The organism is Psychrobacter sp. 4Dc, assembly GCF_002836715.1.
GTDB lineage: Bacteria > Pseudomonadota > Gammaproteobacteria > Pseudomonadales > Moraxellaceae > Psychrobacter.
The window spans coordinates 1-57,671 of sequence record NZ_PJAT01000050.1 but is presented as its reverse complement, the minus strand read 5'-3'; the positions used below and the strand labels follow the sequence as shown (position 1 = coordinate 57,671).

Genomic DNA, 57,671 nt, shown 5'->3' with positions numbered 1-57,671 from the left:
ACCATCAGCGGTGCGCTTATTAAAGGTCTTACATACCTCTAATATAGGTTCAGGCTGCCCACGGCACGCTTGTCTAGCCAAACTCAGCAAGTGCTTCGCTTGGGTATAATCTGCTATGACTTTTCCGTCGTTATCAATATATATTAGATAATAAGGGTATAGCTGGTTAGTTTTCTCGGCATCAGTTTTATGATTTGTGCGTCCGTTAGCTTGAGCTAGCTCACGTGCTTTTAGGGCAAAAATGACACCAGCAGGTAGTCCTAATCTGTCATTAGCAGGAACGACGGCATGTAGTCCATTAGGCAGTCGCTTTAAGTTAGGATTGGCTTCTATATAGCTAAGTAAATCCATACGAAAGTCATTAAGGCCTAAGTCTGTAATAGACACACCAGTATTGGCATCTTCTAAGTCTAGCACTTCAGTCTGCATACGTTTTAGCTGTTCATGACGATACGCAATGTCATTGGCCTTAGAACTCAGTACGTTATCATCGCCTGTGCTAGACATGTCTACGATGACCATGCGGTTTTCGACTCGCTCTCGTAAATTAATATACTCATCTAGACTGATATCTGGCCAGTAGTTCACCAGTTGAATCTGATCATTGGTAGAGCCGATACGGTCTATTCGCCCAAAACGCTGGATGATACGTACGGGATTCCAGTGAATATCATAGTTGATAAGGTAATCACAGTCTTGTAAGTTTTGCCCTTCAGAAATACAGTCTGTTGCTATCAAGATATCAATCTCTCTAGATTCGTCAGGAAAGATATCATCCTTTTGTTTAGATCTAGGCGAGAAAAGTGTCAATAACCCTTGCATGTCGTAGCCCTTACGGCTGCTTACCATGCTCTTTATCGTGGTATGGTTTTCGCTACCCGTAATCTTAGCGGTATGTAAACTGAAATCATGCAATAGCTCTGGCGCTATATGCTCGTATAAATAATTAGCAGTATCCGCAAAAGCAGTGAATATCAGTACCTTTTGGTTACTAGGATTTATAGGGTTATTAATCTTATCGATCAAATGTTTTTTGAGGTGTTGGAGCTTATGGTCACGCTCTGGCGTAACTGTACTAATAGTACTTATTAATCGCCTAACGACAGCGTAGTCCGCCTCTAAATCTGTGTGCCACTTTAATATATCCATGTCATCAAGATGAACTTTGAGTTTACCGCCTACCCAATCGTTAGGGCTAGTCGGTCCATCTAGCCCTTCGTCATAGGCATCATCATCGTATCCTGTGCCAATATCAATAGATAGCAGGTTATTACTTTTTCGAGCCTGATACTCAGCTATGCTAGATAAGGCTTGTTCTAAACGGTTCTTTAGATTATGCAATGTTAAACGGAATGCATGAACAGAGCTTTCTAAACGTTTGAGTAAGTTGACCGTCATTAAGGCCTGTAGGCTTTTTTCTCGATCTTGCTGCTTGAATCGTCCTTTGCCTTCGACCTCAGTGTCATATAGATCTTCGTATTTCTCTAATGCACTGGGAAATATGTAGGTAAGCGGTGCATACACAACCATTCTAATGGATGCCAGCTCTTTATAAATCTGATTAAAGGTAATGCTTTCATCTTCTGTAATAGCACAGCGGTATGATAGAGGTCTTAAGCGTGTTGGGAACTGTCCAACTTCCTTGGTGTCATAAAAGCGCTGAATATGCTTGCGTGAGCGTGCAATAGTAACGCTATCTAATAGCTTGAAAAAGTCAAAATCTAACATATCCAATATGGCTTTAGTGGTTCGATTCTCTACGGGCAGTTTCGACCAGTTGTTAAAACTGGCCTGAGCATTTCGGAATATAGTGTCAATGTCTCGCTTAGTATCGAGCTTATCGTCTAGGTTCTTACTATCTCCTTCGTATGCTAGCGCCAGCTGATTTTTTAGATCATTAAAGCGGTTGTTCACAGGCGTTGCTGAAAGCATCAGCACTTTAGTTTTTACACCTTGTTGTATGACTTGCTCCATTAATCGATCATAGCGAGTTTTCTTATCCTTGAAGTTATCGCGATTACGAAAGTTGTGTGATTCATCGATAACTACCAAGTCGTAATTACCCCAGTTGATTTTTGCTAAGTCTATTCCAAGGGTTTCACCACTATTTCTAGATAGATCAGTATGAAAGAGGACATCGTAATTGAAACGATCTTTAGCAAAAATATTGGTCGTCAAGTTGGCATTATAGTTAGTCCAGTTAGCACCGAGCTTTTTAGGACAAAGTACTAAGACACTTTTGTTGCGTAGCTCATAATACTTAACGACCGCAAGAGCAGTGAATGTTTTACCTAAACCTACGCTATCCGCTAGGATACAACCGTTATAGGTCTCAAGTTTATTAATAATGCCGACCGCTGCATCTGTTTGGAAGTTGTAAAGCTTCTGCCAAATAAGCGTGTCATGATAGCCTGTCAAATCGTTAGGCATGACATCTTCGTTCAGATCTTCAAGAAACTCTTTAAAAATATTGTAGAGTATTAAAAAGTAAATACGTTCAGGATCGTTCTCTTGGTAGACCGACTCAATATGACGAACAATCTCGTCAGTGATATCAGTGACCTTTTGCTGATCTTGCCATATTTGATTAAACAGGTTCAAGTAGGGCAGCGCATAGTCTGAATCAAATCGATTAACCATGTTTGAGACGGCATCACCTTTCTCATAGCCAAGCCCAACAGGGGTAAAGCCTTGGATAGGCATGTAAGTAAGTAGTGACGTTTTGTCCTTAACACACACAAACTCTTGCATTGGTGCGTTAGTAGTATTTGACTTAAAGACAGCTTTATTACGTATCCATTCAGCACATTCTTTAGCGATGGCTTTCTGAGTCAGTTTGTTTCTAAGATGTATCTCAAACTCAGTACCATATAGGCTGTCCTCTCTATTGAGCTGGGGTATGACGAACTCACGCTTTTCTTTTTTAAACTTATCAGTAACATCATTAGCTACAAAGGTGGGAGAGGTGAATAAAAATTGCATTCCATCGATATTCTTAAGCTCCTGTTTTAAAGCAGCATAAGCATAGATAGAGAAAAAGGAGGCTGCTATCTGTAGCTTAGAGCCAGTATGCAGGTTTTCTTTTATGTCATCGCCAAATCTGTGATTTAAGTTATCTATAAGTTTCATAATTCAGCTTTTAATTGTGTGATAAATTGGTAGGATAAGAGCTATAACTGTTTTATAAGTAAAACTAAGTTTTTAATAGATACTATATTACTCAATATTATTTCAAATTTCAGTCTCAGGATTTACTCTTAAGCATTTCAAGCACTTTATCTTCTCCCAGCTGATCAATCAATATTTGCAGTTGCGCGTTAGAGTCAGCTTTGGTTTGCGCATCTGCTTTAAACTCTGCTGTATCTCTACCTTCTCTCAAAGCATCTAAATAGTCAGCCCATTTTTGCATCATTTCCGCACGATCATCAATGTACTCAAATCGACCGTAAGCCGTTCCATTAGGATCTTTCGTTGTATGACCCAGTGCCATCTCTACAAGCACTAGAGGGTACTTCAACTGCTCTTGCAGTATGGTCTTAGCCGTCGCTCTAAAGCCATGAGCACAATGTATATCTTTATAACCTAAATCCTTCAGACGCTTATTAGCAGTCGCATCAGAGATAATCTGATGCTTTTTTGCCGTTTGGCTAAAAAATACATATTCAGTATGACCGTTAATTTTATACTGCTCTCGTAATATGTTCACAGCTTGACGAGGTAGGGGAACCACCATGTCCTTGACCATATTTACCTTGCCTTGACCCTTCAATGGCTTTAATTGCCACCTACCAGCCTCTAGGTCTAGATCTGCCCAGCGCATGCGCCTTAGGTCACCGTTACGCACAAAGAGTAAAGCTAATAGCCTAAGGGAATTTATGGTGTTTGGGTCACCTTCTATTGTCTCGATGGCTTTAAGTAATTTAGCCAAGTCCTTCGGTTTAGTAACCGCAGGACGATGACCGTAATTTGACTTAGCCAACTGGCTCTTAATGAGCGCCGCAGGATCGCTCTTACAGAAGCCTCGTGCTCCAGCATAGACAAACACATCACTGGCAATGCCAGCACAGCGTTCAGCCTTGTCTGTGGGCTTACCATCCTTGTTCAATGAGTTTGCTTGAATGTCTAACAGCACTTCAAGCATTTTAGGTGAGGTGATATCGCTGATTGGCTCGTCACCAATATATTTGCATATAAGCTCAAGACGACCTTTCTTACGAATGAGAGTATTGCTCTTCTGAGTCTGATCTAGACTGTCAAAATACTCCCAAGCAAAATGATTAAAAGAGTTTTTAGTTTTACTAATAATACTTTTCTTTTTATCTTCACGGTGTGTTTTAGGGTCAACGCCTTTGCTCAACAGATCTTCATACTCACGCCAAACTTCACAGGCACGAGCATACGAGATATTTGGATATATACCGATGGAGATAATACTTTGTTTAGGATTGGAAGGTGGGTAGTATCGATACATCCATGACTTAGTCTCAGTAGGACGTACCATTAGGAAGAGTTTAGGATGATTTTTGACAGCAACGAAGTACTTCCTATCTTCAGGCTTATGGCTGCTGATGCTTCTGTCTGAACTGATCGCTTTTCTTTCCATATCCTAGATCTCCATGAGTAGACTCAAAACTCGGTATACTTGACAGTATACTCAAAGTGCATGGATTAGGATAGATTCATAGGACAGTATGGAACGTCAGATACAACAAAGCCCCTGACATCAGGGGCTTTAGCGACTTCAAAAAGAAGTATAGAACTATATAATGGTACCCGGAGCCGGACTTGAACCGGCACGCTATTGCTAGCGAGGGATTTTAAATCCCTTGTGTCTACCAATTTCACCACCCGGGCAAAACTTGTTTTATCTAAGATGTAAACTAGCTGATAGACCATCTAGTTACTAGATAAGTGGTCGCTATTATAATCGGTTGTGATAATAATGCAAGCCAAAATTAACGTAAAGTTAATAAATAATTGGAGGCTGGAGTCGGAATCGAACCGGCGTTAACGGAGTTGCAGTCCGCTGCATGACCACTCTGCCATCCAGCCAATCAAGGTCGCCTATATTAGCAAAAATATAGTAAATTACAAGTCCTTTTTTCATTAAAAACAGCTTATTTATTATCTTATCTATATTTAGCCCCAATTTAGAAGCGTTTATACTGTTAATAGGCTTTTTCAAACTATTAGTAAACCAGTGTTTGATGATGATGGTTTAAAATATAGTGCGCTAAACTATATCTCTATTGTTACGTTTGGCACTTTTCACATCACGATAAGTGGCCGTGCAAATTAATACGAGTACGCCAAGAGTAATGGCGGGCCAAATTAAGATATATAAGCCGTAGATAAAGACGTTGTCCATGATATCTCCTTATAATATTGCTAAGTAAGTAGCGATTAGCCAAATACTGCTGACCAATCACTACTTGGATAAAGCGACTTTGATTTAAGATTTAAGTGACGATGGGATTTCCGACTTTTTATCGTAATTGCCCACACGCTGCTTAATTAAGTCGAAGTCGAAGTGTTCGTCTCCCATCAGGCTGATAATCACACAGACGACGGTACTAGCGCCGTAAGCTGTTAGAGAGGCTAGCAGGACCATATATTGACGTAAGAAGCCAGTAGCGAAGATAAGCATCAGCACTAGCGTGATAACTGCGGCGACCATGCCAATCTTACGACCTAAGAATCCAAAGACCATTAGCCCAATAACAACCGCTGCACCGACACTGGCCAGTATTTCAAAGAATAGGGCGGTGACACCAGTGATTGGGAGTAATTCGAAACGGGCAACGCAAAATAAGAGTAGTCCGACGATAACTGCTGAGGTAAAGGCAGTATTGGTGACGCGATTCCAAAACACACTGGCGATAACAGGGAAGACAATAGCCCCCCATAGTGCACCAACAAATACTAGCATGACGAGAATATCAAGCTTAAAGCTCGCAAAAATTAGTCCAGCTGCTGTCGCAACAATCATCGTGCCGCGACCAATTAGCATCATTGTTTTAGGTTTAACATGGCCTTTTTTGGCGATATTTTTACCGTAGACATCAGCCATCATAATAGTTGATAGCGCTGATAAATCTGAGTCAGCGGTCGAGGACAACGACCCAATCACTAAGATAAAGAATAAGGCGATAAAGACGGGATGCAGATAAGTACTGACCATTTGAGGGATAAGGTTGTTCATATTGCCATCGAGTGGCTCGACGCCAATCGTTACCGCCATTAGTCCAATCATCCCAAGACCAATAACGATACCAGCATAGCCGACTGTAGCAGTGATAAACGTCGCTTTAATCTTGGTTTTATCGATCGCAAATAATCGCTGAGTGATGGTTTGATTACCGATAGCATATGCTAATACAGCGACGAAGTAAGGCGCACCTTGTTGAAAGAATGCCTCAGAGGAGAAAAAGTTCTGCTGCTCTAACGTCAGGTTCGACAGCCCGCTGACCATAACCTCAGGGCCACCCATGCCAAATAACACGGCGGGGATAATAACAATACCAATGGCCATTAGAGCGACCAACTGGGCGAAATCCGTAAAGACGGATGCTCGAAACCCTGATGTCAATGTATAACTCAGGACACCGATACCTGCGATCATTACCCCTGTTTGGAACGATAATGGCGACAGTACTGACACCAATGCCCCAGCAGCGGTAAAGTTGACCATCAAGCTAATTAAACTGCCCATAATATTGGATATGGCTAAGATTAATTGGCTTGATGAACCGTGGCGGGCATGAATCAGTTCACCTAGTGTATGGCCGTCTGGTGCCAATTCACGAAAGCGCATACCAAAAGGGTAGATGAATAAAATCATCAATGCACCCCAAAAGCCATAATGTATCGGCCCTGATACGCCGTACTTATAGCCAGAGGTGGCCGCAGCGTAAAATGAGGCTGCCCAAATCCAAGTGGCGGTCATGCTGGCTGCACCCATACCAAAGCCAACACCGTGACCTGCGACCATAAATCCAGAAGTGGTCTCTTTATCTTTTTTGATTAATAAGGACAGTAAATAGGTGCCGCCATAAAATGCTAATAATAATAAAATAATCGTTAATGATGAAAATTGGAACAATGACTCAGTTTTCAAACTCAGACCTCGCAATTGTTAGTTGATGAATAAAGTTCAGTAAAAATGAAAGATACCAAACCATTAGGAATACAGCATAGCCTACACAGTCCTCATACCGAACGTATGTGGCTAATATAAATAGCGAAAATACCAACTGCAGTGGTAAGCAAATGCTAAGTGTTACGCCCAAATCTTAATGAGACAGATACTGTCAAATCAAAAAGACAGGGACTACTTTCAATAGGCGTCAGTTAATGGGTAAACCATCACGCTATTAATAGGCATACACAAAGGTAGCTACATGCTAAAGAAAACTCATGTGATGAGTGTCTATAGCGGAATTACGAATAAGCACTAAGCCATGATAAAATGACCCGAACTCGATTTAGACAGCCTTATCAGCTGTAATAAACAATAGCTGAGAAATCTCTACTCATCTATTGCGATTGATGTGTTACTAAGCGGCATTAATAAATAAAACTACATATTTGTTAAGTGCCTGTAACATATTTGCGGGATAAGAGTAACCTATTATGTCATTAACCTCAAACATTATCCGATATTTACCAAACAATGACCGAAGATGATATATAAGTATTTATTTAAAGAGATTTAATAAGATTTTTAATAAAGCATTGAAAGATAAGGTTTTATTGTTAGTAGCATCGAGTGATATATCGCTATGAGCTAAGTTATAACCATGAATGGTTAGCTGAAGCTTTCATTAGAAAAATAGATAATGAGCGATAGATGATGGTTGCTCTCAATGAACAAGTAGAAGTGAATTTTTATATATTATCTTGTTTGGTATAGTAAGTGACTCGGTTATCACGTAAAAATCCAGCCAATCCAAGGCCATAACGCTCAGCCACGCGCACTGCTGTACTGGTAGGCGCTGACATGCCAACTAGCCACGGGATTTGACTTCGAATAGACTTTTGAACCAGTTCAATAGACAGACGCGAAGTCATAAGCACACAGCTAACGTCTGCTTTTTGGCGTAATTGCCAACCGATGAGTTTATCAAGTGCATTATGGCGGCCTACATCCTCGAATAAATGTAGCTGCTGATTATGTATCGTCGCTGCGGCATGTACCGCACCTGTCAGTTGATGCGTATGTTGCGCGGCATCCACTTGTTGACGCAGTGCCAATAGGGAGTCAAGACTTGGTGCGCTCGTTTGAATGCCATTTATACCTGTCTGTCGGTTATGTTCATGGTGTAAATGGTCTTGTGAGTAAGTACTTAAATCAGGCAAAGCTTGCGTTAGTCCAGTAATACCGCACATACCGCAGCCTGTACGCCCTGCGAGCTGCCGCTTTTGTGCCTGTATACGTTGATGGCAGCGTTGGCTCAATACCAACTCCACGACATAGATATCGTAATCTTGAAATCGTTCTAAGCTTTGCTCAATTGATACTGAGTCAAGATCTTCGTCATTCGAATCTTGAGCAAACTGCTGATAGCTAGCTAGATCTGCAAGATGAGTCACTTCCCAGTCGAGTAACTCGTGACTGTGTTGAATTAAGCCTTCGCTAAATAAGAACCCAACAGCCAAATACTCTAACTGATGAGGACTAGCCATCAGCACAGCATAATGAATCCCATTAATGATAATAGAGACCGCAGCTTCTACGGCTAAGCTAGTAGTCTGAGATTCAATTTGAAGGTGAGAGTCATGATTAGGGTCACTACTAACTGACGGGTAATGATGCTTTTGTGCTAAGTGACTACGAGCAAGTGGTGTCTCTGATAACCTCTCATCGTTAGATGATTTAGGTACAACTCTCTTAATGTCGGTTGAGTTATCTATCATAGCGGGGTCGATAAGAGCCTCACTTTGCTCAGCATTATTTTCAATGGTTATCACGGTTTATCATGGCCTAAAATTATGAGCGTGCTTATGGTCATCTAGAGGGAGAGCCAATGAAAATATTATTATTGGCTCTCCGCAGTATGATTTACGCAGGCGTAGCGATCGATGTATTTGCCTCTACGCGCTCTAAAATGACAGTGGTCGATTTGTACGCTGGGATATGAGAATCTGGCGCATGTGTATCTAAATCAAAGAGGTCATTGCACTCAGGGTAATAAGCAGCAACAGCGTTAGAGGCAATATCCATCTCGCTCAATACCAATGGGCCTAATACGCGTGGTTGCTCTAGGCTATCTTTAGCACGCTGGCGAGTGACCATAACACGGTCACCTTTTTGCCAACCTAAACGACCTATTTCATCGGGATGCATGAACAGCACGTCACGGCGATCCGTTTGACGATAGCGGTCTTTAAACCCAAAAATCATAGTGTTGAATTGATCATGGCTGCGGACACTGGTCAATTGCCAAACCTTTTGCGCTGTATTTTCAACATCATCGATATCGTTTGCGGCTGCCATTTGTGCGGCGACAAAAGTAATCGGATATTGTGGTACTTCAAACTGAGCTTTGCCGCTCTCGGTATTCCATACACGCTGACGCGCCGCATGATACAAATGAAAGCCACGCTCAGAGGTGCGAATACGCTGATTAAAGTCTTCAAATCCATTAATCGCTTGAGCGATATAGTCTCGAATAATATCGAAATCTTCACTCATCGCCAGCCAAGGAATAGACGTGTCGACGCTGAGTACATGGGTCGCAATATCCGCTACGATTTGCGCTTCAGATTTTAAAGTGTCGCTAACAGGTTTGAGCTTGCCCTGAGTTGGTACGATCTGACACATTGAGTCTTCGATAGTGGCAAATTGCTCACCCTTTGTGGTGACAATGCGTTCGGTACGACCTAGGCAGGGCAGGATCAAATTATTAGCACCTGGGTATAGCATAGTCTCATTGAGCTTAGTGCCGACAAATATATTAAGCTGAGTAGTGGTTAAGGCTTGCTCAATGGCGCTGGTATCAGGGGCAGCCACTGCGTAGTTACCACCCATACCCATAAAGACTTTTAATTTGCCAGCGATAAGAGCCTTGGCACCTGTGACGACATCGTAGCCATGCTCTTGTGGCATAGGGTGCTTAAACACACGCTCTAAACTGTCTAGTAAGCTTTTGCTAGGGCGCTCATGGATACCCATGGTACGATCACCCTGTACGTTGGAGTGTCCACGTACTGGAGAGGCACCTGCGCCATCAATACCAATCATGCCCATCAGCAGGAGCAAGTTGGTAATCATCGCGACATTGTCATCGCCCTGCACGTGCTGAGTAATGCCCATGCCCCAAGTGCAAATCGTTGCTGGACTATCAGCCACTAGCTCAGCGAGATTGACAATATCTGTCTGAGAAATACCGCAGCCAAGCGTGATGTCTGCCCATGATTGCTCTGTTAGCCACTGTTTTATAGGTTCAAATCCTGAAGTATGAGTGGTAATAAACTCATGATTGATTTTATCGTTTTCGATCAGCCATTTGGCAATGCCTGTCAATAGCGCTGCATCACCCCCGATTTGAATTTGAATAACGTCATCGACCATGTCAGCACTTTGACCGGCTGCCATGTGCGTTGGTTTTTGCGGATTCCTAAATTTACTCAGGCCTTGCTCACGCATCGGGTTGATTGAGATGATTCGACAGCCTTGCTCATGCGCATGGGCGAGCATCTCTAGCATACGTGGATGGTTAGTCGCTGGGTTTTGCCCAAACATCAATATCAGCTTGGCTTGCTCAAAATCTTCTAGCATCACTGTCGCTTTACCAATACCTAGCTGTCTGCTTAGCATTACTGAGGTTGGCTCGTGACACATATTTGAGCAATCAGGCAAATTATTGGTACCAAAGCAGCGTACGAATAACTGAAATAAGAAGGCAGGCTCATTAGTCACACGGCCTGATGTATAAAATAATGCCTCATCCGGTGAATCTAGCTGTCCTAACTGCTCAGCGATCAGTCTATAAGCAGCTTCCCAAGGGATAGGAACATAGCGATCTTGCGCCGCATCGTAATACATTGGCTCTGATAAACGACCACTATGCTCAAGCTCGTAACCAGTCCAGCCCTGTAGTTCAGTGACAGTATGTCTTGCAAAAAACTCGGCATCTGCTTTGTGGGTCATGGTCTCACTGGCAATGACTTTAATACCGTTCTCACAGACATCAATGGCTTTGTGTGACTTATGGTCAGGCCAAGCACAGCCTGGGCAGTCAAATCCGCCTTGTGGCTGATTGCTTTTAAATACACTTATACCGCCACGCAAAAATGTCTTATAGTCCATTAGCTTTTGGGTAGATGAGATCAGCGCAGGCCAACCAGCAGCAGGGTGGGAATAAATAGGAATTTTGCGCATGACAGACCTCATAGATAGATGACAACAGCGAAGCTTTGATAGACGACAACTATATAATGGTCAGTGAAAAGTTCATATGATCATTAACTATAGATAACAAAAAACCTCCAAGAAAAATCAATTCTCTTGAAGGTCTTTGAAGTTATCGGAAATGGTTATATCCGACAGGTACCAACTTACAAGTCGTAAGTCATGGACAGCATTAGCTCAAAAACTTAGCTCAAAATCAAACTGTCATCTTCAACTTTTTCGCCACGTGTTTGCTCGAACATATCGAGCAAATCATGTACGGTCATACCTTTACGAATGTCGCCAGCCACATCCAACACGACTTGACCCTGATGCAGCATAACGGTGCGTGTACCATGTGCCAACGCTTGTTGCATTGAGTGGGTAACCATCATCGTGGTTAGCTTATTGTCCGTGACAATCTTATCAGTCAATTCTAAGACAAATGCCGCAGTCTTAGGATCGAGAGCTGCAGTATGCTCATCAAGCAGCAAAATCTTAGAGGGCTGCAATGATGCCATTAGCAAACTTACTGCCTGACGTTGACCACCAGAGAGCAGACCCATACGATCGGTTAGACGATTTTCTAAACCTAATTTTAAAACGGATAGTTTTTCTCGGAACAAATCACGGTTGTTCTGGTTCAGTGCAAATTTCAGACCGCGATTACCACCACGTTTGTAGGCCAAAGCCATATTTTCTTCAATCGTGAGCGCTTCACAAGTGCCCGCCATCGGATCCTGAAAGACGCGAGCAACCCAATGCGCGCGTTGATGAGCAGATTTCTTAGTTACATCAATGCCATTGAGCAAGATTGAGCCACTATCGACACGCGTCGTACCGCTTACCGCGTTCAAAAAAGTAGATTTACCTGCGCCATTAGTACCGATGACAGTGACAAATTCACCATCAGCAATGTTTAAGCTGATACCACGTAGGGCAGGGTTTTCGATAGGCGTGCCTGGGTTAAAGGTCAACCGTAAATCGGTGGCTTGCATCATAATCGTTATTCCTTATTATCTCTTCAAGCGTCACAAGTATTATCAATACTTGCTTTGACTGTCATTAGGCGCGAACCTTGCGTGATAAAAACTTGGTTTTCGCTTTTGGCAATACCAAGGCTAGTACCACGAGCAGTGCAGTAATCAAGTTCAAATCCTGTGGACCAAAGCCGATACTACGTAGCGTATCGCTTGATAGTGCGACCTGAATAAACAGTTTGTACAATACCGCGCCGACAACAACGGCAAAGGTGATCAGCCAAATACGCTTGGCAGGAATGATCGTCTCACCGATGATGACTGCTGCTAGACCGATAACAATCGTACCGATACCAATTGAGATATCTGCGCCGCCCTGAGTCTGGACAAACAGTGCTCCCGCTAAGGCAATCAAACCGTTAGAAATCGCCATACCGATGATAGTCATCCACGAGGTATTGATACCTTGCGCCTGTGCCATTCTTAGGTTTGAGCCAGTAGCACGCATCGACAGACCTGTCTCAGTACTATAGAACCAGTTCAAAAATAACATGGCAGCTGCGACAACAACACCAATAATTAGGCAGCGCATCCAATAACCATTACCATCGGTCACCAAGGTGCTAAACACTGTGGTTTCGCCAAGAAGAGGTAGGTTTGGCGCGCCCATGATACGTAGGTTGACAGAATATAAGGCAACCATGACCAAAATACTGGCAAGCAGCTGCAAGATGCCAAGTTTGACATGTAGCCATGCCGTGACGATACCAGCGACTGAACCTGCTAACATCCCAAAAGCACAGGCCAACCACGGGTTGATGCCAGCGATGATAGAAATACCAGCGACTGCGCCACCTAACGGAAAACTACCGTCAGCGGTCAAATCTGGAAAGTCGAGCGTACGAAATGAGATAAGCACACCGAGTGCTACTAGGCCATAAATCAGACCACTTTCAAGCGCACCAAAAAAAGCAATTAAAGACATAAGAGATCAGTAAGTCATAACCAAGTGTCTAGCGTATGGTACCAAGATAAGTAAATGGCAATTGCCAAAATCATCTATCTGCTAAACAGCTAAGCGGTGAATTTAACAGATTAAGCAATCTGCGGTTAGGGTAAACCAAAACATATCACGATTAACAGCGATCATAAGCTACCTTCGTTTGAAGCGATGGTTTAAGGAACTGCAATGTAATCAATCAACATATCCTCTACTTAACAAGTATCAGATAAATTGTCAGACAAATACAGCACTATCAAACACGCTTGCAAAAAAAGACTCTGTTTAGACAAGAAGCCCAGCCTAATGACTCATAGCTGGGTTTCTTATTTAATCAGTAGCCGTATACTTTAAGGTATGCAACACAGTATTAAGTAGTGTCGCTATCTTATTTATACCTGCTATTGTGAGCCAAATACAAAGGTGCGTTATTCTACCACTTCTTTAGCTTTATCGATAACCGCTTGTGGCAATGTGATGCCTTCTTCTTTAGCATGTTTTGGACTGACGTATAGATCAAGCGCTTGTGGAGTGTAAACTGGGATAGCACCTGCTTTTTCACCGTTTAAGATACGTACGACAATTTTACCAGTTTCGCGGCCAAGCTCATAGTAGTTCACGCCTAGAGCAGCAACAGCACCGCGTTCAACTGAGCTAGTGTCCGAGGCAATTAGAGGGATTTTACTTTGTTTAGCGATTTGATAAAGTGACTCGTACGCTGATACCACGTTGTTGTCAGTTGAAGTGTAGATCATATCGACCTTACCTTCGAGACTACGCGCTGCCATCGCGATGTCGTTACTACGCTGTGCAGGCGCTTCTAATACATTGATACCTAGTGGTGTTAGCTTCTCTTTTAGATTTTTTAAGATAATCGTTGAGTTGACTTCACCTGGGCTATAGACATAACCGACGTTCTTTAATGATGGAATGATTTGATGCATCAAATCAATCTGTGGCTCATACGGTAGGGCATCTGATGCACCTGTAACGTTGGTGCCAGATCCATCTAGCTTAGGTACCAGTTTGGCTGCTACTGGGTCAGTAACTGCTGAGAATACCAATGGAATACTGCTAGTAGAAGCAGCAACAGACTGCGCAGATGGTGTTGCAATAGCGACGATAACGTCTGGTGCATCAGCGACAAATTGCTTGGCAATCTGACCAGCAGTAGCAGTGTTTCCTTGTGCGCTTTGGAAGTTAACCGTTAGATTTTCACCGTCTTTAAATCCTGCTTCGTTTAGCTCGTCGATGACACCTTTACGTACATCATCAAGCGCTGGATGTTCGACGATAGCGGTAATAGCAACGGTCTTCATAGCTGTCGCTGCATCACCACTAGCGGCAGCATCCGTAGAGCCATCATCTTGTGCTGATTGGTTGCAACCAGTCAAGATAGCAGTACATACACCGCCTAATAATAAAGCCTTACCGAAATTAAAACGACCAAAACGATTTTGAGACAACATGGGTCTTACTCCTAAAATAATAGTGTGTCCGTACACTATATAAATAATTGACGAGCTAATAGATAGCTTACTACTTTTTATTTGGTTTCGGCATCAATATCAACATTGATGGCGTTTTTTAGTAACTCTGCTGGCAAGCTGACACCTTGTGTTTTGGCGTGCTTAGGACTGACATATAAGGTCAGATCATTCATGACTTCAGGTTTGATGGTGTTGACCGCTTCGCCATTTAACACGCGATATACCATCTTGCCAGTGGTACGACCAAAATCATAGTCATTAACACCAAGCGCAGCAGTCGCGCCGCGTTTTACACTGAATTCATCAGACGCGATAATCGGTAACTTGAGCTCATTTGCTGCTTGAGTCATGGCCTCAAAGGCAGAAGCAACATTGTTGTCAAATGAGGTATAGATAATATCTGCACGTCCTTGCAAACTGCGCGTCGCCATACCGATATCCGTTGGACGATTGGCAGGAATGTCTAATAGTGACAGACCTCGTGCTGGCAGAGCTTGTTTTAGGTTCTCACGCAATGACACTGAGTTTGCTTCACCTGGGCTATAGACATAACCGATGGTCTTTAAGTCGGGTTTTATCTGCTGCAACAAATCCAACTGCGGCTCTAGTGGTAATTGGCTTGATAGTCCAGTCAAGTTGCTTTGAAAAGGCTTGCCATCTGCCGTAATGAGCTTGGCACCTAGCGGATCTGATACAGCGGTGTAGATAATAGGGATAGTGGTGGTCGCGGCTACCACTGACTGCGCAGAAGGCGTTGAGATTGCTACGATCGCATCAGGATTGTCTCCTGCAAATTGCTTGGCAATCTGTCCTGCAGTCGCTGTGTTACCTTGCGCACTTTGAAAGTTAACAGTTAGGTTTTGACCTTCGACATAGCCGTTATCAGCCAACTCATCAATAATACCGCGACGCATATCATCTAATGATGGATGCTCAACGATTTGAGTAATGGCAATAGATTTGGCAGGTTTGTCTGTAGCCGTGCTATTTTCAGCAGTCGCTGCGGTCTCGGTAGAGGAGTTTGAGCAGCCGATTAGTCCAAGTGTGCTAATGGCACTAAGAGCAACGCCATATAGGCTTAAGCGTAGAGTAGAAGCGATAGTCATTATTAGGTTAACTCATAGGTTATATCAATCGCAAAAACCAAATAGATACCGCCAGACTGACTGAGACTACTAATTTATATAGTAGTCATTTTGCTCATCTGTTTGGTGTGCTTTGGTTTTTTACCATGATATTGAAGAATGCAGATTAGCCAAGTCAATGCTATGTTGATGCTGAAATAGCAGGCTAACAATTAAATAAAGTAATCGTTCCATCGATTATTATGTTCATATTATGACAGTAATGTAAGTTATCGCAATAAGAAATTAATGTGTAGCGGTCATGGTGATGGATAATAAAAAAATCATCACTTCTTTTTATCTTATTAAGACGCGTGATGCATTGAAGCTCTTATGTAAATCTAAATATAACAGATGCCACTAGGGTACTTTTGTTTGCTCAAACCATATGCAAAAGGCTTACATCCTAGCAACGCATCTATTACGTACTCACTTCATAATTAACGTAAGCTAATTTTCATACGAGAAACATGATGGGTCTAAGGATAATCCAGTCATTTTGATGACATTGTGCTGACATAGTGGATATGAAACAGACGCTATTATTTATCTAATTTTTCGAATGACCATTTTAAGGATAATATTATGAACACTGCTAATCTTAAATTATTAACCATCGCCAGTATCACTGCTACTTCTTTGATTGGATTGCCTGCTATGGCAAAAGATGGTCATGGAAACGGGCACGGTAATGGACATGGTAATAACAAAGGTAACTCTGCCCATGTCAGTAAAAACTACAAGCATAGCGGCAATGCCCACCCAAGTATTAACGCCTATCGCAATGCTAGCCCAAATGCTTCATTTAAGCGTGATCTTGATAGATACGGTTATAGAGTAGTCGGCAAGATAGATAGAAGGGATTATGACCGTTCTGTCGTTTTAGACCGTTATGATGACCGTTACGTTCGTATTCGTACGCCAGAAAACAACATTGTGACGGTGATTAATGATACGTTGCAGATTATCGATATTTTGAGTAGATAAGTATCAGGTTTGGTTTTCATGAATTTGACAAATCAACCATAAAAAAAGATGCCCTAGTGGCATCTTTTTTTTTATTTTTTAATGTTAAACATAACCGTTATGCCAGCACGTCACCAACAACACAAGCATCCGGCAAGGTAACGACGGTTAAGCCGGTCTTTGGCTCACCAGTTGACAATACCATACCTTCTGATACGCCAAATTTCATCTTGCGTGGAGCAAGGTTGGTCACGCAAATGACTTTCTTATTAATCAATTGCTCAGGCTCATAAAACTTGCGAATACCGCTAAATACGTTACGAGGTTTGTCTTCGCCAACATCTAGCGTGAACTGTAGTAACTTATCAGCACCTTCGACATGGTTACACTCTAAAACGTGTGCGACTTTCATCTCGACTTTGGCAAAGTCTTCGATACCAATATAGTCAGTTTGCTCAGCATCCACATTAGCATCTGTTGCAGGTGTTTTGTCTTTTGCGGCAGGCTTACTATTGTCAGTCGCAGCAGGAGCGTCTGCTTGAGTTAAGGATGCTTTAGAATCTTCTACCATTGCTTCGATATCTTTTTCTTCGATACGCTGCATTAATGGTTTGAACTTATTGATTTTATGACCTAGTAACCACTCATTACGACTGGCAAAACTTAGATCATCAAGGTTCAAAAACTCTTTCGCATTGGTGGTCAATTCAGGTAATACTGGCGCGAGATACACCATCAATTGACGGAAAATATTGATAGCGACCGAGCAGACGTCTTGAACTTCTTGCTCAGTACCCTCCAATTTCGCGAGTGACCATGGTTTTTTGGCATCGATATATTCGTTGGCCTTGTCCGCACATTGCATGATTGAGCGCATAGCACGCGAGAATTCACGATTCTCATAGGCAGCAGCAATCTCATCGCCCGTTTTGGTGATGTCTTCTAACAGCTCTGACTCGACGCAAACTTCTGACAACATGCCGTCGTACTTTTTAACCAAGAATCCTGCACTACGACTGGCGATATTGACGACTTTACCAACCAAGTCAGAGTTGACCTTTTGCATAAAGTCTTCTAAATCTAAGTTGATGTCTTCAACTTTATCAGACAGTTTACTGGCAAAATAATAACGCAGGTATTCAGGATGTAAATGCTCAGCATACGTCTCGGCCTTGATAAAAGTACCGCGTGACTTACTCATTTTTTCGCCATTGACCATCAAGAAACCATGGGCAAAGACGCCTGTTGGCGTGCGCAATTCGCTACCCGCTAGCATTGCTGGCCAAAACAAGGCATGGAAGTAAACGATGTCTTTGCCGATGAAGTGATAAACCTCGGTTTTGTGCTCGTTTTCTTGTGCCCAGTAGCGGTCAAAATCAAGCGCTTGGTCTGTCCCTGCACGCTTATCACATAGGTTTTTAAAGCTTGCCATGTAGCCGACTGGCGCATCTAGCCACACATAAAAGTATTTGTCTGGCTCATCACTTGGGGTGTCTGGAATTTGGAAGCCGAAGTAGGGCGCATCGCGTGAGATATCCCAGCTGGCAAGTCCTGCCTCAAACCATTCTTGAAGTTTGTTGGCGACTGACGTTTGCAAGCGATTCTCACTGCGTGTCCAGTCCTGTAAGAACTGCTCAAACTCTGGCAAATCAAAGAAATAATGCTTGGATGTTTTAAGTACTGGCGTTGCATTAGACAATGTTGAATGCGGATCTTTTAGATCTGTTGCATCGTAAGTGGTGCCACATACTTCGCAGTTATCGCCGTACTGGTCTGGTGAATCACATTCTGGACAAGTACCTTTGACAAAGCGATCGGCTAGAAATAATTGCTTTTCAGGATCAAACAGTTGCTCGACATCTTTTGTGCTGATATGTCCAGCGCCATTAAGACGACGATAAATCAGCTCAGAGAACTGTTTGTTTTCTTCTGAATGAGTGCTGTGGTAGTTATCAAAGTTGATAAGGAACTTTGAAAAATCCGCTTCATGTGAGGCTTTAACTGAGGCAATTTGCTCTTCTGGTGTTACGCCATTGGCCTCTGCTTTGAGCATGATTGCCGTACCGTGTGCATCATCCGCGCAGACATAGGTGACCTGATGGCCTTGCGCTTTCATCGCACGTACCCAAATGTCAGTCTGAATATATTCTACAAGATGCCCCAAATGGATATAGCCATTGGCGTAGGGCAGCGCACTGGTTACTAGAATCTCACGCACAAAATCACCTATATTTTTATATAAACGGGTTAGTTATCGAACATCTCAAGCGGTTCATCGCTCATCGATGCGACATCGTTAATGCTAAAAACTTCTAAAAATAATAAAAATTCAAAAAGTGTGCCTATGATACCGTAAATCAAATAAATTTGTGATATTCCTTGGTAATTACTTCTCATTTGGCAAGCACTAATTAACCACAAACAATAGCCTTGCATTGAATCTGGTCATTATAGATTAGTTATCAATCAGCCATGAAAAAACCCACCAAGCAGTATGCCGAGTGGGTTTTTTATTTATCTATTATTCGTTTAGATACCAGTGGTTAGTCACAATAAATGGCTAAGCGATAATCTACCTTAGAATGAACCAAACATCGTCCCTAAGATAATAACAGCAACCACAGCGACCAATGGAATAACCATCGTAACCATCGCCAAATTTAAATAAGATTGCTTATGGGTCAGACCACAAATCGCTAGCAAGGTGATGACCGCGCCACTGTGCGGAAGCGTATCAAGACCACCTGCCGCCATAACAGCTACGCGGTGCATCAGCTCAGGGTCGATACCCGCATTGACGGCCATTCTTAGATAGTCTTCACCCAATGTAGATAGCGCAATACTTAAGCCGCCAGACGATGAACCTGTGATACCAGCAAGCGTAGTCATCGCGACCGCTTCTGAGATCAGAGGGTTGTCAGGGTTTAAGTTCAGGATGCTATCACGAATGATAAGGAAGCCTGCTAGTGATGCGATAACCGCGCCGTAACCCACTTCTGATGCCGTGTTAAAAATAGGCAACATCGAGTCATAAGTACCACGGTTAATGGTTTTTTGCAGATTATTCCAGTGTCCGATGCGGAGCAGAATTAATACTACACAAGCGACGACCAACGAGATAATAATTGACCATAACCCAAGCGAGCCTGCGACATTCAAGTCTGGGAATTGAGTTTGTAGACTACTGAAATCTATCGATGGGAAAACCATATAGGTCAATATAGCGTTTAAGCCAATAACCAATACGAGTGGAATCATTGCAATGGTAAACGAGGTGTGATGCGTATTTAATGCTTCAGCTTCCTGTGTGTCTGCACCAAGCCCGCCCACATCCTCTTCATCATGCTGACCATAGCCTTCGCCCGCTGCATTGGCTTTTCTGGCGCGTGATTGTAACCACATCCAACCACAAATAAACATAATCGTACCACCGATAATACCCAAAATAGGGGCGGCAAATACGTTGGTGTTGTAGTAAGGAATTGGAATAGCATTCTGAATGGCTGGCGTGCCTGGCAGTGCAGTCATCGTAAACGTAAATGATCCTAGAGCAATCGCTGCTGGAATCAAACGTTTTGGGATATCGGCAGCTCTGAACAAGTCCTTGGCAATAGGATAAATGGCAAAAGCCACCACAAACAGTGATACCCCGCCGTAAGTCAAAATTCCACAGACCAAGATCACCGCGAGAATGGCTTTGCTGGCACCGAGCTTTTCGACGACGGTACTGGCAATCGCGGTTGCCGCACCAGAGTCCGCCATTAAACGCCCAAACAATGCGCCCAATAAGAAAATAGGGAAGAACTTAAGTAAAAACCCACTTAACGCGCCCATAAAAACATCGGTATACGCTGGGATACTGCTTAAAAAATCTCCTGATAAGAATACTGCTAAAGTCGCCATAATCGGTGCTAATATCAGCACAGAATAACCGCGATAAGCAAAAAACATGAGTAATAATAGGGTAATGACAATCGCAAATGTACTAAACATGATAGCCCTCCTTGGCAAAATTAAGACAGCGTGTATGTCGCGCTTATCGATGTAGGTCAATAAAATTAATCAAAATAAGCCTATGTCGTCTGTTTTATCAAACATAAATCTAGACTCATAGACTGCTAACCATTAATATCTCGACAATTTAACTCCCGCACAGCGTTGACTCACATGCGCTGATGGTTATTTTCTAGTCGCTATGAAAATAATATGTTAAGTTAGCATAAGTATTTTATACATGATATATCGATATAATATGTATTATTATAAATAAAAATATAAAGTATAATGTTTGATATGAGCCGCGCTTATCAAATGGAAGGCTATTGACAATAAGCGCTAACCATAAAAACTGGTCATCAATCTCATCACAAACAGCAAATTTACAAGGAATGTGAATATGTTTAGTGCCATCACTAACGTGAGCGTACAGCTGGTCAATCGCTATCTACCATCTCCGTTTGTCTTTTCAATTGTTTTAACCCTCATTGCGTTCGCGGTTGGCTTAGCTATTACTGGTCAAGATATGATTGCGATGGCAGGGCACTGGGGTAATGGACTGTGGTCGTTACATAGCTTTGCGATGCAAATGGCGCTGATTTTGGTCACAGGTTACGCGTTTGCCAGTGCACCCTTTATTCAACGGTTATTGGACAATCTTGCCAGCAGAGTTCATTCTCCTACGACCGCCATTATCGTATCGACCCTAGTTGGGTTGGTCGGCTCATGGATAAACTGGGGCTTTGGTTTAATCATCGGGGCAATCTTTGCAAAGGCACTGGCCAGAAAAGTGGCTAACGTCGATTATCCGCTATTGGTCGCGGCTGCCTATTCAGGATTTGTAATTTGGCATGGTGGTTTTTCAGGTTCGATACCGCTGACACTTAGCTCGGGCGGTGATACGCTACTGACGCTGTCAGGCAATACCATGACCGAAGCAGTACCTTTATCGCAGACGGTATTTGCAGGCTACAACATGCTGCTAGTAGGTTTACTTATCATTATTTTGCCTCTGCTAAATCGCTTTATGCATCCAAAAAACCCTACGGTTATTGATCCTAAGCTGATCAAAGAAGAGGTCTACGTCGCACCTCAGAGAGACACGCCTGCACAAAAGCTAGATGATAGCCGTATTATCGCTGTCATCCTATTGGGCTTAGCACTGATGTACTATATCAGCGAGTTTGGTAGTAACGGTTTTAACCTCGGGCTAAACATCGTCATTGGTCTATTCTTGTTCATAGGCTTGCTATCGCATGGCACGCTAGAGCGTTATTATCGTGCCGTACACTCAGGAATAGGTGGCATTACAGGTATTGTGCTATTGTTCCCGTTCTATGGCGGCATCATGGGCATTATGACGGGATCAAATGCGGATGGTATCTCTATCAGTACGCAAGTGACCGAATTTTTTGTCAATTCCGCTTCCGCAGACAGTTTCCCGATTTTTGCATTTTTAAGTGCAGGTCTGGTCAATGTCTTTGTACCGTCAGGTGGTGGGCAGTTTGCTGTACAGGGTCCTGTTATGATTCCTGCTGGTATTGAGCTAGGTGTTAGTCCAGCTATTACTGCGATGGCAATTGCATGGGGTGACGCATGGACTAATATGATTCAGCCGTTCTGGGCTTTGCCATTATTGGGTATCGCAGGTTTGGATGCGCGCGCTATCATGGGCTACTGCCTGATAGTACTGGCAGTATCGGGTGCTATTATCATGAGCGTGTTTTGGCTATTGGTATAGTCATTCCACTATAAAAATATTACTGCGTTAACCTCGCTTGAAGTATTTAATATACATCTACACTCGGTTGCCTTGTACTATTTTTAAATTGAATTGACTATACAAGGTTATAACGCGCAAAAGAAAAACAAGCATAATGAGTTTTTGCTGTTGAGTTTTATTAAAAGCAACAATCAAACGGATAATTGAGACACTTAATTCAGCATTAGTTTATGCACGGATTAAAAATATACATAACAGTCATAGGAGACAAGTATGAGTCAATCAAAAGTATATAACAGTGCCGAAGAAGCGCTAAAAGGTGTCGTCAGTGACGGGCAAACGCTCGCGATCGGTGGCTTCGGACTATGCGGTATTCCAGAAGCATTAATCGAAGCGCTGCGTGATAGCAAAGTTAAAGAGCTGACTTGTATCAGTAATAACGCTGGTGTCGATGACTTCGGTCTAGGGCTATTGCTACAGACACGCCAAATAAAAAAAATGATTTCATCTTATGTAGGCGAAAACAAAGAGTTTGAGCGCCAGTACTTGGCAGGCGAGTTAGAAGTTGAGTTGACGCCGCAAGGTACATTGGCTGAAAAACTGCGCTCAGCCGGCGCTGGTATTCCTGCATTTTATACTGCAACAGGCGTAGGTACATTAGTTGCTGAAGGTAAAGAAACTCGTGATTTTGATGGCCGTACTTATGTGTTGGAGCATTCCTTACGTGCTGATGTCACCTTAATCAAAGCGCAAAAGGCAGACAAAGCGGGCAACCTAATCTTTAATAAAACCGCTCGTAACTTTAACCCAGATTGTGCGATGGCGGGTAAAATCACAATTGTTGAAGTAGAAGAAATCGTTGAGACAGGTACGTTTGATCCAGATAAAGTGCATCTACCGGGTATTTTTGTGCAACGTATTGTATTGAATGCTAGCCCTGAAAAACGTATCGAAAAGACCACGACTAAAGCTGTAGAAGGCGCGTAAATAAAAACGTGGTCGGAGCTTAATCGTACGTGACATTAATAGTCAATTTTAGATTGATAATAGTTTAGAGAGCCAATTGATTAGATAACTGGCTGTCTCAACGAATAAAAATAGAATATCGCAAAAAATAAGGAAATCAGCATGGCATGGACAAGAGAGCAAATGGCGCAACGCGCTGCAAAAGAGCTACAAGATGGCTACTATGTGAACCTAGGCATCGGTCTCCCAACGTTGGTCGCCAACTATATTCCTGAAGGCGTAGACGTATGGCTACAATCAGAGAATGGCTTGCTAGGTATTGGTGAGTTCCCTACGGCAGAAAACGTAGATGCAGACTTAATTAATGCGGGCAAGCAAACAGTAACAGCAGAAGCTGGTGCTAGCTATTTTAGTAGCTCAGAGTCTTTCTCAATGATTCGTGGTGGTCATGTCAACTTGGCCATATTGGGTGCAATGGAAGTCTCAGAAAAAGGCGATCTTGCCAACTGGATGATTCCCAAAAAGATGGTTAAAGGCATGGGCGGCGCGATGGATTTGGTCGCAGGTGTACAGCGGGTGATTGTATTGATGGAGCAAGTCAATAAGCATGGCGAACCAAAAATTTTGGCAAACTGTGAGCTACCATTAACGGGTAAAGGCGTGGTTGATCGTATCATTACTGAACTTGCCGTATTAGATGTTACTGATAATGGCCTAAAACTGGTTGAATTAGCAGATGGTGTGAGCTTTGACGAGCTACAAGAAAAAACACCAGTAAGTATTATTCAGTAAACTTTGTACAGTAAAGTGACTATCCTAAGATTAATATGTTTTCTCCCGCAAATAAATACGCCACTATGATTATAGTGGCGTATTTGTTCAGTTCAATTTTATAAAAACTAATAATATTTTAGACCATGACAAGGAATATGTATGGCGACCCAACTAGAACAAGATTTGACAGGCAAAGTAGCATTGGTCACTGGCTCTGCAAGTGGTATCGGACGTGACATCGCTGAAACTTATGCAAAAGCAGGCGCAGCGGTTGGTATTGCTGATATCAACCTTGAAGCGGCACAAAAAACCGTTGATGCTATTGAAGCGGTTGGCGGACGTGCTCTCGCGATTGCTATGGATGTTACCTCAGAAGATGCGGTAAACGATGGTGTACAACAGCTAGTTGATACTTTTGGCAGTATTGATATTCTGGTTTCTAATGCTGGTATTCAGATCATCGACCCTATTGATAAAATGGCGTTTAGCGATTGGAAGAAAATGCTTAATATCCACTTAGATGGCGCTTTTTTGACCACTAAAGCAGCGATTAAGCACATGTATAAAGGCGATAAGGGCGGCACAGTTATTTATATGGGCTCTGCGCACTCGCATGAGGCCTCATTATACAAAGCCCCTTACGTGACTGCTAAGCATGGACTACTAGGACTGTGCCGTGTGTTAGCCAAAGAAGGTGCAGCGCATAAGGTACGTTCGCATGTGATTTGCCCAGGATTTGTCAAAACGCCATTGGTAGAAAAACAAATCCCAGAGCAAGCAGCTGAAAAGGGCATCAGTGAAGAGTCGGTTATTAACGATATTATGCTGGTCAATACCGTAGATAAAGAGTTTACGACAGTAGAAGACATTGCCCAATTGGCGCTATTTTTAGCGGCTTTCCCAACCAATGTATTCACTGGACAATCTATCGTTGCCAGTCATGGTTGGTTTATGAATTAATATATATGCCATTTGCATATACCACAGCGTCAGACCTACTGGCGTTGTGGTTTTTTTATGCGTCCAATTCAGCTACACTGTCACGATAGAAGGTTTGGCTAATATACTCATTAACGTTATCGGTTGTAATATGCGCAACGAGACGACTTGAGCGATTTGTCAGATCTACCCACTTGTATAGGCCATAATAGTAGCTATGTTTAACTTTATGAAGAAAAAAACCACAAAAACCGAAACGCCTCAGCAGCAGGCAGAGCGTGATAGTGCCGTCGACAAAGTCCTACTTGGATATGAGATAGGTGCCGTCAGTATTGCCACGATGGTCACAGGACTTGAGCGTGATGGCGAAGCACTTACGTTAGACCTGCGTTTGCCAAAAGATAGCAATCCTGAAGTTATCCAGCAGGAGCTCGGGCAGTTGCTACACCCGCATGGTATTACCACGATTCATATGAATGTGCGTCTGCCTGCGCCAGAAAAGGGTTCAGGTTCAAGCTTACCAAAGCAGATGCCAAAGACAACCAATGCGATGGAATCTCAGCCTTCATCTGGCGCTAATAACAATGCTAATAGCACTAACGCTGAGCCACCGATTACGAAAGCGGCACCTACTCAAGCTTCATTGGCCGCCCATCCTCGTATTCGTCATATTATTGTGGTGGCATCGGGTAAGGGCGGTGTGGGTAAGTCAACGACGACGGTCAACATCGCACTAGCACTACAGAAGCTTGGTAATCGCGTTGGGGTGCTAGATGCAGATATCTATGGTCCTAGTATGCCAACGATGCTAGGCGTTGCTGATGTGAAGCCGCAACTAGAAAACGAGCAATTCGTGCCAGTTGATGCACATGGTATGGCAATGCTCTCTATCGGTAGCTTACTTGATGGAGATAATACGCCGGTTGCATGGCGTGGACCAAAAGCCACGGGTGCATTAATGCAGCTATATAACCAAACCAACTGGCCGCAGCTAGACTATCTAGTAATTGATATGCCGCCAGGTACGGGTGATATACAGCTGACATTGGCGCAGCGTATCCCTGTCACGGGTGCTGTCATTGTCACGACACCGCAGCATGTTGCATTGCTCGATGCGCAAAAAGGCGTTGAGATGTTTAACAAGACTAATATTCCTGTGCTTGGCGTGGTTGAAAACATGGCGCTACACACTTGTAGCAACTGTAACCACACCGAAGCGATCTTTGGTACGGGTGGCGGTGAATTTATCGCTGAGCAGTATCAGGTACCGCTATTGGGTCAGCTACCACTTGCCAGTGGCATTCGTGCACAAGTTGATAAAGGCGTACCAAGCGTCTTAGCTGATGATGAGTTTGCGACCTATTATTTGAGCATTGCCAAAAATATCGAAACCAACATCAATAAATTTGCAAAGCCTGTCGATGATAAGCGGATTTTTTGATAATGGAGAAGTAGCCTAAGCTAGCGACTTTTAAAGTGAATGTATTGTCTAAAAAGAGGATATTTTGAACTTATCTATTTATCAAAGCCATTTAGACAATACTCCCAAGCAGTATAGAGTCTTACGATTATTTCGCCCGCCGATATACATCATTGAACTCTCAAACAATCAGTTGATTGCCGTTTGCTACTATAAAGATGGTAGTAGCAAACGCTATCAGATTAATGCTGACTTTAGCAATCGCCGAATGGTAATTGCCGATTTTAACAAATTCACAAAAGCTCTCGCTGAGCTGTTAAAAAAGTTTCCAAGACACTTTTTATGGGTGAGTGCGCTTGCATCAATCAATGTTACAGAAACACTAGCAGATGGATTAACCAATATTGAAGTTAAGGTGATAACTGAAGCATTTTTTGTGGGTGCTGTACAGGCAAAAAGAAGAATTTCACTTAGCACCGTAAGCTATCAAGGAAAGATAGTACCTTTAGGAAAATTTGGCTAGGATGCCGATATCATGAATAAAAGCCACGACAAACCGTATACTGCCGCCAACTTAAAACTAGCAAATCTCGAATATCTTATCCAAAATGGTCAGCCTGTTTTTGGTGTTTTCTCCCAAGTCAAAAGTATCAACTACTTAGACTATTATAGTCATCTCATTTCAAAAAAATCCCTACCTAACTGGCGTAAAGAATTAAAAGCCAACCAATTCTGCTTCATTCAGATACTCCAGCCCCCGTATAGAGTGTGCCTCGCGCTCGCAACGATTAAGCTTGCGACTAGTGCTTTCGTTTACATTTATAATGAGGATACTCAGCAGCTGGAAGTCTGTGAGGCGCTACAGCCTTTGACGCATCATACGCACTTAGATGGTGATGGTTATCAAGGGCAGATGGCATTTACACATAAAAAGCTCAGTGTCACCTTGGATTTCAGTCCTGCTCAGATGACTATTGCGCTCGACAGTCAGTATGTTGCAATCACGGCAGCGTTAGGACGCAGCGCACAGCCGTTAGCCATATGTACGCCGACTGGTAGGCGTGGCTGGACGTTTACGCAAAAAGAGCCGTTGACCGCACTATCTGGGCATTTACTTATTAAAGCCAAGTCAAAGTTTCATACTGATGCTCCTGATGCTCAACCTCAAAAAATAACTTTCACCGATGCTACTATTGCCAATCTAGATTGGACGCTCGGCTATATGCGTTATGAGACCAATTGGTTTTGGAGCTGTATCACTAGCTATTTGTCAGATGGTCGTCACTTTTTGCTCAATCTGTCTATGGGTGTCAACGAGACCGGAGCTAGTGAAAATGCTTGCTGGCTTGACGGGCAGATATTCTATTTACCACCCGTTATGTTTGCTCGTGAGGGTTCAAGTATTCGATCAAATCAGCCAGACAGTCTTGAGCCAAGCATAGAAAGTGTAGAAACTGACGCTAGCATATCAAAGCCATGGCGTATCTATCATCAAAATCTTGGTTGGAGCAATGTCGATATTGATTTGAGCTTTACACCGATTACCGTCTATAAAAAGACTGATAATTTTGGTGTGATAGCCAGTATCTTTGAGCAATGGATAGGTTTTTATAGTGGTGAAATTCGAATAAGAGATGAAGTTATTAGGCTTGATAATGTCATGGGGCTCGCAGAAGATCATTTTGCCAAATGGTAGCTTCTAAGACATAACATGGGAATAAATGAGATTAATGGCTGTATTCAGTTTTAAGTAGCCGCTCCTCTATAAATTCAGCCACCAATTCCGTATAATCGTCGCTATTAAATATTTGCTAAGGAACAACAATGTCTATTAAGTCTGACCGCTGGATTCGTAAAATGGCTGAAGAGCACGGCATGATTGAACCGTACGAGCCAGGTCAAGTGCGTTTTAATGATGCAGGTGAGCGTTTGGTTAGCTACGGCACCTCAAGCTATGGTTATGATGTGCGCTGTGCTCCTGAATTTAAAGTTTTTACCAACGTACATTCAGTAGTCGTTGATCCTAAAAACTTCGATGATAAAAGCTTTATCGATATCGTTGGTGATGAGTGTATCATTCCACCGAACTCGTTTGCTTTAGCCCGTACTATGGAGTATTTCCGTATTCCGCGTGATGTATTGACTATTTGCCTAGGTAAGTCGACTTACGCGCGCTGCGGTATTATCGTCAACGTAACGCCGCTTGAGCCTGAGTGGGAAGGGCACGTCACTTTAGAGTTTAGTAATACGACCAATTTGCCAGCCCGTATCTATGCTGGCGAAGGTGTTGCGCAAATGCTGTTTTTCCAAAGTGATGCTGATGATGTCTGTGAGACCAGTTATAAAGATCGTGGTGGCAAATACCAAGGTCAACGCGGTGTGACACTGCCAAGAACCTAATCAGTAAGTGCTGGGAAAGAGCTTATAAGTTATCTAAAGCTGATAAGCCCTTAGACAGAAAACAAAAAAAGCTAGCCATATTTAATATGGCTAGCTTTTTTATTGTGTTAAATAGAACAGGTCTACGGTTCTATTTACTTCCAGAATTTTTATTTTAAGACCTTTAAACCCGCTTTATTATCGCGCTTTGGTTTAGGCGCTTTAGCAGGGCTATTGTTAGACATTGGTGCTGAGTCGTCTTCTGGCTGATAGTTGTCATACTCTTTTGGATCAAAGAACATTCCTTGTGAGTTCTCTTTAGCATAGATACCCATTACAGCAGTAAGCGGTACCCAAATCTCTTGTGAGACGCCACCAAAACGCGCGCTGAAATGTATGTACTCATTTTCCATGCTCATATTACCAGTAGCACGACTAGCAATATTAAGTACAATACGACCGTCTTGCACATGCTCTGTCGGTATCTGTACGTTATCGGCAGTAGCATCGACCATCAGATAAGGTGTCAAGGCGTTATCTTCTATCCATTCATATAGCGCCCGCACCATGTAAGGACGAGTTGGGGTAATAGAGGTAGTTTCGCTCATCTAATGATTTCCTATACTAGTAATTTTTAATAATTGAAAAATATCTCGTTCAGCAATTTATCAGATAACAAATGCTAATTAACGTCTGTCTTATTTATACTTTATTTTAGGACAGCTTTTGATACTTGTCTAATCAACGCACACTTTTTTGGAAGCTACTGCGCTCAAACACTCTCGTTTGGTATTCAAACAATGGACGGCTAATAGCACGTGGCAACTCGATACCCATCTCGTCTAATCGCCATAATAGTGGTGCTAACAACACGTCACACCAACCAAACTCATCAGCCATAAAATAAGGTTTGTGAGCGAACAGCGGTGACAGAGTAATCAACGAATCACTGAGCTGTTTTTTGGCAATGGTAGCTTGTGCTTTATTAAAGCTATCTGGATGCGTCAACAAGCGTTTACCAAGTACTAACCAATCACGCTGAATGCGCCAAGCCAGTTGGCGAAACTGTGCACGCTCTTGCGGTGTCTCAGGGAGCAGTTTGTTCGTATGATAGCGTTCCTCAAGATATTCAAAAATAACGTTAATCTCATAAAGCGCAATCTCACGCTGCTGTAATACAGGCAAGGTATGATAGGGGTTTAGCTCAGTCAAATCTTCAGGGCGCTCAGAATGTAAGCGAGACAAATAGTAAGCGAGCTTTTTTTCTTCAAGTAATAGGCGTACCACATGACTGTCGTAGCCGTCATCAGCATACAAAATTAGCTGACTACTTGGAATGTCATTCGCATCAATCATGAAAGCCTAATGTTAATAGTGAAGGTTGTCATCGTAAACAAACTCGCAACGTTTATCAAGGTAGTGTACGTAAACATTAGCGCTGAGCGACTTATTTTCCGGCTTATCTGGTATTTACACTTTATATCAAGGCACAAAAAAGCACTACCGAAGTAGTGCCTTTTCTAATTCTAAGAACGGTCTGTTAACTATGACTTATTTAACATCTTTCCAGAATTCTTTATTCAATAAGTAAACTGGGATGAGCAGTACTAATAAGAATAGAATTACAAAGAAACCAATTACTTGACGGTCGTGGCGAGCAGGTTCGCCCATCCACGCCATAAAGTTAACCAAGTCACCAACTTCAGATTCAAATTCTTCTTGGCTCAACTCTTCTTGCATATTATGCAATACGTGAGGCATCGCTGCATTGGCCAGTACTAAGTTGTTTGCACCCCAAGGGCGGCTTGGATCTTCATAGAACGACAGTAGGTAAGTATATACCCAGTCGTCGCCACGCAGACGTGTCTCAAGTGATAGATCAGGAGGCGCTGCGCCAAACCAAGACGCTTGAATCTCAGGATCTATCTCAGCAGTAATGTGGTCACCGATTTGATCGGTAGTAACCATCAAATACTTTTCAACCAACTCAGGCGGTATCTCTAAATCTTTGGCAATGCGTGAGTGACGAACGTACTTGGCTGAGTGACACCCAGCACAGTAGTTCATAAAGATCTTCGCGCCGTTTTGTAGTGAGCCCTTATTGGTAAAATCAATAGGAGCTGTACTACAAGCCAGGTGTTCATCAACGCCATCTGCATTGGTAAATGTACCGCAGCCACTGCCTGAAGCCATTGCCGTACCAGCAGTCAACGTCAATGCCGCGCCTAAGCCTAGACCAGCTAGGGATTTAATTAGCGTGCTCATTAGTGACCTCCGGTAACGCGTTCTGGTGGCTGTTTACACTTCTCAATGGCAGTGTAGAACGGCATCAGTAAGAAGAACAAGAAATATAGAATCGTGAATACACGAGCCATGATAGTTGCCGTTGGGGTAGCAGGCGTCGCACCTAAGTAGCCCAATACAACAAAGCTAATAGCAAATACAGTAAGCGCGATTTTAGACAAGATACCTTTGTAACGTATAGAGCGCACAGGAGACCTATCAAGCCATGGGATCAAGAACAGTACGGCAATCGCACCACCCATCGCAATCACGCCACCAAGCTTGTCAGGAACCGCACGTAAAATAGCGTAGAACGGCGTGTAGTACCATACTGGTGCAATATGTGCTGGTGTTTTCAGTGAGTTCGCTGTCTCAAAGTTTGGTGGTTCAAGGAAGAAACCGCCGCCTTCTGGGAAGAAGAATACCACTGCAAAGAAGCAGATAAAGAACACAACAATACCAACCATGTCATGCACAGTGTAGTACGGATGGAATTCGATACCGTCTAATGGCACACCATTTTTATCTTTTAGCTTTTTGATGTCGATGCCATCAGGGTTGTTCGAGCCCACATGATGCAATGCTACAATATGCATGAATACTAAGCCTACCAGTACTAATGGAATAGCAACAACGTGTAGAGCAAAGAAACGGTTTAGGGTAATACCAGAGATGATATAGTCACCACGTACCCATTCAGCAAGGCCATCACCAATAACAGGTAGTGCTGCAGGTAAGTTCAAGATAACCTGTGCACCCCAGAATGACATGTTGCCCCAAGGTAGTAGGTATCCAAAGAAACCCTCTGCCATAAGTGCTAGGTAGATACCCATACCGATGAGCCAGATAAGCTCACGAGGTTTTTGGTATGAACCGTATAGCAAAGCTCTAAACATATGCAGGTATACAACGACGAAAAACGCAGATGCGCCGGTTGAGTGCATATAGCGAATGAGCCAACCACCTTTTACGTCACGCATGATGTATTCAACAGACGCAAATGCCCCTTCGGCACTTGGGTTGTACATCATCGTAAGCCATATACCAGTCACCAATTGGTTGACCAGTACAATCATTGATAGCACGCCAAAGAAGTACCAAAAGTTAAAGTTCTTTGGTGCGTAGTACTTTGACATATGGTATTCATAGGTTTCGGTCGCTGGAAAACGCGCGTCCACCCAATGCATTAACTTTTTACCCATACTCATATTAAGCCTCCCCAACCGTCAAGATGGTACCATCCATACCATATTCTGGAACGGGTAAATTAAGTGGTGCAGGGACGCCGCTATACACGCGACCTGCTAAGTCATATTTTGACCCGTGACACGGACAGAAAAATCCGCCGTACCAATCATTACCACCTAAATCCACCGCGCCCACATCAGGACGGTAGTTTGGTGCACAGCCCAAATGTGTGCAAACGCCTTCGACAACCAATACGGTTGGATCTAAAGAGCGAGTAGGATTTTTGCAATATTCAGGTTGTAGAGACGCATCAGACTCAGGATCAGATAATAGAGGTCTAACTGACTCTAGTCCTGCAACCATGTCTTCGGTGCGCTTAACCACATAAATAGGTTTACCACGGTATTTGACGACGATCATTTGTCCATCTTCGATAGAACCAATATCTTGGGTCACTGCAGCCCCTGCAGCCTCAGCTTTAGCGCTTGGGTACCAAGAACGGACAAAAGGTGTCGCCACGGCAGCTACCCCAGCTGCACCAATCGCGGCAGTTGAGGCAATAAGAACTCTACGGCGTTGTACATTAACGCCTTCGGCTTGGCTCATTAATACTTCCTCCAGGTGAATGAAATGGGATTATCCCACACTGGGTTTGTGGCTTAGAAAATATACAATATCAAGCCACTTTAGCTGTGCCTAATTTTGCTAATTGTTGCTATTCTAAGCTATTTCGGTGATAAAATAAATTATTGCGTTAAAAATAAAGCAACCTCAATAGGACATATTAGAAGGTTGAATATGACAATCAAACTAAAACAGTTGGATTATCAACGTTTAACGCTAACTTTGCTTTAACAAGGATTATGATGTGATGACCTTATAAATAATAAGGATTTTCAGCAATAGCGAATGATACTTGAAATTAAGGTAATGTTCACTAACTTTCACCATCTAACTACTTTGTAAGTTGCTGTAAAACAAATATCACCACTCTATATAATAAAGTGGTGATGTCTTTATAATAATTAATAATGTTTTGTCAGACTATCAGAAACTTACTTATCGAAATACGCAATGCAAAGTACATATGCGATATTCTAATAAATGTGGCTAGAGAGTTGCCAATACTAGCCTTCAAGCTCGCTCCAGCGTTCAAGCTTGTGCATCATCTCATCTTCGATGGTTAAGAGACGCTCACTAGCAGCTGTCGCCGCATCAAAGTCAGTATTGAACCAAGAGCCATCGGCCAGCTTTTCTTGCAGTTGAGCCTGTTCGGCTTCGAGTGCAGCGATTTCTTTTGGTAAGTTATCTAGTTCACGTTGATCATTATAGTTCAGCTTTTTGGCTACTTTTTTAGGCTTGGTATCTGCGCCAGACTTGTTTGTCGCTTTATTGCTTGCTGCATTATTGGCAGGCGCTTTGGCAGCACGGGATGCTTCTTCGCGGTTCTTTTGTACAAGGTACTCTTGATAACCACCTACATACTCACTGACCACTCCTTTGCCATCTTCATCTTCGCCAAACACCCACGTAGAGGTAACGACGTTGTCCATGAATGAACGATCATGACTGATTAGCAAAATCGTACCACCAAAGCTGGCGACTGATTCCTCTAATAGCTCAAGTGTTGCCATATCCAAATCGTTGGTAGGCTCATCGAGTACCAAAATATTGGCAGGTTTTAATAACTGTTTGGCCAGTAGTACTCGGTTACGCTCACCACCAGACAGTGCTTTGACAGGTGTACGTGCACGCTCTGGGGCAAATAAGAAATCTTGCAAGTAGCTCATGATGTGCGTCTTACGACCACCAACTTCGACAAAGTCAGAGCCTTCCGAAACGTTTTGTGCAACGCTCGCTTCAAGGTCCAATTGATCACGCAGCTGATCGAAAAATGCGATTTTCAGATTAGTACCTAATTCGACGCTACCAGACTTGGTAACTTCGTCATCAGACATATCGAGTAGGGCTTTAATAAGCGTAGTTTTACCCGCACCGTTAGGGCCGACAATACCAATCTTATCTCCACGCATAATAGTGGTCGTAAAATCATCTACTAGTACGTTGCCGTCATATTCAAGATGTAAGTTTTTGACTTTACAGACAAGCTTACCGCTTTTCTCGCCTTGACCCATGGTGATGTTTACATTGCCCACTTGCTCGCGGCGATCGCTACGCTCTTCACGTAAGGCTTTTAGTTCACGGACACGGCCTTCGTTACGGGTACGACGGGCTTTAATACCTTGGCGAATCCAAACTTCTTCTTGTGCCAGTTTTTTATCAAAGTTGGCATTGTTCTTTTCTTCAGCCTGTAACTGTAGCTCTTTTAGCTCTTGATAGCGCGCGTAGCCACCTTCGCCTTGTGTCACGTCATAGCTGGTCAATTGGCCTCGGTCAAGCTCAATAATGCGAGTCGAGAGTTTATTCACAAATGCTCTATCATGAGTCACGAACAACAACGTCAGGCCTTGCCAATCAAGTAAAAAGCGCTCTAACCATTCGATACTTTCAACATCTAAATGGTTGGTTGGCTCATCTAGTAGTAGTACATCAGGCTTGGTAACTAGCGCACGAGCAAGTAACACGCGGCGCTTACGACCACCAGATAGAGATGATAAGTCGTCTTCTGGATTAAGGCCCATGGTCGTAATTAGACGCATGGCATCGCGTTCTAAGTCCCAACCATGTACCGCATCGATATCATGCTGTAGGGTCGCCATATGCTCACAGGCATCCATATCGCCATTCGCGCACATATCGACTTGTTTATTATAGTTAATGAGCAAATCAGCCGTGCGACGACTGCCGCCCATAACGATGTCTAATATGCGACCGCTAGTCTCAGGAACATCTTGCTCTAGCATCGCTACACGCATGCTACTGTTGGTAATAATCTCGCCACTGTCAGGCTGCAATGAGCCATTGATCAGTTTAAACAAAGTAGATTTACCTTCGCCGTTGCGGCCAATCAAGCACACACGCTCGCCTGTATTGATAGAAAAATCAATACCATCAAGAACAGGCGCGACGCCAAAGGCTAAGTGAATGTCTTTTAAATGAATCAGTGCCATAGAGTATCTTAAGCTTATATAATAGTGAGGTAGGGGTTGTTGCAAAATTGCCTGCAGTATAACATGCCACCGCATCACTGTAGTGCGAGTAAATAGTTTTATCAGTACTATTTATTGCTTTTACTAATGGATGCTATTTAACGACTATTATTATAGATTTATCTCTAATCTACAGCACTCTTCAAACTCCTCAGTGATCCATCCTTTCAATTTAATACTTACTATGATCTAGAGAAAAATATGAACCAACCTAAAATTACAGATGATACTTCTGATATTCAAAATGATTTGCAAGCCCAAGTAATCGATTTGCAAATGAGCCTCGCGCACCTTGAAGTTACCGTCGAACGACTGGATGACGTAATCACGCGACAAGACAGAGATATTCATACGCTGCAACGTCAACTACAGCTGATTTATAAACAGATTGAGGGTCAAGATACGGAAAGTGGCATTGCACCATTCGATGTAATGGCAGACAGACCGCCACATTATTGATAAGTAAGATTTGGAAAGAAAATCTTTTAATAACGGAAAATATATACGTATTTTTATATATAGATACTGTTTAATGACTATGTGGTCATAACATGGGAATAATGTGTTTTTGTAGTTGTTTTAGTGTTAAAAATTCTTTACTATCTCCCACCTCGGATGCTGATTACCTATTAATTAATACTTGGTAAAACAGTAAAACAATGCGGATGTTTGGAGATATAAAATGCGCCACACCTTTCATTTAAAAACTCTTGCAGTAGCTGTTGCTACTCTTTCTGTTGCTAGCGTCGCTAGTGCTGCTGGCCTTGATCGCTCAGGCCAAGATATAACCGCATTCCTACAAGACGGCACTTATGCAGAAGCTGTCTACACTTATATCGATGCTGATGTAACTGGTACAGAAAAAGTAAATACTGAAAAGAAGATTGGCGATATCGCAGAGTCTTATGATTTTTTCCGCTATGGTGTAAAAGCAGATATCAACGAAACCTTTAGCGTTGGCGTCTTATATGATGAGCCTTTCGGTGCAGCAGCTGATTATAGTGGTGACAATAACTTTGTAGATGCAAACGGTGAAGGTACTAACGTAGAAGTAAGAACTGAAAGTATTACGGGTATCATAGGTGCAAAATTCGGTGAAAATAAGAACTTCCAAGTATATGGTGGCCCCGTTGCTCAACGCGTCCAAGCTGATGTAAAACTACGTGGACAAGCTTATTCTATAGCAGATGGTTATAGTACACATATCAATGCTGACCAAGATTATGGCTGGTTAGCTGGTGTTGCTTATAGTAAGCCTGAAATTGCATTAAAAGCGGCGTTAACGTATCGTTCTGAGATTGAACATAATGCTCAAGCTTCTGAAAGTTATCCAAATGCTGCTATTTTTAGTCTTCCAACAAATAGTGTTGATAGTATTGAGATTACTACACCTAAGTCAGTAAACTTTGACTTCCAAACTGGTATTAATGCTACAACTTTAGCGACTGCTAAAGTACGCTGGGTACCATGGAGCGATTTTGCTATTACTCCATCGTCATATAATGGTGTTAGCCAAGCACTAGCAGCTTCACCTTTTGGTGCTGGCATTCCTGCTGAAGGTTTGGATTTAGTCAGCTATGACGATGATCAGTGGCAAGTAGAGCTAGGTCTTGCTAAGCGCCTAGCGCCAGCACTAGCAGTAAGTGGAACTGTTGGTTGGGATAGTGGTGCTGGTAACCCTGTTACCTCACTTGGGCCTACAGAAGGTTACTACAGTGCAGGCTTAGGCGCTAAATATAACGTTACTGAAAACTGGGCAATCTCAGCTGGTGGTAAATACTTATGGCTTGGTGATGCTGAAGGACAGATTCCAAGTAAAACAGTTGTGAGTGATTTTGAGAGCAATGATGGTTTTGTACTTGGTGTAAAAATTTCTTACCAAGCTCAGTAATTCATAGCTTAGCTATATAGCAAAATTTTTAAAATATTATTGATAAAAAAGCGATCCTTAAAAGGGTCGCTTTTTTTATAAGCAATTTTATAGTTGGTATCATAGTGAACCAGTTTTATCTTGAAAAAAAATCGTCTCGTGAACAAATATTTTTTTAGAGAGTTCACATTAAAAAGTAGAAGTAAACAACATTGTTAGATTTATATCTTATTTGTACTGTTCAGTCATAATTGAGAAATAAAGCACTTTAATTGTTGTTTTAGTGTCAAAAAGGCATTAGTATTCAACTTAGGACACGACTTTAGTAATATCAATATTAAGTACATCAATGCCATATATTGATTATTAGAGTAGTAATACAACAAGGACCGTTGGAGATACACAATGCGCACTACCTTTCACTTGAAAACTCTTGCAGTAGCGATCGCTACTCTGTCTGTCGCTAGCATGGCTAATGCTGCTGGTCTTGATCGTTCAGGTCAGGATGTTACCGCCTTTTTCCAAGACGGTACTTACGCTGAAGCGGTCTATACTTATATTGACGCTGATGTAAGCGGCTACGATAGTGCGAATGTTAACCCTGGCCAAAATGACTATGAGCGTGGCAATAAAACAGGCGACATTGCTGAATCTTATGATTTTTTCCGCTATGGCGTGAAGACTGATATCAACGACACATTCAGTGTGGGTGTGCTATATGATGAGCCTTTTGGTGCTGCTGCTGAATATACGCAAAGCAATTTTGTGGCAAGCAATAATCCTCAAGCTTCAGGAGGCGCATTGGTAGCTGATGGTGTAGCTCCGCAGACCGCAGGTGCCATAGCGTTAGCTGAATCAACAGCTGCAGGCGAAAATACCAATGTGGAAGTCCGTAGCCAAAGCTTGACCGGTATTCTTGGAATGAAATTCGGTGCGAATAAAAACTTCCAAATTTATGGTGGTCCAGTTGCACAGCGCATTCAATCTGAAACCAAACTGCGTGGTTTAGCTTATGGCCCTGCTAGTGGTTATACCTCAACCAGTAACCCTGATATGGATTATGGTTATATTGCAGGTTTCTCTTTTAGTAAGCCTGAAATCGCTTTGAAAGCGGCGTTGACTTATCGCTCTGAGATCGATCATGATATAGAAATATCTGAAACTTATCCGATAGCAGCTATTTCAGCTATTGCAGGACAAGGCGGAGACCCTAGTACTGTTCCTGTACCACAGATATTAGCGGCATCAACTCAAGTTAACAACTACAAGATTACCACCCCTAAATCAGTCAACTTTGATTTCCAAACAGGTATCAATCCGACTACTTTAGCAACGGCAAAAGTCCGTTGGGTACCATGGAGCGATTTTGCCATCACACCACCACTGTATAATGAAGTAAGCACTAACGCAGCACGTCCTGATGGTTTGAACTTGGTTGAGTACGATGATGACCAATGGCAAGTAGAGCTTGGTCTGGCCAAGCGTGTCGCACCAGCACTGGCGATCAGCGGTACTGTTGGTTGGGATAGTGGTGCCGGTGATCCGACAACATCTTTAGGTCCTGTTGACGGTTACTATAGTGTTGGTCTTGGGGCTAAGTATAACGTGACTGAAAACTGGGCAGTGTCAGCTGGCGGTAAATACTTGTGGTTTGGTGACGCTCAAGGCGCCCTACCGACTGACAAAATCGTTGCTGATTTTGAAGACAATGATGGTTTTATTGCTGGTGTAAAGATTTCTTATCAAGCAAGATAATCTCTTGGTATAACTGTCAAAGAATAAAAAGCGACCTATGATAGGTCGCTTTTTTATGGGATTATTAATAAGTATTTGATTGTTAATATTTAGCTGCAGGTAGAACAGCAAAGATTATTTGCATAGTACTGATTTATACGATATCACTGCATCCTACTTATTTAATTTAGCCTCGTATCTATGTATAGAAAATATTCTACAATTTAAGGGCCAATACTTACTAGTACTTTATCGAATGAGCTGTCAATAACGTAGCACACTTAAGATACACAACGAGAAGAACTAAAAAAGTAATCAAATTTGATATTAATAAAAGATAGTATTGTTGATAAAGGCCTACCGTTCAAGGGTGGTTAGCAGTTGGACTGCCAAATAGGCTAGGATAATCTGGCTTAGTATGTCCAGCACAGAGCTGCTAGATAATAATATCTCTGTCCATACTCCAGTCTCACTTACCATAAGTTCTCTTGGTTTGACACTGTAGTAGGTTAAATATACTAAATCGTTACTCATAAAAAAACCTCGCCAATAGTGACGAGATTTTTTTATAACAATAATCTTAAGATTTTACGTAAACTTATTTGTTTAAGTTTAGCTCCATCTCTTTGTACTTAGCAGAAACTGAAGGTCTTGGGCCACCAGTCATGATACTAACGGCAAAGATAGCGATAGTACTTAAGATAAAGCCTGGAACGATAGCATATAACCAGCTATTTAGTGCCATACCATCTACTTGGAAAGGACCATAAATCCATAGGATAACAGTCAACGCACCAACAACCATACCGGCAACAGCACCATTACGGTTCATACCACGCCATGTAAGGCTGAAGATAACCAATGGACCAAACGCTGCACCAAATCCTGCCCATGCATTAGAAACTAGGTTCAATACTGAGCTATCTGGGTTAGACGCTAGCATAATGGCAACGATAGCAACGATAATAACTGAGATACGACCAACCAATACCTGGCGAGCTTCTGGTGCGTCTTTATCAAAGAATAGTTTGTATACATCTTTGGTTAGAGAGCTTGATACAACCAATAGCTGCGATGAGATAGTACTCATAATTGCTGCTAAAATAGCTGCTAATAGGAAACCTGAAACCAATGGATGGAACAAGAACTGAGTGAATACTAAGAAGATAGTCTCAGGATCGTCTAGCGTCATCGCAGTTTTTTGTACGTAGGCACGACCAGCAAAACCAGTCATTAGTGAACCAACCAGACTCACAACCATCCAGCTCATACCGATATTACGTGCGGTTGGCACATCTCTCACTGAACGAATCGCCATAAAACGTACGATAATATGCGGTTGGCCAAAGTAACCTAAGCCCCATGCCATGAGTGAGATAATACCGATAACACTCATACCGCTAGTAACGTCTAAAAGGGTAGGATCGATGTTTCTAACCGCTTCTGTAGTGGCTGAAATACCACCAAGATCAGTAAAGGCAACGACAGGTACGATTACCATGGCAAACAGCATGATGACGCCCTGTACGAAATCGGTCATAGATACTGCTAAGAAACCACCGAATAGCGTATAAGCCACAACCACACCAGCGGTAACCCATAGGCCAGTACTATACGATAGGTTAAGTGAGCTTTCGAAGAGTTTACCACCACCTACAAGACTTGCAGCGGTATAGACGGTAAAGAATAGAATGATGACCACTGCTGAGATGACGCGTAGCATGTGCGACTTGTCTTCAAAGCGGTTGGCGAAATAATCTGGTAGGGTGATAGCGTTGTCAGCCACTTCGGTATAAACACGAAGGCGAGGTGCTACGATGAGATAGTTTAGTAATGCACCTAATGTCAAACCAAGCGCGATCCAAATACTGACCACACCATCGGCAAACATATAACCAGGTAAGCCAAGTAGTAACCAACCTGACATATCTGATGCACCTGCAGAAAGTGCGGTTACTGCTGGGCCTAAGTTACGACCCCCTAACATATAGCCTTCAGTATCATTGGCTTGCTTAAAATAAGCGTAAACACCAATCCCAATCATCACTAAGAAATAGGCGCCGAGTGATATCAGCACGCCACTAGAAACTCCGTTCATATAAATTGTCCTTAACCAACATGGTTGGCTGTAATTATTTTTTAACTATAAAAGTTCTGTCCTGCAAGGCGATGTTCAAAACAATATTTAAAGACAAAAAAAGCCATTAATTGAGACATAATGGCTTTTTTCAGTATCTTCTGTAGTTTTATATGATTGATGTTGTTCTATGGCTAGCACTCATATAGAGATAGAGAACAACGGGAACATCGCATTCCACTTATCTATTGTTATTGCTCGCATCTGCTATTTATATATGAGTATTAGCAACCTACATCATCAATCTAAACCATTAAACCTACTGTTAACCATCATATCTTACTAGAAGTATTCAATATATGACTATCAGTGTCCTTGTGGTAAATTTTTGTTATAAAAACAACGTCAAGCGTATTATAACGCATGAGAGTCACAAATGCGAATAGCTTAATGGTTAGACTGTTATAGCGAGCTCTTTTTATTCAATAGGCGCAAGTAAGTCTAGTAGGGCGGTCACGCTGCTAGATTGAGTTAATTTTGGATTGATGACCACACCTAAATAGCGTTGTAATTCAATATTGTCAGCCATATCGATACGTTCCAAATCTTGACTAACCATCGTTTGTGGTAGTACTGACCAACCAAGACCAACAGATACCAGCATACGGATAGACTCAAGAGGGTTGGTGCTCATCGTGGCATAAGGCTTCAGATTGTGCTTGGCAAACTCAGCCAAGGTAATCTGACTGGTAAAGGTATTGGCAGAAGGCAAAATGGCAGGATAGCGCGCTAACTGCTCTAAAGTGACATTTGATTTGGTTGCCAAAGGTGATAGCGTACCCGTCATAAAATAAAGAGGGTCTGACCAGAGCGTGTGATAGGTTAGCCGCTTATCGTAGACAGGTGGAAGCGTAACAAAGGCTAAAGACAAATCACCATCTAGTACTGCTTTATGAGCTTTTTCAGAATCTACGAAGTGTACTTCTAACTGAACAGCTGGATAAGCTTGAATAAAGTGTTTAAGGACAGGTGCTAAATGATGTAGGCCAATATGATGGCTAGTACCAATAACTAACTTGCCAGAAACGATATGCTGAGAATGCTGCAAGTTGATTTTAAAGTTCTCATAATCTTCTAGCCAACGTTTGGCATGAGGTAGCATTTCACTAGCCGCTTGAGTAGGTACAATTCCACGTCCTACCGTATCAAACAAGGTAATGTTAAACTCGTCTTCTAAATTTTTGATACGTTTACTGACAGCAGGCTGCGTGATAAACAGCTTTTCTGCGGCGCCTGAGATACTGCCAGTGTGCATAACGGTAACGAATGTCGTCAAGTTTGTGGTGTTCAAACGAATGTCCTTAGCTACTTTACGAGCTATAAATAAAAGTTGGCTGACCCAATCACAACGTATTAGAAATAAAAGTTTGCGTCTGGTTAAAAATCATCAATTATTATTATAGGATTTGCCTGCTATAATCACAAGACATCGAGGCGTATTGTGACATATTTATTCTGAAAAACTGGCTATTTGCCACTTAAAACGTATTTTAAGCGTTAATTTTAGTCATATGTTGGGTCTCGTAAAGAAATAATATTCAAATCTTAGATACGACCGTAATTATTAAACATTATAGATAGACATAGCATTTACATAGAATCTTAGCTTGGCAATTTGCAAGTAAGTAAAAAATTAAGTAATTAGTAACCTATAAAGGATAGCAACATGGCTGGTCAAACGTTATATGACAAACTTTGGAACGCTCACGAAGTCACTAAGCGCGACGATGGTTCGAGCCTGATTTATATCGACCGCCACCTGTTGCATGAAGTGACGAGTCCACAAGCATTTGAAGGGTTGGAATTAGCAAACAGAGCGCCATGGCGTTTATCGGCTAACATTGCCAGTCCAGATCACAATGTGCCGACTGTCACCAAAGAGCGCCTAGAAGGGGTGCCTGGGATTAAAGACAAGGTATCACGCTTGCAGGTTGTCACTTTGGATGATAACTGCACCAAGTTTGATATTGCTGAATTTACTATCAATGATGCCCGTCAAGGTATTTTGCATGTGGTCGGTCCAGAGCAAGGTTTGGTCTTGCCGGGTATGACGGTTGTTTGCGGTGACTCGCATACAGCGACTCACGGAGCACTTGGCTGCTTGGCTCATGGTATCGGAACCTCTGAAGTTGAGCATGTATTGGCAACACAGTGTTTGATTCAAAAGAAATCAAAAAATATGCAAATCCGCGTCACTGGTCAACTTGGTGCTGGCGTCACTTCAAAAGATGTGGTGTTAGCTATTATTGCAAAAATCGGTACAGCAGGTGGAACAGGACACGCGATTGAATTTGCAGGTCAAGTGTTCGAAGACATGAGTATGGAAGGTCGTATGACCGTCTGTAATATGGCGATTGAGGCAGGCGCGCGTGTCGGTATGGTTGCAGTCGATGACACGACAATTGACTATGTCAAAGGTCGTCCATATGCGCCAAGCGAAGCACAATGGGAACAAGCGGAAGCCTACTGGCGCACACTATATTCAGACGATGACGCGGTATTTGATACTGTGGTAGAAATCGATGGTAGTCAGATCGCACCGCAAGTATCTTGGGGTACATCGCCTGAGATGGTGGTAGATATTACGCAATCTGTACCGACACCAGATCAAGCCATTGATGAAGCTCAAGAAGAGGGCTGGTTACGCGCTTATACTTATATGGGACTAGAGGCAGGTCAGAAAATTACGGATATTCAACTTGATCGTATATTTATCGGTTCATGTACCAACTCACGTATCGAAGATTTACGTGATGCGGCAGCGGTAATCAAAGGTCGCAAAGTTGCTGATAACGTAAAAGAAGCGATCGTTGTTGCAGGTTCTGGACAGGTGAAACTGCAAGCAGAGGCTGAAGGCTTGGATACGTTATTTACTGAAGCTGGTTTTGAATGGCGTGAGCCGGGCTGCTCAATGTGTCTTGCGATGAATGCAGATAAACTTGAGCCGCAAGAGCACTGTGCCTCAACGTCTAATCGTAATTTTGAAGGTCGTCAGGGTAATGGTGGTCGTACGCATTTGGTAAGCCCAGCGATGGCAGCTGCCGCAGCATTGGCTGGTCATTTTGTAGACGTTCGTACGTTTTAAGTCTGATAATAAGTAGCTGACATCATGCTCGTATTAACGATAAATATATGAGCATGCTGTCAAAGATGGTAAAAACTTATTTACTATTTAACATGCTTATCAAGATCATCAGCCAGCAAAAATATAATTGATAGGAAATTTTATGCAAGCTTATAACACCCAAACAGGTATCGTTTGCCCTTTAGATCGCGCAAACGTCGATACCGATCAAATTATCGCAAAACAGTTTTTGAAGTCTATTAAACGTACAGGTTTTGGCGTAAATCTATTTGACGATTGGCGCTATCTCGACGAAGGCTATCCTGGCCAAGACAACAGTACACGAGTTATCAATCCAGATTTTGTATTGAATAAACCACGTTATCAAGGTGCTACTATCTTATTAGCACGCAGAAACTTTGGTTGTGGCTCTAGTCGTGAGCATGCACCTTGGGCACTTTCAGAGTATGGTTTCCGTACGGTAATTGCGCCTAGTTTTGCTGATATCTTTTACAATAACTGTTTCAAAAATGGCATGTTGCCGATTGTGTTGGATGAAGCGATTGTCGATACGTTAATGAAGGCGACTTTTGATAATGAAGGTTATGAGTTGACCGCAGATCTTGAGCGTCAAGTCGTTATTACACCAACTGGTGAAGAATATGCCTTTGACGTAGATGCTTTTCGCAAACATTGCTTGTTAAACGGATTGGATGATATTGGTCTAACCTTGCAACAAAGTGATGCTATCAAAGATTATGAGCAACAAATGATGCAAAAAACACCGTGGATATTTAACGACGTAAGAGCATAGAGAGTCATTCTATAATCTACTGCTAATAAAATATGAGTAGTCGCAACGCAGCGTTGAGTTATGGCGGTGAACTGTCTAAAATGAAGAATAGTTTTTCACTACATTTTATTATCTCTCTTGAATAGTAGCCGCCATTATGAATACAAAACGTTATGCTCTATGGACAAGTACAATCGTTGCTGCAAGCTTATTATTGTCAGGCTGTCAGCTATTGACGGGCTATCAAAAAATAGATGAAGCAGAGAGTGCTGAAGCATGGGTGGGTAAAATTAAACCTATTGCTGGTGAAGTAAATATTGCATGTGTGGGTACATATCATTGCGAAATTGTGCAGATAGATAAAACACTCATTATCGCGCCCAACAGTCACGAGCCAATCAATCCTCAGATTATGACAGCTTTACCACGTCAAGAAGGTATAGCAAAAACATCGATGAATGTGGATATGACACCACTCGTCAATAAAAATGCCATAAAAGTTGTGCCGTTAGCGCCTTCCAGTATGCCAGGATTGACCAACTACTATGCACGGGTCATGCCTGCCAAACACGAGGTCCATGTTAATTTTTATCCAGAAAATAACATGGGCTATGTTGAACGTTTTGCGATGATTCATGACTTTACTGAAGCGGGTACTTATCAGCTACGCGCTTATCAAAAGAAGAACAGCGAAAAATCAGGCAGTCTATTAGACACAGCATCACCTGAGCCTTTATGTATTGAGCTATTGCAAGGTACTAAAGTACAGCGCCGATTCTGTAAGCAACTAGACGCTGAGCATCAAGGCGAGTTTGTAGAGACGGGGATGGCCAAAGCAGTAACATCAGCACCCAAAGCCAAAAAAATGGCAGCATAAAATATGAGTATAAAAAGCTCAAAAATATAACCAACCAATAAAAACATTCCAAAAGGATCAGTATGGCAACGATTTTAACATTAGCGGGTGATGGTATTGGCCCTGAAATTATGACCCAAGCCATTGACGTGCTCAAAGCTGTCAATGATAAGTTTTCACTTGATTTAACGCTTGAGTCTGGATTGATTGGCGGTGTGGCTATTGATGCAACTGGTGAGCCTTTACCAGATGAGACATTGGCCCGTGCTCGCGCCGCAGATGCCGTATTGCTAGGTGCGGTCGGTGGTCCTAAATGGGATGCAATCGAGCGTAGTAAACGCCCTGAGCGCGGTCTGCTCAAAATCCGCGGTGAGCTTGGTTTATTTGCCAACCTACGTGTAGCCAAGCTATATCCACAGTTGGCTAATGCCTCAAGTATCAAACCTGAAATTATCTCAGGTCTAGATCTATTGATCGTTCGTGAACTGACAGGCGGTATCTATTTCGGTGAGCCTCGTGGTATTCGCACACTAGAAAACGGCGAGCAACAAGGCTATAACACGATGGTGTATAGCACAAGTGAGATTCAGCGCATTGGTAAAGTTGCCTTTGAGTTAGCAAAAACGCGTGCGCAAGCAGCAGGCACAGCAGCTAAGGTATGTTCAGTTGATAAAGCCAATGTATTGGAAGTCACCGAGCTGTGGAAACAGACGATGATCGAGATGCAGCAAGCTGACTATAGTGATGTGGCGTTATCACATATGTATGCTGACAATGCTTGCATGCAGTTGATTAAAGATCCTAAGCAGTTCGATGTCATGGTGACGGGAAACATGTTTGGCGATATCCTATCTGATGAAGCTGCAATGTTGACAGGCTCTATCGGTATGTTGCCATCAGCGAGCTTAGATGAGTCAGGTAAGGGCATGTATGAGCCGTGTCATGGTTCTGCGCCTGACATCGCAGGACAAGATAAAGCCAACCCATTAGCGACTATCTTATCTGTTGCTATGATGCTGCGTTATACCTTTAAACAGGAAGATGCGGCACAAGCAATTGAACAGGCAGTTAGTGATGTGCTTGATGATGGTTTACGTACGTTAGATATTTTAGATAGCAGTGAAGCTGGACTTAAGCAGGTAGGCTGTAAAGAAATGGGGCAAGCGGTCTTAGCCAAACTGATATAATTTAACTTGCGTTTAAAGGCTATTCCTATATAGCATTTTCCACAGTCTTAGTTTGCGTGTTGTATACCCATAGGCTACCAAGTGGCGTATGGGTTTTTTATTGTTTATCTGTTAGCCAAGCTTATTTATAAGCATTGTCTTAACAGAGACGCTGTATAACAAAGCTCCTTTTAACATAAAGCTGTTATATGCTCACAAGGTAATATGACAATATTAGTAGCTTATAAAGGAGCTAAAATATTTCGCTTTTAGCAAAAGTAAAATATCCAAAATCTAGATACCAAAGGTAAGTTCTAAAAATCCAAAAAACTGTAGTATTTGAAAACTGAAAATAAAAATAGAATTTCTTAAATGAGGAGTATTACATGTATCAATTAACAAGAATTAGTAAAGCATTGACAGTGGTTAGTCTCTCTAGCTTACTATTCATGGGGCAAAGCATCGCAGCAGAGACAACGGATAGTGTGAACGCAAGTAATAGCGTCAAGGCTTCGGCAGAAGTCAGTCCAGTGACTAATGGCGTAAGTCAAAAGTTAACAGGAGATAGTAAAGCTGCGACTTCATTGAATAAGCTACTGCCTACGATTAAGTACACAACTGAGAACCTATCTGACAATGCAAAAAAAGTAAACAATGTCACTTGGACGGCAGATGCAGATATTGATCGTAACGTAGGAACAAAGCTGCAGGCTCTACTAAACTGGCATCACAACGGAATAGGGCCTGTCGATGGCTACTGGGGCAAAAATACTCGTAAAGCCATGCAGGCGTTTCAAAAAGCGAATGGTTTAGACGTAACTGATACGTTGAACGCTGAGACGTGGCAAGCACTGACCAAGAATGAGAAGCTCACGACTCAACCAGTACTAGTCAGTTATCAGCTTACTGAAGCAGATGTGAATGTCAAAACCACAACCATACCTGCTGATTCTGTTGCCAAATCCAAGCTTGAGGGAATGTACTACGAAAGTCTTACTGAGGCGTTGGCAGAGAAGTTTCATATTAGTGAAAAATATTTAAAATCGCTTAATCCTGATGCCAGTTTTACTGCGGGTGAAATCATCACGGTATATAACCCTGGTAATCCTAATACCAAGCCAGTGCACCGCGTTATCGCTGATAAGGCCAGTGAAACACTCTACGCATATGATGAGAACAACAATTTGATCGCTAGCTATCCGACGACAGTTGGTAGTACTGCGACACCATCACCAACAGGTACGCATACTGTCAAAGTAAAGGTGCACGAGCCCAACTATACTTATACGGCCAATGACGGTAGCAAGTCTATCATTCCACCAGGTCCTAACAATCCAGTAGGCTCAGTATGGATTGGGCTTAGTAAACCAACTTATGGTATCCATGGATCACCAGATCCTGCTCGTATCAGTCGTCAAGCATCAGCAGGTTGTGTGCGTTTGACCAATTGGGACGCGCTTAGTTTGCTCGGAGTCATAAAAAACGGCGCAACTGTTGAATTTAGTTAACGGCGCAACTGTTGAATTTAGTTAAATGCGATAGTACTAAGTCATAAAAAATAGACGAAAAAATACCGCTAAAATCTAGCGGTATTTTTTATGGTAAGTAGAAACAGTCAATTACTAAATAACTAAAATATTGATAGGCAATAATGAGCAGATTAGCATTTTCATTATTATTATCAGTTACACTACCCAAGCGTCATATCAGCTATCAGCGATAACGTAGCTATTCGGCTATTGACTGTATCTTACCAATGCTAATACTTTCATAACCATATTGGTCAGTCAGTATTTAGTTTTTACCACGGTAGGTAATACGGCCTTTAGATAGGTCATAAGGTGTCATTTCAACTTTAACCTTATCACCTGTCAAGATACGAATATAATGCTTACGCATCTTACCAGAGATATGCGCGATGATTTCGTGCCCGTTTTCTAAACGAACTTTGAACAAAGTATTAGGAAGGGTATCAATGACTTCGCCTTCAAATTCAATAATATCGTCTTTTGCCATAATTTGTATCAATCAATTAAAAAATAAGCCCATATTATACGTAAGTTAGTGGATTAAAGCAATACGAACCTGCTTTTGACTTGACAGCATGTAAGTGATATGTATGCCAAACTATAACGCTTAATCAGGCAAATTTAACCAGACAGGCGTTAACGGTGCATTTGGCAATAAGCTTTGAAAACGTTCAGGATAATAAGCATTGATAAAATACAATCCATCACCTGAAGCGGTTGGCGGTGCAATCGTTCTATCTTTCTTATGCAAAATCTTCAAAAAATCTGCTGGCTCTAGCTCATGTCTACCAATGGCATACAATGTGCCCATCAAATTGCGAACCATATGATGTAAAAACCCATCTGCTTGTATATCGAAAACGATAAATTGACCATGAGCAAAAAGGTTGGCATGGCTAATCGTACGCACTGGTTGATTGGATTGACAGGCTGCAGCACGGTAACTGCTAAAATCGTGTGTACCGACGATATCAGCTGCTGCTTGCTGCATGGCTTTCAAATCAAGCGGCTCATAGATATGAGTTACTTGATGATTTAGTATGGCGGGGCGCTGTGTTTGGTTGAGCGTAATATAACGATAGCGACGAGCAATAGCACCAAAACGCGCATGAAAATCAGCTGGCATGGGTTGTATCCAGCGTAGAGCAATATCATCGGGAAGCAGGCTATTTACACCGCGTAACCAGTTATGAGTTGGGCGATACGCATGAGTTGTAAAATGGGCAATCATATTGCTAGCATGGACGCTGGCATCAGTACGCCCAGCTGCGATGACTTCTACAGGCTCATTGGCAACTTTGCCGATAGCTGTCTCTAAGGCTTCTTGCACGCCCAAAACCTCTCGTTGCCGTTGCCAGCCATGATAACGAGTTCCTAAGAACTCAATGGCAATCGCTAAAGTGTAGGTTGGTTCAGTTTCAATAATTTCAGTCTCAGACATTATGGTTTCTAAACTTATAAAATGGGAATTAATTAAAAGTCGCTTAGCGCTTTTTGATGCTAGTGCCAGTTTGATTGATATTATTCAACCAACGCTGCCTGCGCCTTACAGGACTATCATAGCGAAGTAGCAACCATAGTAATCGAGCATAAATAGCAGGTATAGTCAAACGTCCACCAGCAATGACATGATGCTCGTACTGCCAACTGCCCGCCGCATAGCTATCGCTGACGCCGCCAAACGGACATTGACTGGCTGATATCACCAGATGTCCACGCTCATGAGCAAGGGACAGTGTCTCTGCTAGTGCAGCTGAATAAGGGATGTTACCGGCGCCAAATCCCAATAGAATAATGCCACATGGTGGCTGCGACAATAAAGCTTGTAGCTGGTTGTTTATTATCGAAACATCGTTAGGTAGGCAATATAGCGCATGAACACTTGCGTTTTCAGCACGTGTTTTAATACTGGACAGCAAGTCTTGTTGGTCATCAAGCCAATGTTGTCTACGAGTATCAGGTAGATTTTTTATATAGCTATTGGCTGGGTAAGCGGCGCGGGAATGACCAGTAAATGCCATCAGATCATGACTGTGAATTTTTTGTACCGTTTGAGCAGGCCATGCTTCCCCGCCAAAACTGACCTTCACGCCTGATTCACCAGCAGCTGCTAGTTTTAATGAGTCGTTGAGATTGCCCCAAGCATCGCTATGTTCATCGATGTTATAGGAATGCAATATCTCACTGTCTAATAATGGACGCATACTTGCGGTCAAAATAATACAGATATCACTACCTGCAAACGCTTCTGCTAAAAATGCGCCTAAGTAACTCAACGTATCCGTGCCAGTGATGAGTACAAACCGTCTATCACCTTTGGCATAAGCATTCAGTAGTAGTTGATAGAAATGCGTAAAATCGCTAGGAGTAAGCTGGCTGCTGTCTTTGATCAGGGTGTTTTCTAACCATGAGACTGTCGGTAAATTGTTCGTACTGTCTTGTGCAGACAAAAGCTTTTGTAGAGTAGGCAAAAACACTTCTGCTGATAATGGCGCTAAAGGTCTGCCATAGCTACCAAAGGTACCACCAGCATAAATCAGTTGAATAGGATCGGATAGATTTTTGAGCATAACAGAAGATGGCATAGTATCAACACAGTAAACAAGTATGGAAGAAAAGAGGTGCTGGAGAATTGAGCAACGATGGCTAAAGGGTTCAATAATAGATAGTATTAGAGTTAAATGCAAAAAAAATCAGCAAGCATCCCGTGATTAGGAAGTACTTGCTGATAAGAGACTAGACTATTAACTACGCAGTACGTTCGAGTAATAGCTGTGCTTGCTGTTTCTGTTCACTATTACCTTGAGCTATCACCTCATTGAGTAGACGCTTTGCACTGTCATATTCACCCAACTGTAAATATTGATCTGCCAAGTCTAACGTCACTTGATTACTGTCTAATGACTTTACGAAATCAAAATCTGCTGCGAAACGTGATGAAAAATCTTCTGCTGATTCAGCCTCTTGAGGCGTGATAGAAGTGTCACTCTCAACTGGCGCAGCTGTAGAGACTGGGGTAGTGGCCGATGGAGCGTCAAATAGAGAATCAGCATCGTCAATATTAAAATCATCGTCTATCAGTGTATTGTCATCAAATCTCAATGGTGCAGCAGGTGCGATATTCGATTCTTCAACATCGCTAAAATCATTAACCTCGATATCATCATTGAGTAATGGTTCCTCGAGATTAATATTTGCAAAGTTGTCTTCTTCAAAGGTCGTGCTCTCAGAAGTACTGTTTCCAAAATCAGTATTTTCCAGAATGAAATTGTCGAAACTACTGTCGTTTTCAGTCGTAGATAGGTCGTCATTGGAGACAGTATTGATATCATCTAATGTATCTAGACTGCCCAAAGATAAAGCAAAGTCATCTTCACCGTTTTGGATAGTATCAATAGAGTGTGGTTCTGAATTCGTAGATATGTCATTAGTGACGACGTCGTCTTTGTCTGCATCGGCTGCTAAATCATCGAAGTCTAATATAAAGTCTTCTTCTAGTACTGCTTTCTCATTGTCATCATGTGAGAGGTTAGTGTCTATAGATGATTCATTCGAAGTATCATCAAATGAATCAAAGTCAAACTCAAAGTCACTAAGATCGTTATCTTCGTTATTACTAACATTATCGTTAGCAGAGCTCTCTAAAACGTCGTTATCTACATTGTCTAACGGTATGACAGGCGTTTCACTTGTCATATTAGGCGCAGCGAAATCGTTCTCTAAATCGCTGAGAGTCAGATCAAAGCTATCATTCGGATTTTCGGTAATAGAACTAACATTATCGACTTTGTCTGATAACTCTAAGCTGTCGATAGGTTCATTTATTGCAGTATCGTTATTACTTTCTTCAATTGACTGGTGATCTACTGTATTAGTACTATCATTCTGACTAATAGGCAAATCGAAGTCGATAGCGTCAAAATCATCTTTGGCATTGTCCGTTGCCAGTGTTTGCGCAGCGGCAGGTTCTAATTCATCAAACGATAGATTTCTTATCTCGTCTGCTTGAGCGATAGTCTGACTGTCGTTATGATTTCTTATAGACTCATAAATATTATTAAAATCTTCTGGCTGATTTATCGTCGCGTATATGCTGAGTAGTTTAAGAGACAATGCACTGTTATGAGGTTTTTCACTTAGACCACGTTTAATGGTTTCGATCGCCTTGTCATAGCGCTGCTGATCCATAAAACGCTGAGCAATAGTGATATGGTCAAATTTATGGCTATTGCTGACATTAGTGTGGGTAGGAGTATCATAGTCTACTTTTGGTGATGGAGTAGGCGTATCTTTTCTTGCATTAATAGGCGAAGGTGATGACGATTTCTGCGCCTTATTTTTGCGCAAGAATAAAGCAGCCACTAACAGAATAAGCGCCAATCCGGCGATGATATATAGCATATTGTCCATAGTTATTCCTACGCCTGTGATCACAATCTAATGTATGAATCAGTTAGGCAATTATTGATTGCGTAATTTTTCGAGACGAGCCTGCAGCTCAGCCAATTTTTGGTTTTGTAATTGAATTTTTTTAGTATAGCTACTAAGAGTGCTACTTGTACTTGATAATCGTTGAGCCTGTGATGCTGCCTGCTGCCGCGATGCTTTGAGTGTCTCTAATATATCTGTACTCAAACCATTCCCTGTGTTTGATGCCGCTTTTGCTTGAGTGCCATCTGCATTGCCATCTCGCCCAGGCGCAAGCACAGAAAATTGTGCTTTTGATAAGGTCTGTGTTTTAGTTGTCGTGGCTTTCTCAGGGCGTTTGACCGCTTGCGTACTTATAGAAGGTTTTTTAAAAGGTCTCTGAGCTGCTTTTTGCATCGCCGCTGTATTTGCTCTACGAATATATTGTCTTTGTGTATCGATAGCCGCTTCTAAGTTTTTCTGTGATGGTATAACATCGTAACTAGGCAAAATAAGCTTAGCATCTGCTTTTAATTGATCTGCGTCTTTATTGATAAAGGCATCAGGGTTTTGTGACTGAATTTGCTTCATCACAATGGAAGTATCTAGATTATTTTCTTGCGCAATCTGTTGAGCAATAATCCATAGGCTATCGTTACGTTGTACTTGGTATTGATTGATTGTCGAGCTATCTATTGCTATGTCATTTGAAGACGTATTATTAATAGCGCTATTAGCGGTTTTCGAAGTTGTATTGTCAATAGAAGCTGCTAAGACGCTAGTAGCATTTTTCTCAGTATTGCTTGCTAAGATGCTAGTAGTTGGAGTAGGTACCGGTGATGCGTCAGCGTCTGTATGTTTACGACTCGGCTGTATCTGCCGTGTGACTTGAATATTTAGAGTGTCGAGTGGTTTATCAATCAATACTTTATCTAAAATTGGAGTGTTTTTAATACTTGCCTTAGCGCTATTATTGGCACTAACTTTCGTAGTTTCAGTATTGTTATTTACATTTAAGAAACTGCTATCTAAACGGTTCGCTGAACTAAGGCCGTTATAAGTCTTCTTTGCATTACTGCTAGTATTTTTTATATTAGAGTCGCTATTTAAACGCCCATTATCAAGTCGACTAGGCGAGTAAGTAAGGTTGCTAGCCTGCGAAGTAGCTGTCACTGTTGGAGCTTGTATCTTAGACACTGATCTGGAAATGAAAGAATCAACTGATGCTATGTTTGCTAGAGCTGGTTTATTTGCAGCAGCGTTAGATACTGATATTAGGGGCGGCGGCGCACCTTTTCTTACGGTTAACGGTTTTGCAGTGCTTGCAGAAACACTTGGTAAATTGAGTTTCTGAGTGCCTTTTATACTGTTCTTGGAAGCATTATTAATCGGTAGACTATCGTTTAACGGCATTAATAATGTTTTTGGTACTACATTTTGCTGCCCATTATCATTGATCGATAACACCAAATCAGCAAAGGGCTTGGACACAGGCTGCGATGTGCTGATTAATACCTGACCACTGGTCGCTGAAGTTGCTTGAAAGCGCACTTGCATTGAATCGGTCGGCGTTAATCCCATCTGCTGATAGATAACTGGATTGGCCAAGCTCGCTGAAAAATCAGCCGCTCGTATGTCGGTGACCACGATACTTGCGCTCAACGGTTCATGCTGAGCTGAGCTAACCACTGTCTTACCTATAGTTGCCGCTTGCGCGCTTGGAATAATAGCGGCCAAACCTACAGAATAAAGTAATGCCATCGATACCGCGCGATGTACAGGAGTCAAGCGACGAGATAAATGACAAGACATGAGCAGTCCTTTACAAAATAAGTTATCTTTGCTGTTATAACAAAGTACGGTTTAGTTTACCAGTTTATTTCACAACTGTTGCGTCCAATGCATAAATGTTTATTTAATGTTCAGCTTATTTTCTTGTCAAGTAACATAGCATCACCATAACTAAAGAATCGATATTCTTTTTTAATAGCATGTTGATAGGCATGTTCAATCGATGCTTTGCCAGAAAAAGCTGATACCAACATTAGCAACGTCGATTTGGGTAAATGAAAGTTTGTTAACAGTCGATCAATGACACCAAATTTAAATCCTGGATAAATAAAGATGTCCGTGTCGCCTGACCAGCTAGAGAGTGCTTGCCCATTGATAGCCGTTTTTTGATACGCCGTTTCAAGGACGCGAGTCACCGTGGTACCAATAGCAATAACCTTATTGCCATTTGCATGCGTTTGATTAATCAGCTCAGCAGTTACTTGTGGCAGATGTGCATACTCACTGTGCATAGTATGATTGAGTAGATTGTCTGTTTTAACTGGTGCAAAGGTACCAGCGCCAACATGCAATGTTACAAAAGCAGTATTGATACCTTTTTCTGCCAGCTTATTGAGCACCAAGTCATCGAAGTGCAAACTTGCTGTCGGTGCAGCGACGCTTGCAAGCTTAGCGGGATCATGAAACACCGTTTGATAACGAGTATTATCAGTGTCATCGGCATGACGTTCAAAGTAAGGCGGGATAGGTAACTCACCGTAGAGTTCTAAATCAGGTAATATTGGCGCATCAAAGGCTAAAATAAACAAGTTGTCCTGACGACCAATCATCGCGCCACTCATATGACCATCAGCCAGTTGAAAACGTTGACCAAGTTTCAGTGCTTTACTGGCTTTAACATGGCAAAGGGCAATATATTCTTGATTGACTAACTCATTATCTGAATTTTCTAAATGCAGTGTTGCTATATCTAAGTCTGAGACAGTAACCAATCGCTCAATCAAAACCTCAAGTTTACCGCCAGTGTCTTTTTGACCAAATAGGCGTGCCTTCATTACCTTTGTATCATTAAAGACAATCAGGTCTCCAGCGTCTAACAATTCAGGCAATTCAGAAAACAAACAGTCTTCTACAGGCGTAGCATTTGTATCAATGTGAGCAGGCAAGTACAAAAGTTTTGAAGCAGAACGCTGCGCTAATGGATATCGCGCAATCAAACGATCTGGTAGGTCGTAGTCGTAATCTTCCACGCTTAGATAATCTAAGACGTCACTGTTATTATTGGTAGTAAGTGGGGCATTAGAATCGGAAGATGCAGTGTGAGCGTTGGTCATAATCAGTCTTTAAGTGGATAGAAATTTTGGCATAATTGTAGCAGAAATACTGCTATAAAAGGTTGCTTTACTAAGTAGTCACCGTGCACAAAATATATTTGAATTGCTTAAATAGCCTAAGCAAAAATATTTAACTGTTCTAATGTTAATCACGTTAGCTTTCACTTATTTTACTCAAATAAATTTAATTGAGGCAATAGTTGGGCTGCAGGTGTCAATGACGAAAAAGTGACCCCGACTAATCGGATAGGGAGCTGGCGCGGAATATCTAAGAATAACTTGTCTAACCAGTAATGAGCAGATTCAGCACTACTAAAAGCGGTGGTTAGCGTGTGCGTACGGGTAATCTGAGTAAAGTCAGCATACTTAACCTTGAGCGTTATAGTATGAGCGACGAGATTTTTTTTGTGCAGTTGCGCGAAGGCATCCGCGTTTTGTTCATAGATTTGTACACGTAATGCCGTGTCATCGTTTAGGTTTTCTCTAAAAGTAGTCTCCGAACCAACAGACTTATGCAGGCGCTCAGATTTGACAGCGCGTTCATCCCGACCATGAGCGATATCATGATAAAACTGTCCTCGCTTACCAAACTCATTAATCAATACATCGGCTGACATACGGCGTAAATCAGCACCATTAGTCACGCCCATCGCATGTAATCGTCTTGCCGTTGCTTTACCTATCCCATGAAATCGTTCAATAGGCAGTGTACTGATAAAAGCATCGGCGTCTTCTGGCGTGATAATAGCGGTGCCGTTAGGCTTATTGATATCAGAAGCAATCTTGGCCAACATCTTGTTGAAGGACACGCCAGCAGAAGCAGTCAATCCTGTATGTTGCAATATTTGTGCTCTTAACCAATTGGCCATCAATGTCGCTGAGCCTTTATGTACGGTGAGACCAGTGACATCGAGATAAGCCTCATCTAGCGATAACGGCTCAACATGAGGCGTTAAGCTGTACATGATATTTCGAATATCGCTGCTAACAGCTCGATATACTTCAAAACGTGGTCTGACAAATATGACTTCTGGACAACGTTTGCGAGCCTCATAACAAGACATGGCTGAGCGCACCCCAAACTGACGTACTTCATAGCTAGCCGCTGCTACAACACCGCGTCCATTTGGATTTCCACCAACCACTAGTGGCTTGCCCCGTAATTCTGGGAAGTCACGTTGTTCTACACTGGCATAAAACGCATCCATATCTATATGAATGATTTTACGTGGATTGGATGCTGTAAGAGTTTTCATTATT

44 protein-coding genes and 2 tRNA genes (1 of these 46 running past the window's edge) are annotated in these 57,671 nt (G+C 42.3%); 17 read left to right on the top strand and 29 right to left on the bottom strand.

Annotated features, from left to right (window positions below; genetic code table 11):
- The 12 genes from CXF61_RS02720 to CXF61_RS02670 form a co-directional block, all read right to left on the bottom strand.
- A protein-coding gene (locus CXF61_RS02720) for a helicase-related protein (RefSeq protein WP_165597066.1) crosses the window boundary here: on the bottom strand, positions 1-3,129 show its 5' portion. The gene continues 222 nt to the left of window position 1, outside the view; only the first 3,129 of its 3,351 coding nucleotides appear in the window; the start codon lies at positions 3,127-3,129; its stop codon lies beyond the left edge, outside the window.
- Positions 3,130-3,244: 115 nt separating this feature from the next.
- Positions 3,245-4,603, bottom strand: a complete 1,359-nt coding sequence (locus tag CXF61_RS02715) for a tyrosine-type recombinase/integrase (protein WP_165597065.1) — start codon at positions 4,601-4,603, stop codon at positions 3,245-3,247.
- Positions 4,604-4,767: 164 nt separating this feature from the next.
- Positions 4,768-4,854 (bottom strand) — tRNA-Leu (locus tag CXF61_RS02710).
- A 124-nt stretch (positions 4,855-4,978) separates the two neighbouring features.
- Positions 4,979-5,052 (bottom strand) — tRNA-Cys (locus CXF61_RS02705).
- Positions 5,053-5,233: 181 nt separating this feature from the next.
- Entirely contained in the window at positions 5,234-5,368 is a 135-nt protein-coding gene (locus CXF61_RS14120) for a putative transporter small subunit (protein ID WP_218870079.1), read from the bottom strand.
- 84 nt (positions 5,369-5,452) lie between these two features.
- Positions 5,453-7,102: a sodium:solute symporter family protein gene (locus CXF61_RS02700; RefSeq protein WP_319823146.1), complete on the bottom strand. Its 1,650-nt coding sequence runs from the start codon at positions 7,100-7,102 to the stop codon at positions 5,453-5,455.
- A 785-nt stretch (positions 7,103-7,887) separates the two neighbouring features.
- Positions 7,888-8,970, bottom strand: a complete 1,083-nt coding sequence (locus tag CXF61_RS02695) for a formate dehydrogenase accessory sulfurtransferase FdhD (protein WP_227526573.1) — start codon at positions 8,968-8,970, stop codon at positions 7,888-7,890.
- Between the two features lie 91 nt (positions 8,971-9,061).
- On the bottom strand, positions 9,062-11,383 hold the full coding sequence (locus tag CXF61_RS02690; RefSeq protein ID WP_165597064.1) for an FdhF/YdeP family oxidoreductase: 2,322 nt from the start codon (positions 11,381-11,383) through the stop codon (positions 9,062-9,064).
- Positions 11,384-11,598: 215 nt separating this feature from the next.
- Complete coding sequence (locus tag CXF61_RS02685; RefSeq protein WP_057759272.1) at positions 11,599-12,393, bottom strand: ABC transporter ATP-binding protein; 795 nt, start codon at positions 12,391-12,393, stop codon at positions 11,599-11,601.
- 64 nt (positions 12,394-12,457) lie between these two features.
- A complete protein-coding gene (locus CXF61_RS02680; RefSeq protein ID WP_101204314.1) occupies positions 12,458-13,357 on the bottom strand; it encodes an ABC transporter permease in 900 nt (299 codons plus the stop codon).
- A 443-nt stretch (positions 13,358-13,800) separates the two neighbouring features.
- Positions 13,801-14,841: an ABC transporter substrate-binding protein gene (locus CXF61_RS02675; protein ID WP_165597063.1), complete on the bottom strand. Its 1,041-nt coding sequence runs from the start codon at positions 14,839-14,841 to the stop codon at positions 13,801-13,803.
- A gap of 77 nt (positions 14,842-14,918) precedes the next feature.
- Positions 14,919-15,968 (bottom strand): ABC transporter substrate-binding protein, encoded by a 1,050-nt coding sequence (locus CXF61_RS02670; protein WP_102094939.1) that lies wholly within the window; start codon positions 15,966-15,968, stop codon positions 14,919-14,921.
- A gap of 603 nt (positions 15,969-16,571) precedes the next feature.
- On the opposite strand from CXF61_RS02670, the gene CXF61_RS02665 reads away from it, so the two are divergent.
- Complete coding sequence (locus tag CXF61_RS02665; protein ID WP_165597062.1) at positions 16,572-16,973, top strand: hypothetical protein; 402 nt, start codon at positions 16,572-16,574, stop codon at positions 16,971-16,973.
- A gap of 97 nt (positions 16,974-17,070) precedes the next feature.
- Here CXF61_RS02665 and metG read toward each other — a convergent pair whose 3' ends face one another.
- Both metG and CXF61_RS02655 read right to left on the bottom strand, forming a co-directional pair.
- Positions 17,071-19,170, bottom strand: coding sequence for a methionine--tRNA ligase (gene metG, locus CXF61_RS02660; protein WP_165597061.1), 2,100 nt, complete (start codon positions 19,168-19,170; stop codon positions 17,071-17,073).
- 359 nt (positions 19,171-19,529) lie between these two features.
- A complete protein-coding gene (locus CXF61_RS02655; RefSeq protein WP_165597060.1) occupies positions 19,530-20,945 on the bottom strand; it encodes a GntP family permease in 1,416 nt (471 codons plus the stop codon).
- A 403-nt stretch (positions 20,946-21,348) separates the two neighbouring features.
- Here CXF61_RS02655 and CXF61_RS02650 point away from each other — a divergent pair, with 403 nt between their 5' ends.
- From CXF61_RS02650 to dcd, 8 genes are all read left to right on the top strand, one after another.
- The gene (locus tag CXF61_RS02650; RefSeq protein WP_165597059.1) at positions 21,349-22,689 is read left to right on the top strand and encodes a short-chain fatty acid transporter; all 1,341 of its coding nucleotides are present in this window, start codon (positions 21,349-21,351) and stop codon (positions 22,687-22,689) included.
- Between the two features lie 255 nt (positions 22,690-22,944).
- Positions 22,945-23,658 carry a CoA transferase subunit A gene (locus CXF61_RS02645; RefSeq protein ID WP_165597058.1) on the top strand — a complete coding sequence of 238 codons (714 nt, stop codon included), beginning with the start codon at positions 22,945-22,947 and terminating at the stop codon, positions 23,656-23,658.
- Positions 23,659-23,799: 141 nt separating this feature from the next.
- Positions 23,800-24,429 carry a 3-oxoacid CoA-transferase subunit B gene (locus CXF61_RS02640; RefSeq protein ID WP_165597057.1) on the top strand — a complete coding sequence of 210 codons (630 nt, stop codon included), beginning with the start codon at positions 23,800-23,802 and terminating at the stop codon, positions 24,427-24,429.
- A gap of 141 nt (positions 24,430-24,570) precedes the next feature.
- The gene (locus tag CXF61_RS02635; protein ID WP_165597056.1) at positions 24,571-25,371 is read left to right on the top strand and encodes a 3-hydroxybutyrate dehydrogenase; all 801 of its coding nucleotides are present in this window, start codon (positions 24,571-24,573) and stop codon (positions 25,369-25,371) included.
- A gap of 196 nt (positions 25,372-25,567) precedes the next feature.
- Positions 25,568-26,791: an iron-sulfur cluster carrier protein ApbC gene (gene apbC, locus CXF61_RS02630; protein ID WP_165597055.1), complete on the top strand. Its 1,224-nt coding sequence runs from the start codon at positions 25,568-25,570 to the stop codon at positions 26,789-26,791.
- Positions 26,792-26,855: 64 nt separating this feature from the next.
- The gene (locus tag CXF61_RS02625) at positions 26,856-27,293 is read left to right on the top strand and encodes a hypothetical protein (RefSeq protein ID WP_165597054.1); all 438 of its coding nucleotides are present in this window, start codon (positions 26,856-26,858) and stop codon (positions 27,291-27,293) included.
- A 12-nt stretch (positions 27,294-27,305) separates the two neighbouring features.
- Positions 27,306-28,466: a DUF2804 domain-containing protein gene (locus CXF61_RS02620; RefSeq protein WP_165597053.1), complete on the top strand. Its 1,161-nt coding sequence runs from the start codon at positions 27,306-27,308 to the stop codon at positions 28,464-28,466.
- Between the two features lie 128 nt (positions 28,467-28,594).
- Positions 28,595-29,170: a dCTP deaminase gene (dcd, locus tag CXF61_RS02615; RefSeq protein ID WP_058024138.1), complete on the top strand. Its 576-nt coding sequence runs from the start codon at positions 28,595-28,597 to the stop codon at positions 29,168-29,170.
- A gap of 149 nt (positions 29,171-29,319) precedes the next feature.
- On the opposite strand, the gene CXF61_RS02610 is transcribed toward dcd, so the two are convergent.
- The 6 genes from CXF61_RS02610 to CXF61_RS02585 all read right to left on the bottom strand — a co-directional run bounded on the left by CXF61_RS02610 (position 29,320) and on the right by CXF61_RS02585 (position 35,691).
- Entirely contained in the window at positions 29,320-29,757 is a 438-nt protein-coding gene (locus CXF61_RS02610) for a ClpXP protease specificity-enhancing factor (protein WP_165597052.1), read from the bottom strand.
- 133 nt (positions 29,758-29,890) lie between these two features.
- Positions 29,891-30,505, bottom strand: coding sequence for a glutathione S-transferase N-terminal domain-containing protein (locus tag CXF61_RS02605; RefSeq protein WP_165597051.1), 615 nt, complete (start codon positions 30,503-30,505; stop codon positions 29,891-29,893).
- A 195-nt stretch (positions 30,506-30,700) separates the two neighbouring features.
- Positions 30,701-31,414, bottom strand: a complete 714-nt coding sequence (locus CXF61_RS02600) for a cytochrome c1 (protein ID WP_165597050.1) — start codon at positions 31,412-31,414, stop codon at positions 30,701-30,703.
- On the bottom strand, positions 31,414-32,634 hold the full coding sequence (locus CXF61_RS02595) for a cytochrome b (protein ID WP_370587744.1): 1,221 nt from the start codon (positions 32,632-32,634) through the stop codon (positions 31,414-31,416). The genes CXF61_RS02600 and CXF61_RS02595 overlap by 1 nt, the downstream gene beginning before the upstream one ends.
- Positions 32,635-32,641: 7 nt before the next feature.
- Positions 32,642-33,226, bottom strand: coding sequence for a ubiquinol-cytochrome c reductase iron-sulfur subunit (gene petA, locus CXF61_RS02590; RefSeq protein ID WP_165597049.1), 585 nt, complete (start codon positions 33,224-33,226; stop codon positions 32,642-32,644).
- A 521-nt stretch (positions 33,227-33,747) separates the two neighbouring features.
- Positions 33,748-35,691: an ATP-binding cassette domain-containing protein gene (locus CXF61_RS02585; RefSeq protein WP_165597048.1), complete on the bottom strand. Its 1,944-nt coding sequence runs from the start codon at positions 35,689-35,691 to the stop codon at positions 33,748-33,750.
- A 240-nt stretch (positions 35,692-35,931) separates the two neighbouring features.
- On the opposite strand from CXF61_RS02585, the gene CXF61_RS02580 reads away from it, so the two are divergent.
- From CXF61_RS02580 to CXF61_RS02570, 3 genes are all read left to right on the top strand, one after another.
- Entirely contained in the window at positions 35,932-36,189 is a 258-nt protein-coding gene (locus CXF61_RS02580; protein ID WP_057759309.1) for a SlyX family protein, read from the top strand.
- Positions 36,190-36,412: 223 nt separating this feature from the next.
- Positions 36,413-37,621, top strand: a complete 1,209-nt coding sequence (locus CXF61_RS02575; RefSeq protein WP_165597047.1) for an OmpP1/FadL family transporter — start codon at positions 36,413-36,415, stop codon at positions 37,619-37,621.
- A 384-nt stretch (positions 37,622-38,005) separates the two neighbouring features.
- On the top strand, positions 38,006-39,355 hold the full coding sequence (locus CXF61_RS02570) for an outer membrane protein transport protein (protein ID WP_165597046.1): 1,350 nt from the start codon (positions 38,006-38,008) through the stop codon (positions 39,353-39,355).
- Between the two features lie 577 nt (positions 39,356-39,932).
- Here CXF61_RS02570 and putP read toward each other — a convergent pair.
- Complete coding sequence (gene putP / locus CXF61_RS02565; protein WP_101205470.1) at positions 39,933-41,432, bottom strand: sodium/proline symporter PutP; 1,500 nt, start codon at positions 41,430-41,432, stop codon at positions 39,933-39,935.
- 457 nt (positions 41,433-41,889) lie between these two features.
- Positions 41,890-42,762, bottom strand: a complete 873-nt coding sequence (locus tag CXF61_RS02560) for a LysR family transcriptional regulator (protein ID WP_101205469.1) — start codon at positions 42,760-42,762, stop codon at positions 41,890-41,892.
- Between the two features lie 375 nt (positions 42,763-43,137).
- Between CXF61_RS02560 and leuC the strand changes: the two genes are divergently transcribed.
- The 5 genes from leuC (at position 43,138) to CXF61_RS02535 (ending at position 48,858) form a co-directional block, all read left to right on the top strand.
- Positions 43,138-44,556 carry a 3-isopropylmalate dehydratase large subunit gene (gene leuC, locus CXF61_RS02555; RefSeq protein WP_057759320.1) on the top strand — a complete coding sequence of 473 codons (1,419 nt, stop codon included), beginning with the start codon at positions 43,138-43,140 and terminating at the stop codon, positions 44,554-44,556.
- A gap of 142 nt (positions 44,557-44,698) precedes the next feature.
- Complete coding sequence (gene leuD, locus CXF61_RS02550) at positions 44,699-45,349, top strand: 3-isopropylmalate dehydratase small subunit (RefSeq protein ID WP_165597045.1); 651 nt, start codon at positions 44,699-44,701, stop codon at positions 45,347-45,349.
- A 136-nt stretch (positions 45,350-45,485) separates the two neighbouring features.
- Positions 45,486-46,205, top strand: coding sequence for a hypothetical protein (locus tag CXF61_RS02545; RefSeq protein WP_165597044.1), 720 nt, complete (start codon positions 45,486-45,488; stop codon positions 46,203-46,205).
- A 62-nt stretch (positions 46,206-46,267) separates the two neighbouring features.
- Complete coding sequence (leuB, locus tag CXF61_RS02540) at positions 46,268-47,371, top strand: 3-isopropylmalate dehydrogenase (RefSeq protein ID WP_057759326.1); 1,104 nt, start codon at positions 46,268-46,270, stop codon at positions 47,369-47,371.
- Positions 47,372-47,736: 365 nt separating this feature from the next.
- A complete protein-coding gene (locus tag CXF61_RS02535) occupies positions 47,737-48,858 on the top strand; it encodes a L,D-transpeptidase family protein (protein ID WP_165597043.1) in 1,122 nt (373 codons plus the stop codon).
- 286 nt (positions 48,859-49,144) lie between these two features.
- Here CXF61_RS02535 and infA read toward each other — a convergent pair whose 3' ends face one another.
- The 7 genes from infA to dinB form a co-directional block, all read right to left on the bottom strand.
- Entirely contained in the window at positions 49,145-49,366 is a 222-nt protein-coding gene (gene infA, locus CXF61_RS02530; RefSeq protein ID WP_021814850.1) for a translation initiation factor IF-1, read from the bottom strand.
- 120 nt (positions 49,367-49,486) lie between these two features.
- Positions 49,487-50,320 (bottom strand): tRNA pseudouridine(38-40) synthase TruA, encoded by an 834-nt coding sequence (gene truA / locus CXF61_RS02525; protein ID WP_165597042.1) that lies wholly within the window; start codon positions 50,318-50,320, stop codon positions 49,487-49,489.
- A gap of 43 nt (positions 50,321-50,363) precedes the next feature.
- Positions 50,364-51,464, bottom strand: a complete 1,101-nt coding sequence (locus tag CXF61_RS02520) for an asparaginase (protein ID WP_193834166.1) — start codon at positions 51,462-51,464, stop codon at positions 50,364-50,366.
- A 163-nt stretch (positions 51,465-51,627) separates the two neighbouring features.
- Positions 51,628-53,289, bottom strand: coding sequence for a FimV/HubP family polar landmark protein (locus tag CXF61_RS02515; RefSeq protein WP_165597041.1), 1,662 nt, complete (start codon positions 53,287-53,289; stop codon positions 51,628-51,630).
- 51 nt (positions 53,290-53,340) lie between these two features.
- Positions 53,341-55,098: a FimV/HubP-related protein gene (locus CXF61_RS02510; RefSeq protein WP_165597040.1), complete on the bottom strand. Its 1,758-nt coding sequence runs from the start codon at positions 55,096-55,098 to the stop codon at positions 53,341-53,343.
- Between the two features lie 110 nt (positions 55,099-55,208).
- A complete protein-coding gene (gene queA, locus CXF61_RS02505; RefSeq protein ID WP_165597039.1) occupies positions 55,209-56,411 on the bottom strand; it encodes a tRNA preQ1(34) S-adenosylmethionine ribosyltransferase-isomerase QueA in 1,203 nt (400 codons plus the stop codon).
- Positions 56,412-56,581: 170 nt separating this feature from the next.
- Positions 56,582-57,667: a DNA polymerase IV gene (dinB, locus tag CXF61_RS02500; protein WP_165597069.1), complete on the bottom strand. Its 1,086-nt coding sequence runs from the start codon at positions 57,665-57,667 to the stop codon at positions 56,582-56,584.
- Positions 57,668-57,671 lie beyond the last annotated feature (4 nt).

What these genes read in the sequence shown, in the direction of transcription:
- CXF61_RS02715 (WP_165597065.1), bottom strand. Translation starts at nt 4,603, where the DNA reads ATGGAAAGAAAAGCGATCAGTTCAGACAGAAGCATCAGCAGCCATAAG.
- CXF61_RS14120 (WP_218870079.1), bottom strand. Translation starts at nt 5,368, where the DNA reads ATGGACAACGTCTTTATCTACGGCTTATATATCTTAATTTGGCCCGCC.
- CXF61_RS02690 (WP_165597064.1), bottom strand. Translation starts at nt 11,383, where the DNA reads ATGCGCAAAATTCCTATTTATTCCCACCCTGCTGCTGGTTGGCCTGCG.
- CXF61_RS02685 (WP_057759272.1), bottom strand. Translation starts at nt 12,393, where the DNA reads ATGATGCAAGCCACCGATTTACGGTTGACCTTTAACCCAGGCACGCCT.
- CXF61_RS02680 (WP_101204314.1), bottom strand. Translation starts at nt 13,357, where the DNA reads ATGTCTTTAATTGCTTTTTTTGGTGCGCTTGAAAGTGGTCTGATTTAT.
- CXF61_RS02675 (WP_165597063.1), bottom strand. Translation starts at nt 14,841, where the DNA reads ATGTTGTCTCAAAATCGTTTTGGTCGTTTTAATTTCGGTAAGGCTTTA.
- CXF61_RS02670 (WP_102094939.1), bottom strand. Translation starts at nt 15,968, where the DNA reads ATGACTATCGCTTCTACTCTACGCTTAAGCCTATATGGCGTTGCTCTT.
- CXF61_RS02665 (WP_165597062.1), top strand. Translation starts at nt 16,572, where the DNA reads ATGAACACTGCTAATCTTAAATTATTAACCATCGCCAGTATCACTGCT.
- CXF61_RS02655 (WP_165597060.1), bottom strand. Translation starts at nt 20,945, where the DNA reads ATGTTTAGTACATTTGCGATTGTCATTACCCTATTATTACTCATGTTT.
- CXF61_RS02650 (WP_165597059.1), top strand. Translation starts at nt 21,349, where the DNA reads ATGTTTAGTGCCATCACTAACGTGAGCGTACAGCTGGTCAATCGCTAT.
- CXF61_RS02645 (WP_165597058.1), top strand. Translation starts at nt 22,945, where the DNA reads ATGAGTCAATCAAAAGTATATAACAGTGCCGAAGAAGCGCTAAAAGGT.
- CXF61_RS02640 (WP_165597057.1), top strand. Translation starts at nt 23,800, where the DNA reads ATGGCATGGACAAGAGAGCAAATGGCGCAACGCGCTGCAAAAGAGCTA.
- CXF61_RS02635 (WP_165597056.1), top strand. Translation starts at nt 24,571, where the DNA reads ATGGCGACCCAACTAGAACAAGATTTGACAGGCAAAGTAGCATTGGTC.
- apbC (WP_165597055.1), top strand. Translation starts at nt 25,568, where the DNA reads ATGTTTAACTTTATGAAGAAAAAAACCACAAAAACCGAAACGCCTCAG.
- CXF61_RS02620 (WP_165597053.1), top strand. Translation starts at nt 27,306, where the DNA reads ATGAATAAAAGCCACGACAAACCGTATACTGCCGCCAACTTAAAACTA.
- dcd (WP_058024138.1), top strand. Translation starts at nt 28,595, where the DNA reads ATGTCTATTAAGTCTGACCGCTGGATTCGTAAAATGGCTGAAGAGCAC.
- CXF61_RS02610 (WP_165597052.1), bottom strand. Translation starts at nt 29,757, where the DNA reads ATGAGCGAAACTACCTCTATTACCCCAACTCGTCCTTACATGGTGCGG.
- CXF61_RS02605 (WP_165597051.1), bottom strand. Translation starts at nt 30,505, where the DNA reads ATGATTGATGCGAATGACATTCCAAGTAGTCAGCTAATTTTGTATGCT.
- CXF61_RS02600 (WP_165597050.1), bottom strand. Translation starts at nt 31,414, where the DNA reads ATGAGCACGCTAATTAAATCCCTAGCTGGTCTAGGCTTAGGCGCGGCA.
- CXF61_RS02595 (WP_370587744.1), bottom strand. Translation starts at nt 32,634, where the DNA reads ATGGGTAAAAAGTTAATGCATTGGGTGGACGCGCGTTTTCCAGCGACC.
- petA (WP_165597049.1), bottom strand. Translation starts at nt 33,226, where the DNA reads ATGAGCCAAGCCGAAGGCGTTAATGTACAACGCCGTAGAGTTCTTATT.
- CXF61_RS02585 (WP_165597048.1), bottom strand. Translation starts at nt 35,691, where the DNA reads ATGGCACTGATTCATTTAAAAGACATTCACTTAGCCTTTGGCGTCGCG.
- CXF61_RS02580 (WP_057759309.1), top strand. Translation starts at nt 35,932, where the DNA reads ATGAACCAACCTAAAATTACAGATGATACTTCTGATATTCAAAATGAT.
- CXF61_RS02575 (WP_165597047.1), top strand. Translation starts at nt 36,413, where the DNA reads ATGCGCCACACCTTTCATTTAAAAACTCTTGCAGTAGCTGTTGCTACT.
- CXF61_RS02570 (WP_165597046.1), top strand. Translation starts at nt 38,006, where the DNA reads ATGCGCACTACCTTTCACTTGAAAACTCTTGCAGTAGCGATCGCTACT.
- putP (WP_101205470.1), bottom strand. Translation starts at nt 41,432, where the DNA reads ATGAACGGAGTTTCTAGTGGCGTGCTGATATCACTCGGCGCCTATTTC.
- leuC (WP_057759320.1), top strand. Translation starts at nt 43,138, where the DNA reads ATGGCTGGTCAAACGTTATATGACAAACTTTGGAACGCTCACGAAGTC.
- leuD (WP_165597045.1), top strand. Translation starts at nt 44,699, where the DNA reads ATGCAAGCTTATAACACCCAAACAGGTATCGTTTGCCCTTTAGATCGC.
- CXF61_RS02545 (WP_165597044.1), top strand. Translation starts at nt 45,486, where the DNA reads ATGAATACAAAACGTTATGCTCTATGGACAAGTACAATCGTTGCTGCA.
- leuB (WP_057759326.1), top strand. Translation starts at nt 46,268, where the DNA reads ATGGCAACGATTTTAACATTAGCGGGTGATGGTATTGGCCCTGAAATT.
- CXF61_RS02535 (WP_165597043.1), top strand. Translation starts at nt 47,737, where the DNA reads ATGTATCAATTAACAAGAATTAGTAAAGCATTGACAGTGGTTAGTCTC.
- infA (WP_021814850.1), bottom strand. Translation starts at nt 49,366, where the DNA reads ATGGCAAAAGACGATATTATTGAATTTGAAGGCGAAGTCATTGATACC.
- truA (WP_165597042.1), bottom strand. Translation starts at nt 50,320, where the DNA reads ATGTCTGAGACTGAAATTATTGAAACTGAACCAACCTACACTTTAGCG.
- CXF61_RS02520 (WP_193834166.1), bottom strand. Translation starts at nt 51,464, where the DNA reads ATGCCATCTTCTGTTATGCTCAAAAATCTATCCGATCCTATTCAACTG.
- CXF61_RS02515 (WP_165597041.1), bottom strand. Translation starts at nt 53,289, where the DNA reads ATGGACAATATGCTATATATCATCGCCGGATTGGCGCTTATTCTGTTA.
- CXF61_RS02510 (WP_165597040.1), bottom strand. Translation starts at nt 55,098, where the DNA reads ATGTCTTGTCATTTATCTCGTCGCTTGACTCCTGTACATCGCGCGGTA.
- queA (WP_165597039.1), bottom strand. Translation starts at nt 56,411, where the DNA reads ATGACCAACGCTCACACTGCATCTTCCGATTCTAATGCCCCACTTACT.
- dinB (WP_165597069.1), bottom strand. Translation starts at nt 57,667, where the DNA reads ATGAAAACTCTTACAGCATCCAATCCACGTAAAATCATTCATATAGAT.